At 38.9% G+C, this 57,671-nt stretch carries 47 protein-coding genes, 1 tRNA gene and 5 pseudogenes (2 of these 53 cut by a window edge); 16 read left to right on the top strand and 37 right to left on the bottom strand.

The annotated features are described in order from the left end of the window. The 11 genes and pseudogenes from lon to recC all read right to left on the bottom strand — a co-directional run. Positions 1–1,187 (bottom strand): annotated as a pseudogene (gene lon / locus ACLKL2_RS19650) (endopeptidase La); it reaches 1,170 nt to the left of the window's first position. A 186-nt stretch (positions 1,188–1,373) separates the two neighbouring features. Continuing rightward, positions 1,374–2,669 (bottom strand): ATP-dependent protease ATP-binding subunit ClpX, encoded by a 1,296-nt coding sequence (gene clpX, locus ACLKL2_RS19645; RefSeq protein ID WP_113817891.1) that lies wholly within the window; start codon positions 2,667–2,669, stop codon positions 1,374–1,376. Between the two features lie 19 nt (positions 2,670–2,688). Further along, on the bottom strand, positions 2,689–3,312 hold the full coding sequence (clpP, locus tag ACLKL2_RS19640) for an ATP-dependent Clp endopeptidase proteolytic subunit ClpP (protein ID WP_113817892.1): 624 nt from the start codon (positions 3,310–3,312) through the stop codon (positions 2,689–2,691). A gap of 113 nt (positions 3,313–3,425) precedes the next feature. Beyond that, positions 3,426–4,733, bottom strand: coding sequence for a trigger factor (gene tig / locus ACLKL2_RS19635; protein ID WP_413692900.1), 1,308 nt, complete (start codon positions 4,731–4,733; stop codon positions 3,426–3,428). A gap of 542 nt (positions 4,734–5,275) precedes the next feature. Next, on the bottom strand, positions 5,276–5,890 hold the full coding sequence (locus ACLKL2_RS19630; RefSeq protein ID WP_113817894.1) for a MarC family protein: 615 nt from the start codon (positions 5,888–5,890) through the stop codon (positions 5,276–5,278). Between the two features lie 403 nt (positions 5,891–6,293). Continuing rightward, positions 6,294–6,754 (bottom strand): annotated as a pseudogene (ybaK, locus tag ACLKL2_RS19625) (Cys-tRNA(Pro) deacylase). Between the two features lie 49 nt (positions 6,755–6,803). Beyond that, positions 6,804–7,082, bottom strand: coding sequence for an ATP-binding domain-containing protein (locus ACLKL2_RS19620; RefSeq protein WP_413692899.1), 279 nt, complete (start codon positions 7,080–7,082; stop codon positions 6,804–6,806). Beyond that, positions 7,066–8,919 carry an exodeoxyribonuclease V subunit alpha gene (gene recD, locus ACLKL2_RS19615; RefSeq protein WP_413692898.1) on the bottom strand — a complete coding sequence of 618 codons (1,854 nt, stop codon included), beginning with the start codon at positions 8,917–8,919 and terminating at the stop codon, positions 7,066–7,068. Before recD ends, ACLKL2_RS19620 begins: the two co-directional genes overlap by 17 nt. After that, positions 8,913–12,698, bottom strand: a complete 3,786-nt coding sequence (gene recB / locus ACLKL2_RS19610) for an exodeoxyribonuclease V subunit beta (protein ID WP_413692897.1) — start codon at positions 12,696–12,698, stop codon at positions 8,913–8,915. Before recB ends, recD begins: the two co-directional genes overlap by 7 nt. 2 nt (positions 12,699–12,700) lie before the next feature. After that, positions 12,701–12,928 (bottom strand): hypothetical protein, encoded by a 228-nt coding sequence (locus ACLKL2_RS19605; RefSeq protein WP_413692896.1) that lies wholly within the window; start codon positions 12,926–12,928, stop codon positions 12,701–12,703. A gap of 110 nt (positions 12,929–13,038) precedes the next feature. After that, positions 13,039–16,137: an exodeoxyribonuclease V subunit gamma gene (gene recC, locus ACLKL2_RS19600; RefSeq protein WP_413692895.1), complete on the bottom strand. Its 3,099-nt coding sequence runs from the start codon at positions 16,135–16,137 to the stop codon at positions 13,039–13,041. 421 nt (positions 16,138–16,558) lie between these two features. Between recC and ACLKL2_RS19595 the strand changes: the two genes are divergently transcribed. The 4 genes from ACLKL2_RS19595 to ACLKL2_RS19580 all read left to right on the top strand — a co-directional run bounded on the left by ACLKL2_RS19595 (position 16,559) and on the right by ACLKL2_RS19580 (position 19,863). Beyond that, positions 16,559–16,915: a hypothetical protein gene (locus ACLKL2_RS19595; protein ID WP_413692894.1), complete on the top strand. Its 357-nt coding sequence runs from the start codon at positions 16,559–16,561 to the stop codon at positions 16,913–16,915. Between the two features lie 498 nt (positions 16,916–17,413). Then, the gene (locus ACLKL2_RS19590) at positions 17,414–17,593 is read left to right on the top strand and encodes a hypothetical protein (RefSeq protein ID WP_413692893.1); all 180 of its coding nucleotides are present in this window, start codon (positions 17,414–17,416) and stop codon (positions 17,591–17,593) included. Between the two features lie 94 nt (positions 17,594–17,687). Continuing rightward, a complete protein-coding gene (locus ACLKL2_RS19585; RefSeq protein WP_413692892.1) occupies positions 17,688–18,101 on the top strand; it encodes a hypothetical protein in 414 nt (137 codons plus the stop codon). Between the two features lie 1,207 nt (positions 18,102–19,308). Next, positions 19,309–19,863 (top strand): peptidoglycan-binding domain-containing protein, encoded by a 555-nt coding sequence (locus ACLKL2_RS19580; protein ID WP_413692891.1) that lies wholly within the window; start codon positions 19,309–19,311, stop codon positions 19,861–19,863. Positions 19,864–20,012: 149 nt separating this feature from the next. Here ACLKL2_RS19580 and ACLKL2_RS19575 read toward each other — a convergent pair whose 3' ends face one another. Continuing rightward, complete coding sequence (locus ACLKL2_RS19575) at positions 20,013–20,531, bottom strand: substrate binding domain-containing protein (protein WP_413692890.1); 519 nt, start codon at positions 20,529–20,531, stop codon at positions 20,013–20,015. 1 nt (position 20,532) lies between these two features. Continuing rightward, positions 20,533–20,928 carry a LysR family transcriptional regulator gene (locus tag ACLKL2_RS19570; RefSeq protein WP_413692889.1) on the bottom strand — a complete coding sequence of 132 codons (396 nt, stop codon included), beginning with the start codon at positions 20,926–20,928 and terminating at the stop codon, positions 20,533–20,535. Between the two features lie 92 nt (positions 20,929–21,020). Here ACLKL2_RS19570 and ACLKL2_RS19565 point away from each other — a divergent pair, with 92 nt between their 5' ends. Beyond that, positions 21,021–21,971: a DMT family transporter gene (locus tag ACLKL2_RS19565; protein ID WP_413692888.1), complete on the top strand. Its 951-nt coding sequence runs from the start codon at positions 21,021–21,023 to the stop codon at positions 21,969–21,971. Between the two features lie 141 nt (positions 21,972–22,112). Here ACLKL2_RS19565 and ACLKL2_RS19560 read toward each other — a convergent pair whose 3' ends face one another. From ACLKL2_RS19560 to fdhD, 4 genes are all read right to left on the bottom strand, one after another. After that, a complete protein-coding gene (locus ACLKL2_RS19560) occupies positions 22,113–22,304 on the bottom strand; it encodes a hypothetical protein (RefSeq protein WP_113817903.1) in 192 nt (63 codons plus the stop codon). A 207-nt stretch (positions 22,305–22,511) separates the two neighbouring features. Continuing rightward, complete coding sequence (gene glyA, locus ACLKL2_RS19555) at positions 22,512–23,777, bottom strand: serine hydroxymethyltransferase (RefSeq protein ID WP_413692887.1); 1,266 nt, start codon at positions 23,775–23,777, stop codon at positions 22,512–22,514. 195 nt (positions 23,778–23,972) lie between these two features. Beyond that, positions 23,973–26,276: an FdhF/YdeP family oxidoreductase gene (locus tag ACLKL2_RS19550; protein WP_413692886.1), complete on the bottom strand. Its 2,304-nt coding sequence runs from the start codon at positions 26,274–26,276 to the stop codon at positions 23,973–23,975. Positions 26,277–26,286: 10 nt separating this feature from the next. Beyond that, entirely contained in the window at positions 26,287–27,141 is an 855-nt protein-coding gene (gene fdhD, locus ACLKL2_RS19545; RefSeq protein ID WP_413692885.1) for a formate dehydrogenase accessory sulfurtransferase FdhD, read from the bottom strand. Between the two features lie 652 nt (positions 27,142–27,793). Between fdhD and ettA the strand changes: the two are divergent. Next, positions 27,794–29,472 (top strand): annotated as a pseudogene (ettA, locus tag ACLKL2_RS19540) (energy-dependent translational throttle protein EttA). Between the two features lie 81 nt (positions 29,473–29,553). Here the strand turns inward: ettA and ACLKL2_RS19535 are convergent. From ACLKL2_RS19535 to tyrS, 11 genes and pseudogenes are all read right to left on the bottom strand, one after another. Beyond that, positions 29,554–30,003 (bottom strand): PEP-CTERM sorting domain-containing protein, encoded by a 450-nt coding sequence (locus ACLKL2_RS19535; RefSeq protein ID WP_413692884.1) that lies wholly within the window; start codon positions 30,001–30,003, stop codon positions 29,554–29,556. A 19-nt stretch (positions 30,004–30,022) separates the two neighbouring features. Beyond that, positions 30,023–30,181 (bottom strand): hypothetical protein, encoded by a 159-nt coding sequence (locus ACLKL2_RS19530; protein ID WP_413692883.1) that lies wholly within the window; start codon positions 30,179–30,181, stop codon positions 30,023–30,025. Between the two features lie 269 nt (positions 30,182–30,450). After that, positions 30,451–31,629, bottom strand: coding sequence for a cytochrome-c peroxidase (locus ACLKL2_RS19525; protein WP_413692881.1), 1,179 nt, complete (start codon positions 31,627–31,629; stop codon positions 30,451–30,453). Beyond that, on the bottom strand, positions 31,626–32,546 hold the full coding sequence (locus ACLKL2_RS19520; protein WP_413692880.1) for a sterol desaturase family protein: 921 nt from the start codon (positions 32,544–32,546) through the stop codon (positions 31,626–31,628). The genes ACLKL2_RS19525 and ACLKL2_RS19520 overlap by 4 nt, the downstream gene beginning before the upstream one ends. Further along, positions 32,530–33,516 carry a hypothetical protein gene (locus ACLKL2_RS19515; RefSeq protein WP_113817910.1) on the bottom strand — a complete coding sequence of 329 codons (987 nt, stop codon included), beginning with the start codon at positions 33,514–33,516 and terminating at the stop codon, positions 32,530–32,532. The genes ACLKL2_RS19520 and ACLKL2_RS19515 overlap by 17 nt, the downstream gene beginning before the upstream one ends. Continuing rightward, a complete protein-coding gene (locus ACLKL2_RS19510; RefSeq protein WP_413692879.1) occupies positions 33,513–34,913 on the bottom strand; it encodes a di-heme oxidoredictase family protein in 1,401 nt (466 codons plus the stop codon). Before ACLKL2_RS19510 ends, ACLKL2_RS19515 begins: the two co-directional genes overlap by 4 nt. Before the next feature lie 118 nt (positions 34,914–35,031). Beyond that, entirely contained in the window at positions 35,032–36,432 is a 1,401-nt protein-coding gene (locus ACLKL2_RS19505; protein ID WP_413692878.1) for an imelysin family protein, read from the bottom strand. A gap of 135 nt (positions 36,433–36,567) precedes the next feature. Then, positions 36,568–37,439 (bottom strand): annotated as a pseudogene (locus ACLKL2_RS19500) (FTR1 family iron permease). 3 nt (positions 37,440–37,442) lie between these two features. Further along, complete coding sequence (locus tag ACLKL2_RS19495) at positions 37,443–37,814, bottom strand: cupredoxin domain-containing protein (RefSeq protein ID WP_413692877.1); 372 nt, start codon at positions 37,812–37,814, stop codon at positions 37,443–37,445. Positions 37,815–38,290: 476 nt separating this feature from the next. After that, a complete protein-coding gene (locus tag ACLKL2_RS19490; protein WP_113817915.1) occupies positions 38,291–39,040 on the bottom strand; it encodes a hypothetical protein in 750 nt (249 codons plus the stop codon). 11 nt (positions 39,041–39,051) lie between these two features. Further along, a complete protein-coding gene (gene tyrS / locus ACLKL2_RS19485) occupies positions 39,052–40,323 on the bottom strand; it encodes a tyrosine--tRNA ligase (RefSeq protein ID WP_413692876.1) in 1,272 nt (423 codons plus the stop codon). Between the two features lie 136 nt (positions 40,324–40,459). Here tyrS and mtnN point away from each other — a divergent pair, with 136 nt between their 5' ends. The 3 genes from mtnN to ACLKL2_RS19470 are packed head-to-tail and all read left to right on the top strand — an operon-like array spanning position 40,460 to position 42,264. Further along, positions 40,460–41,155 (top strand): 5'-methylthioadenosine/S-adenosylhomocysteine nucleosidase, encoded by a 696-nt coding sequence (gene mtnN / locus ACLKL2_RS19480; protein ID WP_413692875.1) that lies wholly within the window; start codon positions 40,460–40,462, stop codon positions 41,153–41,155. Beyond that, positions 41,155–42,123, top strand: coding sequence for a cobalamin biosynthesis protein (locus ACLKL2_RS19475; protein ID WP_413692874.1), 969 nt, complete (start codon positions 41,155–41,157; stop codon positions 42,121–42,123). The genes mtnN and ACLKL2_RS19475 overlap by 1 nt, the downstream gene beginning before the upstream one ends. 15 nt (positions 42,124–42,138) lie before the next feature. Continuing rightward, positions 42,139–42,264: a hypothetical protein gene (locus tag ACLKL2_RS19470; protein ID WP_413692873.1), complete on the top strand. Its 126-nt coding sequence runs from the start codon at positions 42,139–42,141 to the stop codon at positions 42,262–42,264. A 694-nt stretch (positions 42,265–42,958) separates the two neighbouring features. Here the strand turns inward: ACLKL2_RS19470 and ACLKL2_RS19465 are convergent. Together ACLKL2_RS19465 and ACLKL2_RS19460 are read right to left on the bottom strand one after the other, a co-directional pair. Continuing rightward, positions 42,959–43,573, bottom strand: a complete 615-nt coding sequence (locus ACLKL2_RS19465) for an FKBP-type peptidyl-prolyl cis-trans isomerase (protein ID WP_113817919.1) — start codon at positions 43,571–43,573, stop codon at positions 42,959–42,961. Between the two features lie 161 nt (positions 43,574–43,734). Next, the gene (locus tag ACLKL2_RS19460) at positions 43,735–44,292 is read right to left on the bottom strand and encodes a bifunctional adenosylcobinamide kinase/adenosylcobinamide-phosphate guanylyltransferase (protein WP_413692872.1); all 558 of its coding nucleotides are present in this window, start codon (positions 44,290–44,292) and stop codon (positions 43,735–43,737) included. A gap of 235 nt (positions 44,293–44,527) precedes the next feature. Here ACLKL2_RS19460 and ACLKL2_RS19455 point away from each other — a divergent pair, with 235 nt between their 5' ends. After that, entirely contained in the window at positions 44,528–45,436 is a 909-nt protein-coding gene (locus ACLKL2_RS19455; RefSeq protein WP_413692871.1) for a 2OG-Fe(II) oxygenase family protein, read from the top strand. A 116-nt stretch (positions 45,437–45,552) separates the two neighbouring features. On the opposite strand, the gene ACLKL2_RS19450 is transcribed toward ACLKL2_RS19455, so the two are convergent. The 3 genes from ACLKL2_RS19450 to ACLKL2_RS19440 all read right to left on the bottom strand — a co-directional run bounded on the left by ACLKL2_RS19450 (position 45,553) and on the right by ACLKL2_RS19440 (position 46,845). Then, positions 45,553–45,756 (bottom strand): DUF2165 family protein, encoded by a 204-nt coding sequence (locus ACLKL2_RS19450; protein WP_413692870.1) that lies wholly within the window; start codon positions 45,754–45,756, stop codon positions 45,553–45,555. Beyond that, on the bottom strand, positions 45,749–46,018 hold the full coding sequence (locus ACLKL2_RS19445) for a DUF2165 family protein (protein ID WP_413694370.1): 270 nt from the start codon (positions 46,016–46,018) through the stop codon (positions 45,749–45,751). The genes ACLKL2_RS19450 and ACLKL2_RS19445 overlap by 8 nt, the downstream gene beginning before the upstream one ends. Positions 46,019–46,446: 428 nt before the next feature. Beyond that, a complete protein-coding gene (locus ACLKL2_RS19440) occupies positions 46,447–46,845 on the bottom strand; it encodes a 2OG-Fe(II) oxygenase (RefSeq protein WP_413692869.1) in 399 nt (132 codons plus the stop codon). 42 nt (positions 46,846–46,887) lie between these two features. Between ACLKL2_RS19440 and ACLKL2_RS19435 the strand changes: the two genes are divergently transcribed. After that, positions 46,888–48,080 (top strand): IS3 family transposase gene (locus ACLKL2_RS19435; RefSeq protein WP_113820519.1). Its coding sequence is split into 2 segments (ribosomal slippage): positions 46,888–47,193 and positions 47,196–48,080, totalling 1,191 coding nucleotides; the frame shifts between segments, so codons are not numbered across the junction. Here ACLKL2_RS19435 and ACLKL2_RS19430 read toward each other — a convergent pair. The 4 genes from ACLKL2_RS19430 to ACLKL2_RS19415 form a co-directional block, all read right to left on the bottom strand. Then, entirely contained in the window at positions 47,986–48,546 is a 561-nt protein-coding gene (locus tag ACLKL2_RS19430; protein ID WP_413692868.1) for a hypothetical protein, read from the bottom strand. The two genes, ACLKL2_RS19435 and ACLKL2_RS19430, sit on opposite strands and share 95 nt — an antisense overlap. Before the next feature lie 444 nt (positions 48,547–48,990). After that, complete coding sequence (locus tag ACLKL2_RS19425) at positions 48,991–49,626, bottom strand: DOPA 4,5-dioxygenase family protein (protein WP_413692867.1); 636 nt, start codon at positions 49,624–49,626, stop codon at positions 48,991–48,993. 754 nt (positions 49,627–50,380) lie between these two features. Then, positions 50,381–50,471: transfer RNA gene (locus ACLKL2_RS19420), tRNA-Ser, on the bottom strand. A 189-nt stretch (positions 50,472–50,660) separates the two neighbouring features. Continuing rightward, positions 50,661–51,299: a PilZ domain-containing protein gene (locus ACLKL2_RS19415; RefSeq protein WP_413692866.1), complete on the bottom strand. Its 639-nt coding sequence runs from the start codon at positions 51,297–51,299 to the stop codon at positions 50,661–50,663. A gap of 222 nt (positions 51,300–51,521) precedes the next feature. Here ACLKL2_RS19415 and leuS point away from each other — a divergent pair. From leuS to ggt, 5 genes and pseudogenes are all read left to right on the top strand, one after another. Then, positions 51,522–54,109, top strand: a pseudogene (leuS, locus tag ACLKL2_RS19410) (leucine--tRNA ligase). Positions 54,110–54,243: 134 nt separating this feature from the next. Continuing rightward, entirely contained in the window at positions 54,244–54,771 is a 528-nt protein-coding gene (gene lptE / locus ACLKL2_RS19405; protein WP_413692865.1) for an LPS assembly lipoprotein LptE, read from the top strand. Between the two features lie 6 nt (positions 54,772–54,777). Further along, a complete protein-coding gene (gene holA / locus ACLKL2_RS19400) occupies positions 54,778–55,776 on the top strand; it encodes a DNA polymerase III subunit delta (protein WP_413692864.1) in 999 nt (332 codons plus the stop codon). 9 nt (positions 55,777–55,785) lie between these two features. Beyond that, on the top strand, positions 55,786–56,430 hold the full coding sequence (nadD, locus tag ACLKL2_RS19395; protein ID WP_413692863.1) for a nicotinate-nucleotide adenylyltransferase: 645 nt from the start codon (positions 55,786–55,788) through the stop codon (positions 56,428–56,430). A 73-nt stretch (positions 56,431–56,503) separates the two neighbouring features. Continuing rightward, positions 56,504–57,671, top strand: partial view of a gamma-glutamyltransferase gene (gene ggt / locus ACLKL2_RS19390; protein WP_413692862.1) — the 5' portion only. Its footprint extends 590 nt past the window's final position; 1,168 of the gene's 1,758 nt are visible here — the first part of the coding sequence; the start codon lies at positions 56,504–56,506; its stop codon lies off the right edge, out of view.

The raw sequence follows: 57,671 nt of genomic DNA, 5'->3' as shown, positions 1-57,671 counted from the left end.
ACGACGGTGACCTCGAATTTCTGCTTCATCACGTACACCACCTAATGCCATACGCACATATTTACGACCAGTTGAGCGCGCAATTGACTGACCTAAAGAGGTTTTACCCACACCAGGAGGCCCTACAAGGCATAAAATAGGCCCTTTTAACTTATTGATACGTGTTTGCACCGCTAAGTACTCTAAGATGCGCTCTTTGACCTTTTCAAGGCCATGATGGTCTTGGTCTAGGATCTCTTGTGCTTTTGCTAAATTCTTTTTAACTGGGCTACGTTTCTTCCAAGGCACATTCACTAAGCTTTCGATGTAAGTGCGGATAACACTTGCTTCAGATGACATTGGTGACATCATTTTTAGCTTTTTAAGTTCAGATAACGCTTTCTCTTTTGCCTCAGCAGACATACCAGCTGATTCGATTTTTTCAGCAAGTTGGTCAAGGTCACTTTGACCTTCTTCGTTATCACCCAACTCTTTTTGAATCGCCTTCATTTGCTCGTTAAGGTAATATTCGCGCTGACTGCGTTCCATCTGCTTTTTAACACGGCTACGGATACGCTTTTCAACTTTCAAAATATCTTCTTCGTTTTCCATCATACCCATCAGGTATTCAAAACGTTCCGTTACATTGGTTAATTCTAATGCAGCTTGTTTATCTTCTAAGCTTAATGGCATGTGCGCAGCAATCGTGTCTGCAAGACGCTCAGGCTCATCAATTCCGTTCACTGATGCTAATACTTCAGGTGGAATTTTTTTGTTTAGTTTAATGTATGACTCAAACTGACCCAGTACGCTTCTAACTAGCGCCTCTTCCTCTTTTTCGTCAACACCTTCACTTTCTAACAATTCAATTTCAGAAAAGAAATACTCTTCATTATCGATATTACGAACGATGTTAGCGCGTTGCACCCCTTCTACTAATACTTTTACCGTACCATCTGGTAGTTTTAGTAGTTGTAAAATATTCGCCACTGTACCCACTGGGTACAAGTCTTCAATTTTAGGGTCATCTAAGGTTGCTTCAGTTTGTGCAACTAATAGGACTTTTTTGCCCTGTTCCATAGCCGCTTCTAAGCAGCTGATTGATTTTTTCTACCGACAAATAATGGGATAACCATGTGCGGATAAACGACAACATCACGAAGTGGTAAGACAGGTAATGTCAACAGCTGATCTGTTTCTAATTTCATATTGTCCCCGGAAAAAGTATTGAAAATGGATAGATAAATAATGACAAGTCGAAAAATGACACAGCTCAACTCGCTATAAAAAATCGTAAGTAAGAATAATATTGGGGATGATTTGTTTTTTTCAAGCATATAAACAAAAAAAGAGAGCTAAAAGCTCCCTTTTTTTAATTTACAGTAACTAACTGCTTATTTATCAGACGATACGCGTTTAGCTTCATCTTCAGAATAGATTAATAATGGCGCAGAATCACCTACAATCACACCTTCATCTACGACAACTTTCGTTACGTTTTCAACCGATGGTAAATCGTACATGGTATCCAATAACACAGCTTCAACAATAGATCGTAAACCACGTGCACCAGTTTTACGACTCATCGCTTTCTTAGCCATTGCAGTCAATGCTTCAGGACGGAACTCAAGCTCAACATCTTCTAAGCCAAATAAAGCCGCATATTGTTTTGTAATTGCATTTTTAGGTGCAGTTAAAATTTCAACTAATGCTTCTTCATCTAATTCAGTCAACGTCGCGACAACTGGTAAACGACCGATGAACTCAGGAATAAGACCGTATTTCGCTAAATCTTGAGGCTCAACTTTCTTGAAAGTATCGCTTAATGATTCTTTGTTGTCTTTATCTTTAACAGTTGCACCAAAACCAATGCCAGCACCAGTATCAATACGCTGCTCGATAATGCCATCTAAACCAGAGAATGCACCACCGCAGATAAATAAGATCTTCGAGGTATCCACTTGGATAAACTCTTGGTTTGGATGCTTACGCCCACCTTGTGGAGGAATAGAAGCAACTGTGCCTTCGATCAATTTCAATAACGCTTGTTGGACACCTTCACCTGATACATCACGAGTAATTGATGGGTTTTCAGATTTACGCGTAATTTTATCGATTTCATCGATGTAAATAATGCCGCGCTGTGCTTTCTCAGGGTCGTAATCACATTTCTGTAATAACTTCTGAATGATGTTCTCAACATCTTCACCCACATAACCCGCTTCAGTTAATGTCGTTGCGTCTGCCATAGTGAAAGGCACATCTAATAAACGCGCCATGGTTTCAGCCAATAGTGTTTTACCACTACCCGTTGGACCAATCAGCAAGATATTTGATTTACTTAATTCAACACCGTCAGCAACATCACCATGTTTTAAACGTTTATAGTGGTTGTAAACTGCTACTGAAAGTACTTTCTTAGCAAGGTCTTGACCAATAACATAATCATCTAAAGAGGCACGAATTTCATGTGGCGTTGGTAATTTTTTCTTACTGCTTTCTGTATCAGTAGTACTTGTTAACTCTGCGATCTCTTCTTTAATGATGTCGTCACACAGGTCAACACACTCATTACAGATGTACACAGAAGGTCCTGCAATCAGTTTTTTGACTTCATGCTGGCTTTTACCACAGAACGAACAATACAATAGACTGCTGTTATTAGCGTCATTGTTATTTTTATCCGACATAGTTATCTATACCTCTCAATTATTTTCTACGCGTTAAAACAGAGTCTACAATACCGTAGTCCACTGCTTCTTGTGCACGCATAAAGTTATCACGGTCTGTATCACGCGCAATAATTTCAATATCTTTACCAGTATGGAATGCTAATAACTCATTCATACGTTGTTTTGTTGCAATAATCTCTTTGGCATGAATCTCAAAGTCAGATGCTTGACCTTGGAAACCACCTAAAGGTTGATGGATCATTACTTTAGCGTTAGGCAATACATGACGCTTACCTTCTGCACCACTTGCTAATAGGAATGCGCCCATACTTGCTGCCATCCCCATACAAATAGTACTTACATCAGGTTTAATAAACTGCATAGTATCGTAAATCGCCATACCAGCACTAATTGAACCACCTGGTGAGTTAATGTAGATGTAAATATCTTTCTCTGTGCTTTCAGATTCTAAGAATAATAACTGAGCAGAGATCAAGTTTGCCATGTGATCTTCTACAGGGCCCGTTAAAAAGATAACACGCTCTTTTAATAGTCGAGAATAGATATCATATGAACGCTCACCTTTTGCCGTTTGTTCAACAACCATAGGGATAAGTGCGTTACTAATTTGTTCCGTATTTCCAGCAAATGGGTTAGTCATATTCCATCCTAAATTATAATTATTTATTGTGTCTACCAAAAATGAAAATGGCCTGAGTGAAATCACTCGAGCCATTGAAATATATAACCAATTGAATTAATAGTTGAAAACTATTAAGCAGCAGGTTTGTTCATCACTTCATCAAACGATTTTTTCACTTCAGTTACTTTAGCTTTTTCAATGATAAAATCAACTGCTTGCTCTTCTAATGCAACATTTTCCATGTTTTGCATTAGCTCTTTGTTGTTTTTGTAGTATTCAACAACTTCAGCAGGGTTTTCGTAAGCAGATGCAGCGTTCTCAATTAATGCAGAAACTTTATCTTGGTCAACTTTTAATTCGTTAACTTTAATCACTTCACCTAATAGTAGACCTACTTTTACGCGCTTTTCAGCTTGCTCAGAAAATAATTCTGCTGGTAGCTCAGGTAAGTTGTTTGGATCCATTTCTTTGCCGTAACGTTCCATAGCTTGCTTACGTAAAACGTTCACTTCGCTTTCAATTAATGCTTTTGGTACTTCAACTTCGTTGTTTTCAACTAATGCAGTTAATACGTTATCTTTAGCAGTGTTTTTAACTACTTGATCAAGTTCACGTTGCATGTTTTTCTTAACGTCAGCTTTTAGTACTTCTAGGTCACCGCTTTCAACGCCAAATTTCTTAACGAACTCTTCAGTTAGTTCAGGAAGAATTTGTTGCTCAACTTTAGTTAGGTTGATTGCGAATTGTGCAACTTTACCTTTTAACTGTTCAGCATGGTAATCTTCAGGGAAAGTTACGTCGATTGAGAACTCTTCACCTGTTTTGTGGCCAAGAATACCAGATTCAAAACCAGGAATCATACGGTCACTACCTAGTACGATTTGGAAGCCTTCAGCTTTACCGCCTTCGAATAGTTCACCGTCGATAGAACCTTCGAAATCAACCGTTACTTGGTCATCTTTCTTAGATTTACGTTTAACTTCTTTCCACTCAGCGTGTTGCTTTTGTAGCGTAACTAACATGTTATCTAGGTCAGCATCTTCGATTGAAGTAGATACTGTTTCAACAGCTAGCTCTTCTAATGCATTAAGTGCTACTTCTGGGTAGATTTCGAATGTAGCAGTGAAAACAAAGTCTTCGCCTTTTTTACGCGGTTGTGGTGCAACAGCAGGTGCGCCAGCTGGGTTTAGTTTTTCAGCTACGATTGCTTCGTAAAAGTTACGTTGCATTACTTCGCCACCAACTTCTTGCTCGATAGCAGCACCGAAACGCTTAGCGATAACTGATGCAGGTACTTTACCTGGGCGGAAGCCATCAACACGTTGTGTTTTAGATAGGTGACGGATACGACCATCAAACTCTTTATCATATGCTTCAGCGGCAACAGTAATTGTTAATACGCGCTCTAGACCTTGTGTAGATTCAACAGAAACTTGCATTGTATTTCCTTTATCTTTTACATTAAAAATTGTTTTTACTGACAAAAGTAACATCCATTACTTTCATCACTAAGGTGTAATTGCGTGGACTACCGCATTATAAAAATGACACCTTAATTAAAAATTAGTTTGTAATTTCTATGGTGAAATTTAAGACGCGCCATTATAGACACTGTTATGGCGATAGTCGATAGGCAGTCCACAGGAAAAATGACATGCACCCGCTATTTTTAATAGATCCGCGCTTATTTCGCACAATTTTAAGTGATTTGATAAGATTAACGGATTAAATTGATGTTTATCAGCACTTAACAACTGTTCAATAGTTATACAAAAGTACTTATTTTGACGTCAGTAAAACGTGAAAATGCTAGCTAAAACCGTTCGAATATTGATGATAAAAAAGGTTTTTAAAGGGAATTGATAAGTACTGTTTAACCAATAAAAAAGATGTGATTATCGCGCAGTGATATATTAATAAATAAAACAAGATTTAATCGATTTAGATTAAATCTTGTTAATGCTCAATACAAGTGAAGAGCTTAGTGTAATAAAAGCGAGTCAACAAAGAAGCCTTTTACACCTGAAAAGACAATTTGAGCGCCGATTGCAGATACAAATAATCCAGTGATTTTAGGCAACACTTCCAGCCCTTGTTGCCCAAGTAGCTGTTGAATTTTGTTGGAAAAGAGCAATACGGCTGCAATTGATATAACAGCAGCAATAAGCGAAGCAATTACACTCATAAAATCAGTAAAGCTTTCTAATTCAGCGCCAATCACCATTAAAATACCAATCACACCAGGGCCAATAGCAACAGGAATCGCTAAGGGTACGATCGCAAAATCACCACCACGCTTATTAGTCCCCTCAGGCATTTCTGTATCGCCTTTAATCATTTCTAAGGCACTTAAAAACAACACAGTCCCTGCACCTATTTTAAAGGCATCCAAGGTAATACCAAATAAACTAAAGATATATTGACCAAAAATCAAAAAGACTAAGCTAATAATCAATACTGTAATACTCAGTTTCAAAATCACCCGCTTCTTTTCACTTGAGTTAAGGCTTTTACTCAAGATCAAAAATACAGACAACACAAAAAATGGTGTCATCATAAAAAAAAGTTTTAAATAAAGGGTAATAAACTGTTCCATCTACATTCTCATTTGCAATTAAAAGTTAACCTAAACACAACGCTAGGAATTTTCAGCGCGATGCTAACACAGAGTGATTTGCAAGATCTTTAATTATTTAAAAGAAAGTGAATAGAAGTGATTAAACCCAAGTTGAAGTACTGATTGTAAAAACAGCAATGATTAAGCAAAGCTTGATTTTGGGGGCGAAGGCTTTAGCCTTCCTGTATGCGAGTCAACGCATGCAAGTATAAGCCAAGATGAACAAAGCGAACCAATATGTTACTAAACACATAAAAATTAAACAAAGCAGGCTGAAAAAAGGAACCACAGAGTGCTTCCGTTCAATACACTAGCCTGTCGGCTAATTTCACTCAGCGCTCCTTTAAAGGTGTTTCGTTTAATGGCCTTGAGTTAACTAAAGCTATGTCAAGGCCACAAAACTAGCTGATACTATCGATGCTAGATCTTCCGCATTTAATTGAATTTCCAAACCACGTTTACCAGCACTAACATAAATATCAGAAAAGGCATTCGCACTTTCATCTATCACAGTGGGTAGTTGTTTTTTCTGACCTAAAGGGCTTACGCCCCCAATACATAACCCGATGAACGAAGCACATCATTTTTATTCGCCATCTGCGCTTTCTTGCCCTTTAACGCACTTGCAACAGCTTTCAAATTTAACTGTTTAGTCACAGGTAAGATGGCAACAACTAACTGCTTATCAACCTCCACCACTAACGTTTTAAAGACTTGATGTGGATCCACATTCATCTTTTCAGCGGCTTCTAACCCATAAGACTCATTTTTTTTGTCATGTTTATATTGATGTACTTGGAACTTGATATTATGTTTTTCAGCCACTTTAATCGCTGGAGTCATATTATTCCCTATCTCTACTTTATTGATACTAACGTCAATAAATCCCTATTCAATGAGCAGATAATCGTTCTGTTAAACGGCTATTTCTGCTTGCTCGATTTCTTACCGAGCTTGCTACTAAGGCTAAGTCAGCGATCAATGTTAAACGTTTTTTAGCACGCGTAATACCCGTATAAATTAACTCTCGATTCATGACAGGTAAAGCATAATCAGGTAAGGCTAACAAGGTATGCTTAAACTCAGAGCCTTGGCTTTTATGCACTGTCATCGCAAATACTGTTTGGTGTGCAGGTAAACGACTTGGCTGAAAATCAAGAAACGCTGCCATCGGGCATCACAAAATAAACTCTTAACTGCCCGTGTTCATCTTCTAAACACAAACCAATATCCCCATTAAACAAACCAAGATGATAACTGTTTTCGGTCACCATCACTGGACGCCCCACATACCAGGTTTGTGTCATATCAAAACGGCGCATCAGTAAACCTGCTTTTTGTAATAGTTTTTCACAGCGATGATTTAATGTATCCACCCCCCATTCTTGCTCGCGAGTCGCACACAATATTTTAAAATCATTGAAAGCACTCAACAAGGTTTTGGCTTTATCTCGGTTACCTTGGTGAATGACGCATAACTCAGAGAGGTATGGCTTATAGCCTTCCACGACTAAACGTTCAAAATCAGCAGCGTTATCTGCATCGTTGGCATAATAAGCAAGGTCATCATATTGTTCACATAAGGCTGATAATTTAGCCGCCGTGACACCTCCTTTATTCACTGCGCTGGCTAAATAACCAATGCCAGAAAATTGATCAAATCGGTAACTTTTTCTCAATAAGCATAAATTATCAGACATAGTCGCTTGCGCATGTTTGCCCTGTGATAATAAACAATCAAAGCCGGTTAACTCTGCTAATTGTTGCGCTTTTTGTTGGCTGTAACCTAATTCAATAAACGAACAAATATCACCTAGTACAGCCCCTGCTTCCACTGATGCTAACTGGTCTTTATCGCCTAACAAAATTAAACGAGCATGGTCCGGTAACGCACTAAGCAATTTTGCCATTAAAGGTAAATCAACCATCGAGGCTTCATCCACCAGCAGTAAATCCAAGGTTAACTGATTGCCTGCATGATGACGAAAATGCGCACTGTTATTGCGCACACCTAATAATCGATGGATAGTACTGGCATCCGTTGGAATATTAGGGGCTTTCTGACCATCCATGAGATTACCTAAATCTAACTCCTCTAAGGCATTGGTGATCGACTCAGTTAGTCGCGCCGCCGCTTTACCTGTTGGTGCAACCATCTTAATCATCAAATCAGGTTGGGCATTTAATAGTAGCGCTAATAATTTAACAACCGTGGTGGTTTTACCGGTCCCTGGGCCACCTGAAATAATACAACGTGCCGAAGTTAACGCTAATGCTGCGCTGATTTTTTGCCAATCACAACGTACTTTATTGGGAATGAGAGACTCTAATAAGATCAGATCTTTTTCTGAAGTCGCATTCATAAAGCATTGTTGCACCGCGTTCCAATCTACAGCGCCTTGTTCAATGACATCCAAATATTTTTCGCACAACACTTGGATAGATTGACTGGTATCACTCTGCCAAGCATCCCATAAATAACGATATTGAGGCGTAAACAACTTCTCTAAATAACCTTTACTAGCGACATCCACTTGCACCGGAATCGGTTGTAATAGTTTATCGGAAATCAATTGCTCAAATTCCGCATAACGAGCCATAAACAATGCACTGTATTGCAACCTCAACGGCGCATCATCACCACAACAAAGACTTTCATTGAGTTGATAATGGGTTTGCTGAGGATCATGAAAAATACAGGACACATTGAGACGCTCACTCTCCTGTTGAGAGTCCAACGATAATTGCAAACAGTGTTGATGGAACAATCCGCCCATTTTATCAATAGGTAAACAGATATGACCACCACCTAGCTGTTGGCTGGTCAGTGCCGCCGCTAATTGCATCAAATTGTCAGCGCCTAATTCCGCCATAAACTTGGCAAAGTGAAAATCGATAGGTCGAATTTGCTGATTTAACTGACACTTTTTTAACAGCGTTAACATACTATGTTCCGTTGGCATCACCGTTACCGATTCTGGGCTTGATGGTATTGATTGCTCTAACATGACAACTCCTCCTGCAACATCTCAGCCGTTAGTTCGCCGCTTAATAACTTATCCAATTTATCAATTAACTCAAACTTAGGTTTAGTGAAATAAACACCTGCGTCTTTATCACCTTGCATACCACGCAAGAAGGTATAAAACACACCGCCTACATGTGTTTCATAGTCATAATCAGCTAAACGTGAACGTAATAATCGATGTAACGCTAAAGTATAAAGCTGATATTGAAAATCATAACGATGTTCAATAATCGCTTCCGACATCGCTTGTTGACTGTAATCTGCCAACTGATCCCCTAAATAGTTTGATTTATAATCGAGTACAAAATATTGGCCTTGGTACTCAAACGTTAAATCGATAAACCCTTTTAACATGCCTTGCACTTGATTGAACTGCAATGAACCTGCCTGTGCAGATAAAGGATCGTAATGTGCAATTAAACGATTAACTGAGCTCGCTTCAATAGGTTTCATTGGAATAAAGAACTGCATCTCGACCTTTTTCTGCGCTTCACTCAACTGAGATAAGAATAAATCAGGGTAAAGAGCCGGCGTTAATCGATGCGCTAAGATATTCTCAATCCACTGGCTAACAATAGGAGCCCACTGTTCAGGATCTTCGTAATTATTGACCGTCAATCGTTCCTGTAACCAAGGGCTCAACTGCTCAGATGGACTGTCTTGAAAATCTATCTCTTCAAAAAGTTCATGCAAAAACGTACCGTGCTTTGCCCCTCTCGGGAAACTAAACACATTCTTTTCTGGCATTTCAGGCGTTAACAATGGTAATTCATTGCTAACCACTGGCAATTCAGCACGCTCTTCTGGAATTTTTTTAGTTTGTTTATCTTCTATCGTAGGTGCCGTATGAAAACGCGATAAAGCAGAGTAACTAGTTACCCACCAGTTTTTTTCAATCACACCAGCAAACTGCTTAGGTGCAATTAACTGATCGGGCGATTGCGTGGCCACTTGATAGGTTTCACTTGGTAACTCTGGTGCATGACGAATACCAATGTTATCTGACTGCTGACACACACCTTGTAATAAACGTACCAAGCTTTGGTCATCACCGGTTTGTAACTCTTCACCCGCTTTAATCGTTAAATAGCCCAAGGCACTTTTGGTTAATGGCGAGGCTTTCGTTCGACCTTTTTTATAAGGTCCAATGCCTAAATAACAACGATAAACACTGCGTGTTAAGCCTACATATAACAAACGGATATCCTCTGCTAGCAGCTCTTTTTCAGTATACTCTTTGCTGGTTTCACCGCCATCAAGGTCAAACACCAGACGCTGCTTTTCATCATGAAATAAGTACTCTTTAGGTTCACGATATAAACCACTAAAAGGAATAAATACAATATCGTATTCCAGCCCCTTCGATTTATGTAGCGTGCTGACTTGCACCAACGACTTTTCGCTTTCTAAACGTTGCTTTTGTTCACCTTGTTCGTTTTTAGCATTGCTAATTTGCTCGCTAAACCAACGTACTAAAGCAAATGCCCCTTCATAGACCATGCTATTTTTTTGCAACAATTCAGCAAGGTGTAATAAATCCGTTAAAGCACGTTCACCTTGGCTTTGTGTTAACAAATGCGCACTAATACCTTGCTCATGAAAACATTGTTGCAGCATCACTAAAATGCCACTCTCTTCCCACAGGGTTTTATAACGCGCAAAGTCGGCAATCTTGCTTTCCCAACTAGCCGTTTCAGAGAAAGTATTATGTACTTCCAAAGGGGTCAGCGAGAAAAGCTTACAGGCAATGGCTGATCGTAAATAACGTTCATTACTTGGGTGTAAACAAGCGTTTAAAACGCGTAATAAATCCTGCGCTAAAACACTGGCAAACACACTCTCTTTAAGTGACAAATACACGCTATTAATATTCTCTTCCAATAGCGCTTTACGAATAATATTGGCTTCATTACCGGTTCTCACTAACACTGAAATATTGCTAGCATGAATAGGATGATGATTACCCTCTGTGTCTTCTAAATAAGCCTGATTTTGTTGCGACAACAATAGCAAGGCTTTAATTTCATTGACTGTTGCCTGTGCACTCTCATGACGAAAAGCATCACTGCTCAAGGCCCCTTTTACATGTAAAAACTGTAATGCAGTCTGCTGATCATCATCGGGATTATTCACCACTAACTTTTTACGTTTAATCGGTGGTGCTTGCACAGGATGAAAAGGAATATCCTGGTCGTAAATAAAGGGTGCAATTTTATGTTGGAAAAAGCCATTCACCGCATCGATCATCTCTGCGCTAGAACGGTAGTTATTATCCAAACTGTAATGGGCGGACACCGCATTACGCGCTTTCATATAGGTGAAGATATCTGCACCACGGAAACTATAAATCGCCTGTTTAGGATCGCCAATCATAAACAAACCAAAAGCGGCTGCTGGACTAACTGGATCAGACTCCTCATCAACCACCGTTTCAGCTTGCTGATAAATCGTATCAAAAATACGGTATTGCACTGGGTCGGTATCTTGGAATTCATCAATCAAGGCAATCGGATATTGCTGCTTTATCTGCTCGGCTAAATGCCCATCAGCAGAACCTTGTAACGCTACATCCAAACGCGTCAGTAAATCATCAAAACCTAATAACATGTGTTGCTGTTTGGTTTTTTGCAGATTATCTCGCACCCAATGCGTGGCTTTAATCAGCAAGGTATTTTTAAGGGAGATATCCTGCGCTAACAAAGACTCAATTAAGGCAAAAGTAGCATGCGTCGGTGGCTCGCCTTTTTTGGTTTTAGTGATCAACTCCGACTGTGAAAACTTCAGCAGATTTTTAGGCAAGGTTAAATCAAAGCTTTCCGTTGCCGCCCACTCACAGACTTGCTCAAACCATTTCGGTAAATAACGTTTACTGTAACTACGTTTATCAATGCCTGAATATTCCAGAATATCTAGGTAGTCATCTTTATCGGCATTCCAAGCTTGTTTCACCTTAGCAATAGCATTTAAGCCTTGCTCATATTTACTTTGAAAATCAAAATCAGTGATGTTCGGAATAAAGGTTAAATCATTACGTGATAACCATTGCTGCAACTCTTTTTTCAACGCTTCAGGATGTGCCCAGTAGCTGTAAATAATCGCGGTTAAGGGCGTTGATAATTGATAAAAATGTGCACGCCAAAAATCATTACAGGCTTGGCTTAAAATATCTGCATCATCTTCTAATAAGGTTTGCTGAAATAAGCTGCCTGATTCAAAGGCATTTTGTTGCAACATACGCTGACAGAAACCATGAATAGTAAAGATAGAGGCTTCATCCATCTGCAATTCTGCAAAACGTAATAAGCGAATATCATGTTCAAGGTTAGTGCTATCGTCAATTAACTGCTGACAATAAGCATCTTTACTGCTGCCTCGCACAAAGGCTAAACGTGTTTCACGGATACGATCACGAATACGACTTCTTAACTCCGCTGTGGCTGCTTCAGTAAAAGTTACTACTAAAATCTTATCCACGGTTAAAGGCGTTTGGTGCGCGGTTTGCCCAGTTAAATCAGCATCATTGGCATCAGCCTGTGTGCCATGACCTAATAACAAGCGAATAAACAAACTGGCAATCGTATAGGTTTTACCCGTGCCCGCAGAGGCTTCAATTAAACGACGCCCAAACAACGGAAAAGTCAGTGCTTGTAAAGGCGTGACGGCAATATCACTAGCAGGCAAGACTGTACCATCTTGCAAAGACGCAGGTGCTGATAGGTTATCAGCTTCAATCAATGATAATTGTGTTTCTTCAGTCATGATTATGCCTCTCCCCATTGTTCGTAAATTAAGTCATTTAAATTGCACAATAATGGCATAAACACTTGTAATGCAATGGTTTCAAACTGTTGCCAATGGTCTTCAATATTTTCATAAACACGGTTGATATAAGGGTCGTTTGCTTCTGAATAACCACGGCTATTATTAAAGGTTTTAAGCGCTTCTTGCTGCCCTGCCGCACGTGTTTCAAAACTTAATTCATCTAACACATACACTCTCGGCTCTAATTTACACACCGCTTCACACCACTGAAATGCACTTTCAATAAAGAAAGGTAGTGCTTGTTGTAAACCTTGTTCATATAATGCAATTAATTCCGCTAAACGTTGGTGTGCATAATCAGCCGGATCTCCTCAAAATAATGGCCTTTGGTTTGACCAAACAAGGTCGCATTAAGGTGTTGACCGTGGACAATACAATAACTCAAATGCTCTACCCACAGTTTAAGCAGATCCTTACCTTTAATGTTACCCGGTTTAATACGTACTAATCCATTTTCACAATGGTCATCTAACGCACCGACTAAACGTTTATCATTAAACGGAATATCCACGGCAATCTGTTCAATATCACCAATAAAGTAACTACTATAAATGCTCGCTAAATCCACCATCACCTGTAAATCTTTATTAAAAATAAGTGTAGCAAACTCACCAACAGGTAACTTACCTTGCGCTTGTAATCCAATATATAAAGCGGTTAAGGCTTGGTCGTCCAAACCATGTTTAAACTGTTCCGCTTTTAATAAGTATTGTTGTAAATTATCTAAGGCAAAAGGCTCATCGTTTTCTTGGTCGATATCATCCATCTCAAAGTACACATTTAAACCTTGGTTAAAGAAAGCGCGACAAGGGTTCTGTAAAAAACGAATCAGCGCACTTAACTCTATTTGCTCGCTTTGTATCAAAGGCAAAGGTGTAAATAGCTCATCTTCACTACTCACCGCTTTATTAATCGCTTCCCACCAGCCTTGCTGATAAGTCACCTGCTTACCTTGGAAGTATTGCTCACTGAAGCTTTGCATTGGGTAATGATGGGTAAAAGCTGACAATAGTTCTTTTTCTAATTGACCATCATCTAAAGTTAAATCCAGTTGACTGGTTAACCTAAAGCTCTGCTGAATATAGTTGAGCAACTCACTCACTAACACACTAGGCATTTTTTCACTGTTATCACTGATATCTTTACCAATGTAACTGATATAAAACTGCGACTGCGCTGACAGCATTGCCTCTAAGAATAAATAACGATCTTCATCTCGGCGTGAACGGTCGCCACGTTTTCGATGACCGACCATTAAATCAAAGCCCATTGGTAATAACGAACGTGGATACAAACCATCATTCATCCCTAACAAACATACCACTTTAAAGGGGATAGAACGCATCGGCATCAAGGTACAGAAATTCACTTGTCCTGCTAAAAAGCGTTGGCTATTAGACTGACTAGATAAGTGCTCCTGTAAGTATTCAACCAACACCAATAATGATAAAGGTTGCTCAAATTTAGCTTGTTCAGTTTGCTCCACCAGCGTTTGCATCTGTTGACGAATCTGACTAAACAGCACACTGTTGTCTTCATCTTCTAAATAAAAATCATCAATCAGTTGGTTGATAAACAATTGCCAATCGGCACAACTTAAATCCTGTTGCAGATTAGACTCTAAGATAATCAGCGTATCAATAAACTCAATAAACCGCCCTAACAAATCCCCTTGCAAGCCTTGCACTTCATCATAAGGCGCAATACCTTCAAACAGCTCATCACTCATGGCATAGCCAAGCAGCATACGCTTCAAACCAAACAGCCAGTTATTTTGAGTCAAAGCGGGTAACTCCCACTGGGTTGCTGACTCATTATTTAACCCCCAACGAATGCCACTTTCGGTGATCCAATGCTGTAACAGGTCAAACTCTGCTTGCTTAATACCAAAACGATTCAACATCGCAGGTACTTCTAACAGGGCGAGAATATCTTCACGGGTATAACGGCTTTGATGTAGATTTAATAACTGTAAAAAGCTCGCTAAAATAGGATTCTCTTGTTGCGCACTGACATCGGAAATAGAGAATGGAATCGACACATGGCTACTAGTACGACTAAATACCGCTTCCACATAAGGTGCATAGGCATCAATATTCGGCACCATCACAATAATATCTTTAGGCGTTAAGCTAGGATCTTGCTCAAACATCGCCAACAAATTATCGTGTAACACCTCCACTTCACGCATCACACTGTGACAAACATGCAAGCTAATCGAGTTATCGTCATCGGCCACTTCAATACGTTGCGATACATCATTTAAGGTACTCAAGGAGCTATCATGTAACTCTAAAATATCCGCTTGAATATTGTGTAACAAACTATCGCGGTCAATATCCACAAAGGCATCAATCTCTTGCTGCTCTAAACTGTATAGTTGGTATAAAAAGTCGCGTCCCATTTTACCCATGGACGCTAATAATGGGTTACCCACTTCACTTTCTACATCACCGCTACTTGCCCAGGCTAAATGCTGTTCATCCTTTTGCCAACTGGAGTCAGTTAAGGCATTCACTTCACCCGCTTGCACATTCACCTTAGGGCGAGACTGCGCAAAACGCTTGGCTAATAATTTCGGATCAACAATATCCCCCCAATAAAAGCGACAAGGATTAGTTAATAGAAAATGCACATCACAATGTTCACCTAACCCCAATAGCGCCTGCAAATATGACTCAGGTAATGAAGAGATCCCGAAGACAAAAATACGTTTTGGTAAATGAGTCAATTGGTCAGTAGTTTTAGTGGCTAAAGTACTTAAAAAGTCTTGGTATAAACCCGCACGGTGATAAGCCTTAGCCTGCGATTGAAACCCTTGTTTAATACTCGCCACCAATAAACGCCATAACTTGGCCTGCCAAAGGTGCGTATTCAACCATTCAGGCTGTAAGTGTTCTAAACTGACTTGGCTATCTTGCAGGGTTTCCCAATTATCAATCCACTCAGGGCGATACACTAAATATTGGTCAAAAATATCGGCGATTTTACCGCTTAACTGAAAACGCTTACGCAGGTGTGTGTCATCCTGCAGGTACTCTTTTAACGCACTAAAATCTTCATCTTCCAAACAGTCAGGCAATAGCTTCATTATCTGCCAAGTCATCGACTGTTTATTAAAGGGACTGTTATCCGGCACATCCTGTAATACATGTTTAAACTGCTGCCAAATAAAACTCGCCGGTAATGGGAAATCAATATTCGCCGCAATACCTGTAGACTGTGCAATTTCTAACTGCAACCACTGCGCCATACCCCGGCTTTGTACTAATATTGTTTCATTTTCAAAGGGGTTACTTAATGGAGATTGATTGATCAGCGCCAACAATAAGTCTTTAAGCAAGCTGATTTGATTAGAGTGATAAACTTGAAACACACGCACCACCTTTTGAGAAAGTTGTTTTTCTAAACTGAGATTTCTTAATCTGGTTTTTCTTAGTAACCCTAAAATAGCATAACTATCATTAGAGTAATTAACAGAGTGATGAAAAAAGTAAATTTAATCATTGGGTTGGATTGATATTTTCCCTATCTCACTTTCTATAATATCAATTTATATTAAATAGGCTTAAACATAATCCAGTCTACTGAAACACCATAGAGCCTCATAAAAGTGCAATATTCTATTTTTCTATCCACAACGCACATTTACATATGACGACAATTTAACTTAATCATTTAAGGAATTGATTTATTTATAAATATAGAGATTCTTAGTCATAACTTGATTTAGAGTAACAAGAAGAAGTAAAGAAAAAATCTATCTAATTATACTGTTAAAAACTACAAGGAGGAGTATGGGAGAATTACTAAATAATGGATGGGTTGTAGGTATTGGAGGAGGGGTTCTGAGCCGCCTAATCGTTGCTTGGCTTACAAGAACGATATTTTCAAAAAAGGACTTACGTGAGCTTTCCATTAATATATTATCGGCTAACAGAGAGATTCTTTATGCTATTCGCCCTGAAATTTCAGAAAGTAATCTTCCAACGAGTGAGGTTATCGCCGCCCTAAAAAATGCAACAGCACGGAAGTATAAAATTGAACCTAGGCACCTCTATGGCATTACAGAAATTATTGAAGAAATAATCAAGGAAATAAAGGATTCAAGTTTTATTTCCTCTTCGGTAAAAAAGAATACTGCGAATCTCTAAAAAACCTTATCCCAGAGCAAACTAAAGAATTAGAAGCCCTTTTGAAGACCGTGAAGTAATTGTTGCTAGGGTAAAATACAGAGAAAAATGACATATTTACTTTCTCTTACTTGAGGAACAATTGTAGCTTTAGCTACAATGTTGACATTTTTACGTAACAGTTTCGAATCATCTAGTATTTTTGGGAAAGTTACTGAAACAATTTTACCAATGTTCCTAGTGATGACCTCTATTATGCTTGTAATGACAGCGATGCAAATCGCTTTAAAACTACGACAAAAAAGAATTCGCGCCGAAAATGGAATCTCAGATAAAGAATAAAATCATAAAGCACATATAAATTAGGATGTTCGCATCTTATTTAAAAACTTCAAATTTATTCCATAGTGTAAAATACTTTTTAAATATTTTTCATCAATGAAAAATATTTATCTGGTTAAATTAAAGTGGATAGTTTACAGTTATTATTTGTAATATCTTAAATATAAAGGAGGGAGTATGAATAATAAATCAAAGCAATCAGCTTCTAATCAATCCCGCCTAGAAAAAGCATTAATGATTAACCGCGGAAAAATAACCATTAATAGAAACGGCTATGTTTCTCTCGACCTAAACTCTAGAGAAGTTCTTTCTAGCATCAAATCACAAATAAAAAAGCTGGAAGGTATTAAAATTTAATGAGTGTGGTATTTATTGCCATAGCCCTTGTATCTGGTTTTATATTCACAAACCTTCATTTACCTGCTCGTTATCGTCAAAAGCGCTCTACTGGATGGGAGTCGTATTTTCATGTAGCTTCTTGGGGGTACTTTTTAGTATTTTAAGTGTCGGAATTTGTCTAGTCGCTGATTATTTAAATGTTGTTTCAATTATCCTTAATGAATATCACCAAACATTAATCACACTTAATGATGCGTTAACTCTTTCTATTCTCAATTTCAAAATGGCTTCCGTAAGTGTTGTAACTCTGTTTATTTCTTTGTTTTTTGGATGTACCTCTAAGTTGTTTTTCCTATGCTTTAAACGATTTAAAATGAAAACAATTGCTAAAATAGCAGACAAAGATAGGCTTGAAGCATTGCTTTTGGAAGCTACAATTCGCCAATTTCCAATTGCCTTAAATTTAAAATCCAAAAAAGTGTATGTCGGACTGTGCCTAGCAGAACCAACAGTTGACTCCGGGTAAATTTTATTGAAATTTTACCTCTTTTAAGTGGTTATCGGGATTCAGACACATTAGAATTGAAATTAGTTTCAAATTATCATGAACATTACTTAAAGACAGGAATACTTGATTCAAGTCATGAGACATTGTGCCTTGATGATTTCAGAACTATTGTCTCGAAATCAGAATTAGACTCGGTCTCTTATTTTGATATTGATACTTATAAAGCCTTTCAAGAAAAAGAATCTAAGAAAAAGTTATTGCCCAAACGTCACTAAGCAAATTTAAATACTCTTCGATGTTATAAGATAATCAGGCAGTAATATTTAGAGAGTGATTCTTACCAAATTTTCGGTGCTCTTAATGGTGAACATAAAAGCTTTATTGTAGTGCAATATTTAATTAAGTACTAGATAGCCACTTATTGAAATTAGCAATATCGAATAGTTACAATAAAACCTTACTCAATATGACTACAACTCCCCCACCGTTGAACTTTCCTAAATCATTCATTGCTTTTAGCAAATCCAAACAGAATGTTTGGATTAGGCTCGCTCTAGCCATGGATACTCCGCAAGAAAAAAGTACTGAACAGCCAAAAATTTAAATATTTAATATCACACAGTTACAATAAAACCTTGCTCAATATGGCTACGTCCACTTCCCCGTTGAGTTTTTCTGAATTAATGAGTGACTTTAGCAAGGTAAGGCATGGAGCGATTTATGCGACAGCATAGTTAATGAGCGGGCTAAGCTCTGCGTGCCCTTTGCCGTTGCTAGCTCAGTTCGCCACATGGACGTGGCGTATGAGCGGTGCGTTAAGAAGGTACTCATTCATTTAGAATAAAGAACGAATTGGGGCGACTTTCTTTGGTTCTGTTTTCTTTGGTCGTATAAAGAAAATGAACTCGCCGACAGGGCGAAAAGAAAGTTAATAAAGAACGATCTGACTGGATGAGCGCAGACGAAGCTTATTCAGATGCTTTCAACTAATGTAAATATTAAAAACAAGCAGGCTAAAGCCAGCGCCCCAAATAAACCTCAGTAAATAATCTACTAAATGACCTGACGAGCGCAGACGAGAAACCATCTAATCAATCCTTAAACTTTTAAGAACTTGAAATAATCTCTATCAATAAGCCACCAAAGCAAGAGATAACAATGTGAACTTATCTTGTTGATAGTTGACTCAAAGACAGTAATTAACTCTCTAGAAAGGAAAGCCTAAATGAAATTTTCAACGTTAATCATGGTATGTGGATTAGTCTTTACACAACAGGCATTTGCACAAAATAATGGGAAAAACACCTCTGATTGCCACTCACAAAACGCAAATAATAACAAAGCCTGTACAGCCACTAACAATACCACTAATAACAAAAACAACGTGAATCAACAAGGTTCAAAAAGCGTTGTTCAAACAACCACTAAAACGACCGTCACAACAGAGCAGAAAGTGAGTAATGGCTCAAAAGCTGCGACTCAAGCCTCTAAGACAACAGCATACTCATCAAAAACTGCTGTAAATACACCGCAAAAAGTACAACAAAAATCGGTAACCACAACGCATAAAACGACGACAAAAGCGGTTTCAGGACGCTCTTTAGTATTGCAAACACAACAGCAATTAAACCGTCTTGGTTATAAAGCAGGTAGCGCAGATGGTTTAATGGGTAAGAATACACGAACAGCGATTAAACGCTTTCAAAAGAAACACAACCTCCATATTGATGGAAAAAGCACTTCAGCACTGTTAACAATACTGAAAAAAGCAAACCATTAATAATTGATTAATGGCCTGAGCGAATACAACTGAACACTAGATAAGTTTTTAACTTGTCTAGTGTCTTTGTAACAAAGCCTAAACCTTAGCGTATTTTCCGTCACAGGGCTTTTATTACGTCGTTAAGTGAAAACTGACACTATCACATATCACCTATCTTTAAGTGCTTCCGCTAAATAGTTCACAAAGGCTTTTAGCTGACTGGGAATAAACTTCGACTGTGGATATTGTGCAATAATACCGCCTTGATAATTGCCTAATGTCCTCCATTCAGGTAGCAATTGTAAGAGTTGTTTTGAATCAATCTCTTTAGCCACTGAGAAATCAGGAAACAGTGCAATACCAATACCTTGAAGTACTGCCTCTCTACGAATTTCACTATGATTAACAGTAAATGTGCCTTGAACGTTTATTTCACACACCTGTTTTTCATGCTGGAACTTCCATTGACGATCTTTTGTCACCTCACCGAGTACGATGCAGTTATGATTTCTTAACTCGTTCGGATGTTCTGGTGCTCCATGCTCTTCTAAATAAGCGGGTGTCGCACATAATAGCTGTTTACAATTACCTAACTTTTTAGCCACCAGCCCTTCTATTGGGCTGTCGGTAATGCGAATAACTAAATCTACTTCATCACCAATTGGGTCGATAATGTGATCGGCCACTTTAAAGTGAAAGGATACTTTTTGGATACAGTTTTAAAAAGTCCATCACCATTGGCATCAATACTTGTCGTGACAGTGCTTTAGGGGCAGCAATACGTAGCGATCCTGTAATGTCAGTTTCATTAGATTGCGCCGCTGAAACAGCCATTTTAGCAGAGGCTAGCATGTCTCGACATTGTATAAAGACTTGCTCACCTGTAGGGGTTAAACGCATTTTTCTGGTAGTTCTTTCTAGCAATTTTTCTTCAATAGCGAGTTCTAAACGCGCCACACTGCGGCTGATTGATGAGGGTGAAACGCCAATTGCTTGAGCCGCTTGAGATAAGCTACCAGACTCCACTACTTTGACAAAAATAGCCATTTCAGAAAGCAGAGGAATCAATTTATTAATGTCCACAGCGCAAATATCCTTTCCATTTATTAGTATTGTTTCATCTAAGTTAATTATTAATACTCTGCTTGTCAAAATCATTATTAGAAAGAGTCGTTATGAACACACTAAACAGTACAGCAAGCAACGCGGTAGAGAAGCGTTCAGGTTTCATTTTCATTTTCACCGAGTATTTGCCTAAATTTCCATTAACTGAAATGTTGTTACTATTGGTCGCTATTTTTTGGGGAACAAGTTATGGGTTAACCAAAGAGGCGCTTATCTTTACTGGCGTATTGTTGTTCATTGCCATTCGTTTCTCGTTGACCAGTTTATGTATGGCACCGGTTGTGTTTAAAGAGTGCCGAGCTGGTAACAATAAAGATTGGAAAGTGGCAATTCCAAGCGGCCTAATTTTGTCTGCTATTTTCTTATTTGAAGTTTATGGTATTTCGCAAACATCAGCCTCTAACGCGGCTTTTTTAATTAGTTTATCGGTCATTTTAACGGCTTTTTTTGAGCCTTTAATTAACCGTTCTAAGATCTCACCTTCATTAATTTGGTTGGCCCTCTGCTCTATTGTAGGCGTTTATTGTTTAACTCACTCTGGCTCTGCAACAATAACGCTCAACACAGGTGATTATTTCATTTTATGTGCAGCTATCTTGCGTGCTGTGATGGTCACTGTGACTAAGCGATTATCTGAAGGTAAAGATATTACTACCTCTACGCTGACTGCTATTCAGTCATTTATTGTTGCGATCAGTGCGCTTGTCTTATGCTTTTTAACACAGCCCCTTGCTCATATTCACTTGCCCACTGCCATGTCATTTTGGTTAACTATGGCTTACCTTGTGTTGTGTTGTACTTTATTTGCTTTTTGTATTCAAAACTACGCAATCAGAAAGATATCGCCTACTAAAGTATCTTTGTTGATGGGTAGCGAACCGTTATTCGGGGCTTTATTTGCAGTAGTTTGGTTGAATGAGTCATTTACTGTGTTGCAGATGATTGGCGGCGGGTTAATCCTTGCCAGTGTGTTGGTGACTTCAATGAGAGCAAATAAATAGCGGTAGGTACGACATAATCATTAACACTATAGAGGCTATGTCATTACAAAGCAGTGTTAAAAAATGGTCGTACTTATCGGTTAACCAATGCCTTGGTTAGTTAGATTAGATAAGTACGATAAGCTGATGGTAGTAAGCACTTTAATTAATGGATGCCGTCAATGCTTTATCTATATTTTGTTGCTCAATGATTTTATCTGTATTGAGTTGCTCATTGGCAAATCTAGGACCGCCACCGCCACCTGGACCACCGTGAAATAAAGGAGCACAAGCTGACATCCCTACTGTAGTCAACAGCGTGACACTTAACACTAGTAATTTTGAATGCTTCATAAAAAACCCCGTTATAAAAATCAGATCACTTTCGCGTAACGTTTTAAGTGATGTCGAATAGACTAGATTATCTATTTAATTGGTATAATACGCCTGCTTTTTACATCTATCAACACAGAGGTAGTTTGATAATTCAACAAATTAAAGACAAAAAAATCCGTGTTTGCTAAAAACAAACACGGACTCTTTAAAGCAGATAATTAACTATTATGCGTACACTGGATGTGCGCCACAGAATTTAGCTACTTTCACTTTTACTGCTTCGATAGTAGCAGCTAGTTTTTCTTCGTCTTTGATTGCATCAAGTACGTCACAAATCCAACCAGCTAGTTCAGTTGCATCTTCAGTGTTCGCACCACGACGAGTGAACGCAGGTGTACCAATACGTAGACCAGATGTAACAAATGGAGAACGTGGATCATTTGGTACAGAGTTCATGTTCACAGTGATGTGAGCAAGACCTAATGCAGCATCAGCTTCTTTACCTGTGATGTCTTGAGCAATCAAGTCAACGAGGAAAAGGTGGTTTTCAGTTCCGTTAGATACGATTTTGTAACCGCGATCTTGGAATACTTTAACCATTGCTTTAGCGTTTGCTAATACAGACTCTTGGTATGCTTTAAATGCTGGCTCAGCACATTCTTTGAATGCAACCGCTTTAGCAGCGATAACGTGCATTAATGGACCACCTTGGCCGCCTGGGAACACAGCTGAGTTTAATTTTTTCTCAATTGCTTCGTTAGCTTTAGCAAGGATAAGACCACCACGAGGACCGCCTAATGTTTTGTGTGTTGTTGTTGTTACAACGTCAGCAAATGGTACTGGGTTAGGGTAAAGACCCGCTGCCACTAGACCAGCAACGTGTGCCATATCAACGAAAAGGTAAGCACCTACTTTGTCAGCGATTTCACGGAATTTAGCCCAATCTACGATACCTGAGTATGCAGAGAAACCAGCAACGATCATTTTTGGTTTGTGTTCAACAGCTAGACGCTCAACTTCAGCGTAATCCAGTACACCTGTATCTGGGTTGATACCGTATTGAACAGCGTTGTAAACTTTACCGGAGAAGCTAACAGATGCACCGTGTGTTAAGTGACCACCGTGAGCAAGGCTCATACCTAAAACAGTATCGCCAGGTGTACATAATGCAGCGTAAACCGCACTGTTTGCTTGAGAACCAGCGTGTGGTTGTACGTTTGCGTAATCAGCACCAAATAAAGATTTAGCACGTTCGATTGCTAGAGATTCAGCAACATCAACGTACTCACAACCGCCGTAGTAACGCTTACCTGGGTAACCTTCAGCATATTTGTTTGTTAATTGACTACCTTGCGCTTCCATCACGCGTGGACTTGTGTAGTTCTCTGACGCAATCAGCTCAATGTGATCTTCTTGGCGTTGAACTTCATCCGTCATTGATTTCCATAATTCTGGATCGTAATCAGCAATATTCATATCTCGGTTAAACATGTGCATCTCCTGGTAGGAATTTAAAGTATAAGTCAATTTATGGTGCGCATTTTACGCAAACTTTACGCTATTGCATAGAGCAATGACGTGAAATATATCGTTACTCAACGTGAAGATTGGTAATAATTAAAAGCAAATGCTTGGTTATTGATAAAAGGGTTAATAACCAAGCAGTTTTTAGCAGGATATAAAGGATTATACGATGCGTTCAGGAACGGGATCATGTGCAGGCGTGATTACAATAGCTATCGATTTTGAATTTGGCGTGAAGGTATAATCACCATGGTTAGCCAATGCCACTAGTGGATTGGTTTCAGGATAGTAAGCCGCAGCATTACCCATTGGAATATCGTATGCTAATACCGTAAAGTTAGTCACTTTCCTGACTACTTCATCGCCCCATAATGCTTCAATATCCACTTTGTCACCTGAAGTTAATCCAATCGCACTAATATCTTTTTCATTTAATAAGATAATATGACGGTCACCACTTAAACCTCGGTACCTGTCACTAAAGCCATAAATAGTGGTGTTGTATTGGTCGTGTGAGCGAAGCGTCTGTAAAACAAATACGGGGTTTTTACTCAGTGCGCGTTGAGAGGCTGACACGATTGCTTCAGGCAAAGGCGCACGATGGAATTGTGCTTTTTGATCACTGGTATTCCATTTGTATTCCGCCGCTGAGTTACCTAAATAAAAACCACCTGGATTTGCAAGTCGTTTGTTCATATCAGTAAAACCAGGAATAGTTTGACTGATTAAATCACGAATACGATCATAATCTTCTATTAACGCTAACCAATCAACAGGTTCATTGCCCAATGTAGCATGAGCAATACCAGCAATAATTGCAGGCTCTGAACGCATCTTTCTGATATCACTTTTCACCACACCTTGAGAGGCGTGAACCATTGAGAATGAATCTTCTACTGTGATTTTTTGCGGCTTACCCTGTTGTAAATCGATATCTGTTCGACCTAAGCAAGGAAGGATTAGCGCATCTTTACCTGGATATAAATGTGTTCGATTTAATTTAGTCGCGATATTAACAGTCAAATTACAACGACTCATGGCTTGTCTAGTAACCTCTGTATCTGGCATCGCTGCAGCGAAGTTACCACCTAAACCAATAAACACTTTACTGTCACCACGTAACATCGCTTCTACCGCTTGTACGGCATTATGGCCATGCGCTTGTGGTGGCTTGAAGTTAAAGGCTTTTTCTATGTTGTCTAATAATGCTTGTGGTGGTTTTTCATCAATGCCCATGGTGCGATCACCCTGTACATTTGAATGGCCACGGACAGGACATAACCCCGCCCCTTTTTTGCCAATATGACCAAATAATAACTGCAAATTAGCCAGTTCATTAACGGTTGCCACAGAATGCTTGTGTTGGGTAATCCCCATTGCCCAGGTAATAATCACGCGTTTAGCATCTTGAAAAACCGTCGCCGCTGATTTTATTTGATTTTTAGATAAACCAGATTGCTCGGTAATTAATGACCAAGGTGTTGCTTTAACCTCTGCTAAGTATGCTTCTAAACCGCTGGTGTGTTTTTCAATGAATTTTAAATTAAACACACGGTCACCATTTTCAAGGGCTTGTTCATGGCGTTTTAATAAGACTTTAACCATACCGCGTACTGCGGCCATATCACCACCTAAATTAGGTGAGAAATATTGGCTAGTTAGTTTAGTTGAACTACCAAACATCATATCTACTGGAGACTGTGGGTTCGCGAATCGTTCTAAACCACGCTCTTTTAATGTATTAAAGGTGACAATATTAGCGCCACGATGTGCAGCATGATTTAACGTATGCAGCATACGAGGGTGATTTGTACCAGGATTTTGTCCAAATACAAAAATAGCATCGGCATGTTCAAAGTCGTCTAAAGTAACCGTGCCTTTACCAATCCCAATGGCTTGTTTAAGCCCTATACCGCTTGCCTCATGGCACATATTTGAGCAGTCAGGGAAATTGTTGGTACCGAATTTTCTTACAAATAGCTGGTATAAAAATGCAGCTTCATTACTTGCTCGCCCCGAAGTATAGAACTCAGCTTGATTAGGGCTTTCCAAACCATTTAAGTGTTTAGCGATTAACTCAAAGGCCCCTTCCCAACTTATTTCTGTGTATTTATCGGTTTCTGCATCGTACATTAAAGGTACTGACAAACGACCTTGGTCTTCTAAGAAGTAATCTGTTTGAGTACGCAGCGCAGTCACTGAATATTGCTCAAAAAACACTGGTGTTAAGCGACGAGATGTGGCTTCCCAGTTCACTGCTTTTGCACCATTTTCGCAAAATTTAAAGCGGTCTTTTTTACCTTCTTCACCCCAAGCACAACCCGGGCAGTCGAAACCATGGTCTTGATTGGTCTTTAATAAATTTAATACATTTTTTGCAACATTTTCACTGTGTAATAAATGTTTACCGGTACTAACAAGTGAACCCCAACCACCAGCGGCACCTTTATATTTTTTAACGGTCATGATTGCCTACCTATTGTTTTAATGAGTCTTTTTTTAAACGAAAATCACCATGGTAGACGTTGCAAGTATGATCCCTCACAAACCCTATTAAGGTGATATTAAATTGTTTTGCAACGGCTACCGCTAAACTCGAGGGTGCGCCAATCGCCACTACCACAGCCATTTTAGCGGCAACCGCTTTTTGCATTAATTCGAAACTAACTCGTCCGCTGAGCATTAATATATTTTGCTTACTTAATAAGTCTTTGGTGACCAACTCGCCAATTACCTTATCCACGGCATTATGACGCCCAACATCTTCATGCACTGCTAAACATTCGTTTAACGTAAAGACGCCCGCGCTATGTACGCCACCCGTTACTGAAAATAATGTTTGCTGTTCTCTTAACTGAGAGGAGAAAGTCAGTACTTTTTGAATCGGCAACCATTCAGGCGTTTGGTCAATATTCAGGTCAAAAGTATGCGCTAACTTTTTTACATCGTTGGCACCACAAATGCCGCAACCAGAATGGCTAACAAATTGTCGTGTTAATGATGACCAATCTAGCTCTACATCATCATCTAAAAGGACATCACATTGATTAAACTCTTCGTTTTCAATAGCTTTTATCTGTTTTTTGTCTTGAATAATTGCATAGGAAAGTAGTAACCCTGTCACCAGTAAGGCATCTTGCCCAGGTGTTCTCATGGTTACCATAAATGTTTTTTCTAATGGTTGTTGAGTTTCTTTACACGTCCAATGTAATACGATGTTTAACGGCTCTTCACTGATCACGACATCTTCACTCAAGCACACATCAATATCTCCCTCGGGCATTAATCGATAACGTTGTCGATTAACATACTGATAGGACTTTGTACTCATTACTAACCCTTGATACTTTGATTTTTTAAGAAGAAGATTCAGGCTGATACTGGTGATTTACAACCAGTAGGAGGATGATTCATGGTATTCTGCTTTATAACATATTATTCACAATTTTTTTAGGGGTTATGAAGAATTTTATTAAAAATAATGATTGAAATTAATCAACAGCCCTCGCAATCTATTTTTACAGAAGATTGTCTGACCCCCATCAAAATATGCAGCCGATATTGAGTATCAAAGATGTGAAAGCATCTGCATGTCTGGTTAACAAAAGGACTTTGAATTTATGTAAAAGTACATACAAATTTTATAATGTTTTCTTGGAGCTGGTAAAAAACTAATAGAATTAAATAACCTTGATTTTCTATCAATATCTATTGCCTCAGTCGAATACCTTCCAAAAATAAACAAAAATAAAGTCTACATTTATATGCCATGAGAGAAAATCATAACTGCCAATTACTTACACTATCAATCGATAATTATTATCTGTATTCAATTTCTAAATAAGTGTTATTTTTCTTTTTCTATTCCAATGCTTGTCTCTTTTCGCATTTTTGCTCACCTAGGCCATACCACTCTGTTGCTTGTTGTTCGGTAGATACTTACAATAGCTGACAATTATTTTATTCATTATAAAGGATTCCCCATGGCTCAAGCATTGCCTGATAAGTTCATTTATTCTATGTCGCGCGTTTCTAAGGTAGTTCCACCTAAGCGTACGATTTTAAAAGATATTTCATTAAGCTTTTTCCCTGGCGCTAAAATTGGTGTACTTGGTCTAAATGGTGCTGGTAAATCTACCTTATTACGCATTATGGCGGGTATTGATCAAGAATTTGAAGGTGAAGCGCGTGCATTAACAGGCACTAAAATCGGTTACTTACCGCAAGAGCCTGTATTAGACCTTGAAAAGAATGTGCGTGAAGTTGTTGAAGAAGCGGTTGCTGAAGTTAAATCAGCATTAACTGAGTTAGATGCGGTTTACGCTGCTTACGCTGAAGAAGATGCAGATTTTGATGCACTAGCAAAACGCCAGGGTCAATTAGAAGATATTATCCAAGCCCATGATGGACATAACCTTGATAACCAACTAGAGCGTGCAGCTGATGCACTGCGCCTTCCAGCTTGGGATCAACCTGTAAAAGTATTGTCTGGTGGTGAACGTCGTCGTGTTGCGTTATGTCGTCTACTGCTTGAAAAACCAGATATGTTATTACTCGACGAACCGACTAACCACTTGGATGCTGAATCTGTGGCTTGGTTAGAGCGCTTCTTACATGACTATGAAGGCACTGTTGTGGCGATCACCCATGACCGTTACTTCTTAGATAATGTAGCAGGTTGGATCTTAGAGTTAGACCGTGGTTACGGTATTCCATGGGAAGGTAACTACTCTTCTTGGTTGGAGCAAAAAGATGAGCGCTTAAAACAAGAAGCATCACAAGAGAAAGCACGCCAACGTCAAATTGAACAAGAGCTTGAATGGGTTCGTTCAAACGCTAAAGGTCGTCAATCTAAGAGTAAGGCACGTTTATCTCGCTTTGAAGAACTTAATAATCAAGACTTCCAAAAACGTAACGAAACAAACGAGCTATTCATTCCAACGGGTCAGCGTTTAGGTGATCAAGTCATTGATGTTAATAACTTAACTAAATCATTTGATGGTCGTGTATTAATTGACGATTTAAGCTTCAGTATCCCTAAAGGCGCGATTGTCGGTATTATCGGTGCCAATGGTGCAGGTAAATCAACGTTATTTAAAATGTTAGGTGGCACAGAACAACCTGACTCAGGTGAAATTATTGTTGGTGAATCAGTTAAGATGGCGAGTGTTGATCAGTTCCGTGATCACATGGATGACAAGTTAACTGTATTTGAAGAAGTGTCTGGCGGCAGTGATATTATCCGGTAGGTAACATTGAAATCCCAAGCCGTGCTTACCTAGGTCGTTTCAACTTTAAAGGTTCTGACCAATCTAAGATTGTTGGTGATTTATCTGGTGGTGAGCGTGGTCGTTTACACTTAGCTAAACTGCTTAAATCTGGCGGTAACCTATTACTTCTGGATGAGCCGACCAATGACTTAGATATTGAAACCTTACGTGCACTTGAAGATGCGCTACTAGGCTTTGCGGGTTGTGCTATGGTTATTTCGCATGACCGCTGGTTCTTAGACCGTATTGCAACACACATCATCGATTACCGAGATGAAGGCCAAGTTAACTTCTACGAAGGTAACTACACGGATTACGAAGCATGGTTGAAGAAAACCTTAGGTGCAGCTGCAGTTGAACCAACGCGTGTGAAGTACAAACGTATTAGTTAAACTAAAAATAATAAGCGTAAAACAAAAAAACCATTCAAATTGAATGGTTTTTTTATGCGTTAAGTTTTATTTACTTAAAGATTAGCTGACCTTTTTACGACGGCTAATAGAAAAGCCCAGTACCGCTAAAGCAAAAAGCCCCAACATAGCAGGTGCAGGGACTGCAACTGGAGCGGACACTGAAAAGTTATTTACAATTAATTTCGACTTTTCTAAATTATCATTAACGTTGAACACCCCTACCGTATAGGTTAATAGACCTGACTCAGTAGCAGTCCATTCGAAAGACCCCGTTGTCCAGTCTGGTGTTGATGTATCGGCAATCCAACTAAGATCACCTAGACTTAAGTTAACAAATGCAAAATCATTAAAGTATGAATTTGAATTTTCAGCGCTGTACCACAACCAATCAAATGAAAATACTGAGCCTGTATCAACGGTTACACTATTTTGATACGCAGATCCAGATTTGGCATTACCCGTTGAAATATTATCAAAAGCATTTTTATCTACGCCTGCAAAAGCACTCACTTTACTATCGCTCTTACCATTAGTAGAGTAGAATCAGTGTGTAATCTTGAAATGTTTGTACATTACCGATGCTGTTAACACTAGAGGTATACTGGCCACTTGTACTATGGTTAATCACTGTTGCTTGTGTCGCCATTGAAAATAATAACGGCACTAATATTGAGATGATTTTTCTCATGAATCTATTCCTGTAAAAATTAAATTAGGCAAAAATACCTATAAAGAAGCATGTTAAGCACTAATCATACCAAAACTAAAAAACATTGATTATAAAGGAATAAAATAATTATAGAAAAATAAAACTAACAAAGTATTAATAAAACTGACACCTTACAGTGTATGTGGGTGAGAGAAGTTTGAAATTGAAGAGAAAAAGAGTTGAATAGACGAATGCCCTACAATCCTGATCCTCTATTAATGTCTTTTAACACGCTAACTGTAAATACGTTACTGGGCTGCTTTTTTCTCTTTTTCCAGCTTTTCTTGTTTTTCCAGCAAAGGTTCAAAACGCTTATCGGTTAATGTTTTCATAAAAGCTATCAATGCATCAATCTTACGGTCCGTCATTGCTTGGGCTTTTAGGTCTTCAACATCGATTGTGTTAGGGACTTCAGCTGTACGCCAAGGTTTACCTGTTTCAGGATTAATCGTACGTTTGGGGTTATTGTAATGATCATAAAACTCCATCACAGTGCGTAGATCTTTGAATACACCATTATGCATATAAGGGGCTGTAACTGCGACATTACGTAATGATGGATTTTTAAATTTACCATCGTATTTAGGATCGTCTACCGCAGGGTTTTCTAATAAACCATGGTCAATAAAGTCATCTTGTACGTGGCCTAACGCGATCAATTGAGCATTCGAAGGAACACCAATGTTACGGTATTGATGGTTAGTAAACGGTTCTTTTTCACTATCTTCTGTTTTCAACATGTGACAACTATTGCAGCTCACATTGTTATTAGAGAAGAATAAAGTACGACCTAAATCTTCCAACACTGTTAGCTCATACTCGCCTTTTAAGAATCGGTCATACTTACTGTCATAAGTTGCAAACTCATCAGTTTGTTCAAATGCTTGAATAGCACGAGCAAAACCATTGAAAGCAGGTAAAACACCATCTTTTTTAGCTTGCTGCTCAAAGACTGTTTCACCATAAATACGTTTAAAGTTATCAATGTAAAATGGATTTTCTTGGATGCGCTGCACTACCGTTTCAGCATCAGGAAAACCCATTTCAACAGGGTTTAATGGCGGTCCCATTGCTTGGTCAGCTAAGGTATTAGCACGACCATCCCAGAACTGCCCACCAACATACTCATTTAACTCTTCATTGAAATGAAATGAAGGCGATGTATTCGCATATGCTGCCATTGGCGTATTGCGCGTCCCAAGAGATTTACTATCATCGCCCAGTGACACCATAGTAAGCCCTATGTTTTCACGATGATCACTAAAACTCGTTGAAGGCTCATGACAGGTTGCACATGACATAGTTCTATTCACAGAGAAACTTGGGTCAAGAAACAAAATCTTCCCTAGTTGCGCTTCTGTCAATTGAGCTGCATTCGCCTGATAGCTGGTAAGCCCGATTAATAATATATAAAGAAATTTTTTCACTTTAGTGTCCGTTTAATACTTGTCATTACATTAAAAAAAGGCCGAATCATAATTTTGACAACACTATCAAAATCTTGTCTTCTGCCTTCCCCTAAACCAAATTTTTGTATAGTAGCTGCATCCTTGGTTAGCCTTAAAGATCCAAATAACCAATCCCATAAAGCTAATACACTACCGTAGTTTTTTCGCATACTTTCTTGTTGATGATGCACTTGATGCTGTGCTGGCGAGATCAATAATCTCTCTAGCCAACGCCCATAGCTTAAACGAATATGACTGTGTCTTAAGTTCCCAGTAAATGAGAATAATGCGACCACAAATAGGTTGCCACCTAACACAGTATATAAATCAACGCGCGCACCAAAACAAAAGATGAAAACACCTGTCACTACACCTGCCACAATGGCGTTACGTAGTGCGAATAGTAATATCTCCACTGGGTGTAAACGATAGAAGGTTAACGGGTTTAATGACTCTGCACTATGATGTACCTCATGAAACTTCCACAACCAACGATTCGTGTGCATTAATCTATGTAACCAATATCGACTTAAATCCCCAAGCACAAATAAACACAGGGTATAAGAAAAAACGATATCGCGATAATACCAAGATAAGAACAGTGGTTCATAGTTTGAGTTTAAATAGTTTAATACCCACAGAGCCACTGTTTGCCCTGATAAAAACAGTGGAATGATCAGCAGCTTTTTTAACAGCCAGTTGACCAAAAAATAGCGATAGTCGAGCTTCGCATCAGCATTCAACCAATACGCTTTCATGTTGGCGACAGAAAGCTTACGCCCTTGCCACACATACCACACTGTCGCTATTACCGCGCTGGTAATTAGGTACCCCCAAAATATACGTTGGCTACCGTTAAGAAACAGCGCTAATGGAGAATCAATCGCCATCGGCATCGATTAAGTTCGCTGATACACCAATACGGCTTACTAACTCTCTGTAAAAGGCTTTTTGTACATCCAATAGACCTTGAAAGAGTGGGATCATGTCATTCAGGTTAAAGTTATGGTCTGCCGGTGTATTATTATACGCTTCAACTGATGCAGTCAGTGCATTTTGTACTGCTTTAATCCCTTCGCTACCATGTTTTTCGTAAGCAATAGTCGCTACGTTAGGCTGTTTATCTTCACTTAATAGTTGTTGGTTGGTTTCTAAAACACCACCAATAAATGCCCATGATGCTTCACTGTATGGAAACTGCTGTAGTTCAGGCTTCGTTACTCCTAAGTTAGCTTTAGTTAAACCACTCACTTGCGCAATACGCCAATCACGGGTTTTGTAAATGTGTTCGATTTGTGCATTAACCACTAATGACAACCCTTTGTCTACATCAAACAAAAATGCATCACGGTTTGCTTTATAACCATCGCTGATTTGTGTGAATCGTTTACATACGTTAGCCACCATCACTTCAGCAAAGGCTTTTCTTCTCTCGGTCCATTCACCTGTAAACATCACAGAGTCGATCGCAGTCATGGTTTTATAAGAGTTTTTATATAATGCAGAAGCTGGTTTTGAGTCACGACCAATTAAACGTTCAAGGCTGGCATGGATATCCTCATTGCCACTGTGGAAGAAATCCACCATCAACGGGTAGTCCATCGCATTCATGTCGTAACCACCTAGGATGTAACTAGCTTGTACTTGTCCCCACCCTTTTGCCAGTTGTTCAAAGGCTTGATGGCGTACTTCACCTGAATCACTGTCTAACGCACCTTGTAAATCTGCACAATATTGCACTGCATTATCAGCGTTTTGCTGCAGCACATTATCATAAATTGAGGCATAAGGGTCTTTTTGCACAGCATGACTTAACATCGGTGTGCTAAGTAAACAAATCAGTGACAAGTGTTTCATAGTTTTCATAATTGCTCCAGAAAGTGTAGCAAGGCCAAGCGTTGATCTTGGTCTAATTTAATAAATGTTGATTTAGCCGTTTCTGCTTCACCACCATGCCAAAGAATGGCTTGTTCCGGTGTTGCTGCGCGAGCATCATGTAAAAAACGATGTTTCCCTCTAACTCTTGCGCCAACACCCCATAATGGCGCTGTTCGGAATTCGCGCTCACTGGCTAAGAATTCAGGGCGTCCATCTTGTAATGCATCCCCCATATCGTGCAGTAATAAATCACTATAAGGATGGAATTCGACACCTTCGCTAGTGCTCATGCTTGCCCTATGACAAGCGACACAGCCAGTTTCTTCAAATAGTTTTTTACCTTGTTGTGCTTGTTTATCTAAGCGCACTGTTTGTGGCGCCTTATGATCACGAATAAACGCACTGATTGCTTTTAAGCGCAACATAGGTAAATCTAAACTACCAAGCGGCGTATTATCCCCTTTAGGCGCAGCTAAACAATCTTTTTGTGCAGGTTGGCAACGTTCTTCGGTGAAAAAGGGATTTGTTAAGCCTAAATCATGGGCAGCGGCGTTGGCGGTTTGGTTTTCAATGTCCGCTGCGCTGCTTTTCCAATTAAGACGCCCCAGTATTTTTTCACCTTGATCCGGCGAGTTTAACCAGTTAGCTCGGCCACTGATGCCATCGCCATTTTTATCATCGGGATCTTCCCAAGCCAAAATATCTTCAGTAGAGACTTGTTCGATTAATCTTAAACCCGCTAATGTAGGAGGCTGTCGCAAAGAGATGGTTGTCTCTTCGGCTAATGGCCCATAACCGAGTTTATCTAAATAAGGGATAAATTTTGTTAAGGTAAGCGATTGACCATCCGGGTACGTAAAAGGGATCGACTCAATCTTCAAACGTGTTTGAGCTTCTGGTTTAACTTTACCATTACCTCTAATCGATATTTGCGTTCCGTAAACAGGATCGGGCACATTGTCGTGCATGGGGGTATCGATATTATGTATTAACCAACGGCTCGTGTGTTTGCTCGGTTGTGTTAATTTAAAGACTAATGCTCTTAAGGGTTGGTTTTTACTGCTAAGTGTCGGTGCACTACCGTTATCTTCGTGACAACTAACACAGGTATTAGAACTAAAATGCGGACCTAAACCATCACGTGCGGTGGTCGCACTTGGCGCTTCGACCCAAGGAATGGAAAAGAATGAACGACCTAGTATGTATTGATCAAAGGCTTCATCATCCATTTTAATGGGGTGTGAAAAAGGCTTACTGCCTTTGGCATTAGTAAACTCATCTGCATTAAACTGGCTGTTTTCAGCATAGCTAATATTACTTAACCCCAAAAACAAAAAAACGCCGCAAAGCATATGCTTCGAGACCTGGTAATAATTATTTTTCATAAATCACTTTCAAAATGAATGGTGTGCCTTTAGTTAAACAGATAACGCAAAACGCCACCGACCGAATACGGTAAGTGGCGTTTGTTATTTCATTGCTGTATTACAGCGAAATAAGGACTTACAGCTGAGTTTCTTCAGCATCCGTTACATCACTTGTCGTCAGTGAAATACCGTAAGCTTTAGATACTACAACCATTTGGTCGCCTAAACGACGTAATTGGTTTTTAAGCGTTACGATGTTTTGTACACTTTCTTCGTTTTCTGGATGAATTTGGTAATCAAAGTGCATAGTAGTTGTTGCTAACGTATTGATTGTATCGATACGTGTTTCGATATCAGTCATTAAATCAGTAATAACAGCTTGCTCTGCATCAGAAAGTTGATCAATAAATGCAGGACCTACTTTTTGACCTTTATATTCACCTAGTAATACGTTTTTGATACCTTGGTAGTTTTGCGCGATATCACGGTGAGTGTTATCAGAGAAACATGAGTGCTCATCTTCTTCACTTGGCGTTAGTACTGCAACAGCAATACGTTCATTCGCTAGTTCTGATTTAGAGAATACACCAACACCAGCAAAGATTTGCTTAAGAGCCGTTGTTAGTTCAATGTTTTTAGACGCTTGGTCACCCGTTAGTTGCTCTAATAAAGCAGCACGGTAAAGACCATCGTTACCACTTACTTGCACATCCCAAGCACTTGCAACTACTTCTAGATCTTCAACCATTTTTTCAGCTACTGCGTCAAGGTAAGCAAGACGACGTTCAGCTAGTTTATCAGTGGTGAAGTCAGTTAATGGACGTTGGCCAGCAGTCATTGCACCGTGAGTGATCGTATCTTCAATCATGTTGTTGTAGTCTTGATCTTGACCCCAAAGCATGAATTCAATGGCATGGTAACCAGCTGCTACGTTTGCGTCGCCGCCGTTAGTGTTTAATTCACCTAATACTTCAGGTGTTAATGAAGAAACGTCAACTGCCGTTACATCTTCACCGCCTGGTGTAAATGTACCTTTAGTGTCGATGATGTTACCGCTTGTACGCTCGTTATTTGCGTTCATAGTGTAATCGATCATGTTTTCATCTAGTGGCCAAGAGTTTAACTCACCTTCACGTGCGCCGTAAGCGTCAGCGATCCAACCGTCTTCAGCATCGATAGGACCGTTAGATAGGCGGAAGATTTCTGTTGTACCGTAGCTTTCACGAGATACTAACCATGCATCTTTAGCTGCTTTTAATGTCGCTTCAGTTGGCGCCGCTACAAAAGCACTGATTGCTACTTGTAACAATTTTGCATCTTTAACAGCATCAGTGTAGTTAGCTGTTGCAATGTTTGCATAAGTTGTTAGTGCTGCAAATTGACTGCTTTCTGCTAAACCAGTTGCTGCAACTACTTCACTTTTAACTGCTTCCACTGCGGTTGTTTCATTTTGTGCTACAGGCTTTTCTGCTTCAGTGTTACATGCTGAAACTAATAGTGCGCCTGCAATCACAGTGCTTAACATTGTCTTTTTCACTTTTTTACTCCTGGTTTTACGTTTAAAACGTTAAGAGCTTTATTATCTATAAAGCTCAAGTTGATAATTGCTTCCTGCAACTCTGTAAATTGTGTTCTGCAATTTATTATTAAATTTTCTACTATCTGTTACTGGTTAAGCGTGTTCAGCCGTTACCTGAACAACGGGAGTCGCTTTTTCACTTGCTTGCCATGTTAAGATGGCGAGTACCGCAACCCAGTAAATACCTAATACTGCAAGGTCCCAACCTATTGGCTGAGAGCGATAAGCAAACAGTGATGCTAATAAGTTACCAAATACAGAACTATCACTTAATACACTGCTCATATCCCAAACATTGCTATATAACCAAGCTGGTAAATCAGTTGCAGCAAGTGGCCCACCTAGTAATTTTTCCGAAGCTGCTAAGAACAACGCAGAGCCAAGGAATAACAACATAATTTCAGTGACTTTGAAGAACCATTTCCAAGAAATGAACTTGCCACCTAATTGCAAGGCGTAAAACAGTACCATCGCCAAGGCAAGACCAATGGCAACTGCAGAAAAGAAGCTAACGTAAGAAGCAACTGTACCCAGCTGTAATAATGAGCCATATAGGAACATCACAGTTTCAGAGCCTTCACGACCTACCGCAATCATGGCGAGGAAAAATACACCCCACCAGCTTTTTTGCCCTGTAAGCTTTTCTCTAAACCAGCTTCCAACTCTTTCTTCAATGTACGACCATGAACTCGCATCCATAGCACCATTTGTACAATCAATGCGCTAGCAAACGTTAACATGCCGATTTCAAACCAAGCACGGCTTTCACCGCCTAATAAATCTGACACACCAATTAAGGTTAATGTTAATAATGCAGCTAAACCAAAACCAGCTACTACTCCTGCCAACAACCATTTTTTACCGGTTGCTGCATCCGCTCTTCCATCCATCCAAGCATAAAGAATTCCGATCACTAAGAGTGCTTCAATGCTCTCTCTACAGACGACAAAAATTGTTTGTCCCATCTTTTAATCCCTAGCTTTAACGACTATTTTACCGTGTGTTGTTGGTGCGAAATCATCGAAGTAATCGTAACTACCCACATCAAGAGGAATAATCACTAATGTTGTTTCTGCGCCCATAAAAAGCACTTTCTCTTGGCGTAATTGGTTACTTTCAAATTCAGCAGGTTTATTACCGAGGTTACGTACTACCAGACGAAATTTGGTTTTTTCTGGTACCACTAATTTAGCTGGTGTTAAAACACCATCTTTCATTTCAACAAGGTAAGTTTTTAATTTTGTATAACGAGGGTCATTCATTTCTACACTAAAACCATCAGCATCTAGTTGTGCTGTATTTTCTGCTTCGCTAGCAAAAGCTAATGAGTTAAATGTCATGAGAGCAATAAATGAGGAAAGGAAAAAATACGGGTGAACTTCATTAATAATGTTCCAAAAAGTATTAAGTAAAAAAATTGATTGGTAAAAAACCATTATCTTACATATTATGTCAAATGATAATAATTTAGATTCGTATTGTGATTTATTTAACCAAACGATGTCAAGTAAATAGTAGTGAGCCCTTTATTTATTTATGTTTAAGCACTTATGGTTTTTTCTTTTTATTAAAAATAAGTGTGCATTTTTTTGCTCTTTAAGTGATTAAAGGCAGATACAACATCAAGTAAGATGGCGGTAGAAAAGATAAGCATAAACACGATCGTAATTAGGCTTTATATGTTTATAAATTACTTCTATTTCAATAAAATACCTCCCTTCAGTTACAAAAAAGGCCAGAAGCATAACGCGTCTGGCCTACTCTAATAATCGCTATCTATTAACAAGACAAGATTACTTTAAACGTAGTCATAAGATTAAAATGCGAAAGTAACGTTCGCAAGGAAATCTTTATCATCGTTAACACTAGCACTGATACCAAATACATCAGAAATCTGTACACCTGCATCAATTGTTGCAGTCCATTCGTTCAGATCTTCACCTTTGAAGCCGTAAGCATAAGTTGGTGTCACACCTACCCAGTACATGTGGTCAAAACGGTAACGTGTTGTTGCATCGAATTTAACGTATGTAGTATCGCTAAAATCATCGCCCCAAATAAAACCAACGCTTACTTTAGGGTGGAATCTTACTTTATCTTCCATAAATGGCAGTTTAGCGAAGAAACCAATTGAGTTGTCATTTAGGTCATCATAATCAGTATGATCGACACGCATGTCTTCACTCCAGCTGTTATCAAATGCCACACCTGAGTTAGAAGCAGAGTTTAAGATAAAGTAGTTGGTTTCGTAATGCTCTAAGTCTTCACGTGCCGCAAGTGTAAAGCTATGCTTATAAACACCACTTAAGTAGCCACCATAAGTCGCCGATAAATCAACACCTTGATTACCACCACCAATACTTGCGTGAGAATAGATAGCCGTTGGGTCACTCATATCAACCCACGTACTTGGGTCGCTTTCAGCTTCCGTTAATGGCACAGAATCAGTCACTGCAGGTGTTTCGTCAGAAAATGTAACATCCTCGTCTGCTGCGAATACCGATAAAGAAGACAGACTTAATAATGAACCAACCGAAGCGGTTAAAACACATTTTTTTAAAATCATATGATTCTCTTTTATTTCCAAATAAATAGATTAAATAAACGTTTACCGCGTTTAATTAACGTGTAACGTGAGAATAATGCATCAGCTTTTGTAATAGTTGCTTCAGTATCGGTTATTTTCTCACCATTTACCATTACCGCGCCATTATTAACAAATTCACGAGCCATTTTATTCGAGGCTGCTAACTCACAGCTTGTTAATAACTCAACAATTGAAGCACTGTCATTATCCACATCCGTCGCTGGTAAACCATCTTGTGCTAATTGCGCAAGGTCAGACTCGCTTAGATTGCTTAAGTTCCCTGAGAATAATGCTTCTGTAATACGCTCTGCCGATGCTAAGCCTTCTTCACCATGCACTAAACGGGTTACTTCACGTGCTAAAATACCTTGTCCTTGTGGACGGCCTTTAATGTTTTTGTCTGTTTCTTCAATCTCTGCAATCTCTTCCACTGTTAGGAATGTGAAGTAGCGTAGGAATTTGTAAACATCAGCATCTAGTGTAGTGATCCAGAATTGAAAGAAAGCATAAGGGGATGTTTTTGCAGGGTCTAACCAGATGGTACCTGATTCCGTTTTACCAAACTTAGTGCCATCTGCTTTGGTTACTAGTGGCATCGTTAACCCAAATACCTTCTCTTGGTTCATACGGCGCGTTAGGTCGATACCACCCGTGATGTTACCCCACTGATCAGAACCGCCGATTTGTAACGTACAGTTTTTCTCTTTATTTAAGGCTGCAAAATCATAAGACTGTAGCAGCATGTAGCTAAACTCTGTGAATGAGATACCCGCGCCTTCACGGTCAATACGTTGTTTAACAGACTCTTTTTGAATCATAGCGTTAACACTGAAGTGCTTACCTACATCACGTAAAAATGAAATACTATCCATTTTACTGATCCAATCTAGGTTATTAACCACTTCTGCTGCATTCTCTTGGTCATTAAATTCAATAAAAGCACTTACCTGCTTTTTAATTGAATCAACCCAGTTAGCAACGATATCATCACTGTTAAGTTTACGCTCAGCAGCTTTAAAGCTTGGATCGCCGATAAGACCTGTCGCGCCACCGACTAATGCCAATGGTTTATGACCTGCTTCTTGGAAACGTTTTAAAATTAATAAGGGTACTAGGCTACCAATATGTAAACTATCAGCTGTCGGATCAAAGCCACAATATAAAGTACGACTTCCACTTGATAAATGTTCATGTAACTCTTCATCAGCGGTTGTTTGAGCGATTAAGCCACGGGCTTTTAAATCTTCTATTAAGGCATTCATTTACTTTTCCTGGTTTACTAGCAATAATTGGCTAGGATTTTACACAGTTACTGACCACAAAAAAACCTTAGAGTGAAGATATTGTCAACAATATGATAGCATTGCACTTTTATTGGTATAACAAAGAGATAAACAGATGAAAATAGGCATTATTGGTGCAATGGATGAAGAAGTTAGCATCTTAAAAGCGGCGATGGAAAACGTTACTACAAGCAAAGTCGCAGGTTGCGAATTTTACCAAGGTGACCTTAACGATAAACAAGTGATTTTAACTAAATCAGGCATAGGTAAAGTTGCTGCAGCGGTTGCAACAACGCTATTACTGGATCAGTTCTCTCCAGATGTTGTGATTAACACAGGTTCAGCTGGCGGCTACGACACAGCATTAAACGTGGGCGATATTGTTATTTCAACGGAAGTAAGATTCCACGATGTAGACCTAACTGCGTTTGGTTATGAAATTGGTCAAATGGCGCAACTGCCTCCTGCTTTTGAAGCAAGCGCTTCTTTAGTGAACATTGCAGAAGATACAGCAAAAATGTTACCGGGTTTAAACATCATCAAAGGATTAATCTGTACCGGTGATATTTTTATGGCTGACCCTGTAAAAGCAGAAGTAGCACGTAACAACTTCCCAACCATGGCTGCATGTGAAATGGAAGCCGCTGCGATTGCGCAAGTTTGTTTCCAATTCTCTGTGCCGTTTGTGATTATTCGTTCTTTATCTGATATTGCTGGTAAAAAGTCAGAGCTATCATTTGATGAGTTCTTACCGGTTGCTGCAAAAAATGCTTCTGTATTAGTAGAAGCCATTGTCGATAGACTGAATTAATGCAAACCCTTTTAATGTTAATGGAACAGCACGCAGCTTTTTTCAGTTTTTTAACTGCGGCTTTGTGCTCGTTCTGTTTTTCATTACCCAAGGATCTCAATCCCCTTTCCGCTTTTGCACTGATTTTTCAACGTATTGCTATTAAAGTAAACCTGCCTGAGCGTAATGATGGTTATAAACGCCTCGCTAGCATGTTAGCTTTTTCGTTAATTTTCTTTCCTATTGTATTAATCATTAGCCAACTTTACGTGGTGGCTTTCAAGCCTTTTATCATCGATTTAGTCGCTATTTATTTGCTGTTATCTTGGCATGATAAAATGCATGTCTATAAACAGATAGACAATGATTTGCAATATGAAAGTTTAGCCACCGCTAAGTTATTATTAGATAAGCTTACACTAAGGGAAACAAAGCCTTTATCGCAGTTAGGAACACACAAAGCCGCCATTGAATCACTGGTATTGCAATTAACTAATGGTTGGTTTGCCGTGGTCTTTTGGTATTTGGCTACAGGTATATACGGCGCACTGTTTTACCAGTTAATGCATATTTGTGCCCAACAATGGAATTGCAAATTACCAAAATATAATGCGCTCGGTAAATTACCCTCTTTAATCACTAGCTTGTTACAAATTCCTGTTCATATTGTGGTTAGCTTTACCTTTGCTTTATATGACAAACCAATAAAAAACCTGTTTAAGAAATTTAAACAAGGGGCAGATTGGCATCACTTTTCATCAGGGTTGTTATTAAGCAGTTTTGGTTTGAGCACAGAAACTCAATTAGGTGGCGTGCGTTTATACGAAGCGCAAAAGGTAACTTATGCCAGTATCGGCTTTGACCAACAACCGAATGCGGAAAAAGTAAGCTTAGCGATTCAGCGAATTAGTTTAAGTGCCTGGTTTTGGTTGGTCTGCATCAGTGGTTATGAATTTCTTCCGCAGATTTTAGATTATTTTAGCCAGTAGCGAGTAAGGTGAAAGGTGAAAGGTGAAAGCAAAGTCAAAACAAGCACGCCTGTAAAACCTGTTTCATCTTTTTCATTGATAAAAGTATTTCAAAGCGAAGCTACCCCCCTGAAAAACATAACATCAAAACAAGCAGGCTAAAGCCAGCGCCCCTTCAATGATGTGGCGTCAGCTTATAATCACATAATCAAAACAAGCACGCCTGCAAAACCTGTTTCATCTTTTTCATCGATAAAAGTATTTCAAAGCGAAGCTACTCTTTCCCTGAAAAACATAACATCAAAACAAACAGGCTAAAGCCAGCGCCCCTTCACAGATGTGTCGTCAGCTTATAAGCACATAATCAAACAAGCACGCCTGCAAAACCTGTTTCATCTTTTTCATCGATAAAAGTATTTCAAAGCGAAGCTACTCTTTCCCTGAAAAACATAACATCAAAACAAACAGGCTAAAGCCAGCGCCCCTTCACAGATGTGTCGTCAGCTTATAAGCACATAATCAAACAAGCACGCCTGTAAAACCTGTTTCATCTTTTTCATCGATAAAAGTATTTCAAAGCGAAGCGACTCTCCCCTGAAAAAACATAACATCAAAACAAGCAGGCTAAAGCAAGCGCCCCTTCAAAGATGTGCCGTCAGCTTATAAGCACATAATCAAACAAGCACGCCTGTAAAACCTGTTTCATCTTTTTCATCGATAAAAGTATTTCAAAGCGAAGCTACTCTCCCCTGAAAAACATAACATCAAAACAAGCAGGCTGAGATAAATCAACAGGCATAAAAAAACCTTCTCTGTCGCCAGAGAAGGTTTATAAACTAAAACGAATTAAATAAAATTATTTAATTGCTAGTAGTTCAACTTCAAATACTAATGTTGCGTGAGGACCGATTGCAGCACCTGCGCCACGTTCGCCATATGCAAGACCAGCTGGGATAGCTAGTTTGTATTTAGCACCTGGAGACATTAATTGTAGTGCTTCAGTCCAACCAGCGATAACACCGCCAACTGGGAACTCAGCTGGTTGACCACGTTCAACAGAGCTATCAAATACTGTACCGTCGATTAAAGAACCGTGGTAATGAACACTTACTGTAGATTCAGCAGTTGGTTTCTCACCTTCACCTTCAGCGATAACTTCGTATTGAAGACCAGATTCAGTTACTGTTACGCCATCTTTTTTAGCGTTTTCAGCTAGGAATGCTTCACCAGCTGCACCTAATACTTTAGCTTGCTCAGCAGCAGCTGCTTGCATGCGCTCAGAGATTACTTGGAAAGCTGCTTGAAGGTCTTGTTGAGAAACCTTGCTTTCAGCACCAGCGAAAGCATCAGCAATACCAGCAGAAACAGCAGAGATATCTAAACCCTCAAAAGGATTAGAAGCAAGTTGCTCACCCATTTGTAAACCGATACCGTAACTTGCTTGTTGCTCTTGAGTAGTATATTCAGACATAATTATTCTCTTATATAATTGAATTTTTGGGTTTCCCCATCGATGTTACTAATTATATGGGGAACAAAAATAAGATTTAAAGGGAAAACCATAAAAAAATACATTTTCTTTAAATAAATTTAAAAACCCCTTAAAAAACAAAGACAATCTATCTTAATTCTTTATTTTAATTGTTGTTTTAAGCCCGCGGTTAATAAATATACCTGCTCAGATATCGCAGCTACTTTCTGATTTAATTTACCTAACTGATCCGCATATCGCCTTTGTAATGGTGTTTCGCCAATCAAGCCACAACCAACCTCACCCGTTACTATAATCACATGACATTTTGCATCTTTCAAAAATGCTAATAAGGCCGTTTGTTGCTCAGCCATGATTGCTAGGTTTTCCTGAAGTGTATTTTTCAGTGATAGATACCAGCCAACCCAAGTGGATAAACATTCAATTAAAACAATATTGTCGGGTTTATCTAAAGACTTTAAAACCGATAACAGATCTAATGTTTGATAATTCAATTCATGGGTGGTGATTGGTTGCCCAAAACGCAACTCACGATTTTGTTGATGTAGTTTGATACGTTCAATAGTTTCTTCACCAAAGGCAATACTAGTGGCGATGTAAGCAGGCTTCAATGCATTGTTTTTAGTCAACTCTAATAACAGATCTTCTGCAGCGTCACTTTTGCCACTGCGTACACCGCCTATAAATAATTGAACCATGTTTACCCTTTAATATTAATATGACTATGTTGCTCATAGTACAGAATACAGTGTTAAATGAATGCTTTAAATATATTGCCTTATCGTAGTTATAAAAACAGAAACCACTTAGCACCCGCCATTATATACAAAACCTTGAATCTGTTTCGTTATAAGTCCTGTTTATCAACAAAAGCAATTGGAATAAATTAGCTTCAACGCCAATAAAGGCGACCTAAATAGTGGAGTAAATATTATGTCTGCAATGCAATTACAAAGAGCACAAGAACTTAGATTACCTTCTCAAGCAGCAATGTTATACAGAGAATCTTCAGTACAACATTTCTGGGATACTAATAAATCAACCTTAGTTGATGCCTGGGCTGAATGGGAAAAAACACAGGAAAGTTTATTCCTATTAAACGGTAGTCTTTTTGATAAAGAGTTACGTGAAGCAGTCACTCAAGCTTGGCAAGACCCTAGCAAAGAGTTAGCAGTTAAAGATCTACTAACAGAAGTAGCGCCAGACGTGTATCAATTACAATTGTTTGACCCAACAAAATTAGCGGAATTAAGAGCGTATTTAGAAAGCGCGTGGAATGCACAAATTCCATTACGACCACCTTACGGTATTGCTTTAAACCGTGGTGGAGCAATGTTAGATAAACGCTCTGAAGGTTGCTTTGCAGCACCGAGCTTCCAAGCTTTTTATCAAGAGGTGTTAGATGTTTATATGCGACCAATTTCGCGCCTATTATTCCCTGAAATAATCGGGTTTGATACACAAACATTTGGTTTTTCTATTAACTATAAACCAACGACTGATAGCTCTCTTCGCCCACATTCGGACGCATCAGCTGTTACATTAAACGTAAATTTAAATGTACCAGGAGAAGAGTTTACTGGTTCAAGCGTGGACTTTTATGACCAAAACACCCGTCAATTAGTACCGCTTAAATTTACACCGGGTAGCGCGATGTTACACCGAGGATCTGTTGTTCACACAGCACAACCGATCAGAAGTGGTGAACGAACTAACTTTGTAATGTGGTTATTTGGTGATAGAGGACAAGTTCCGTACCCAAATATTGAAAGACCAAGCATACCAGCAAGTGAACGTTGGACAGAAGTACACAGTGTAGCCGATAGCTACGCACCTTTTTAGTATTTAAAAAGGCAAAATGAACATTCACCTTTGCTAGGCGCGAAACCTAGTAAAGGTGATGCCTTTCTATAATATTAAGCAGCAATCTCACTTAGTTTGAAGCGTCCTCATATTGATTAATAAGCCCTAATGTCAGAAACAAAATAACAATAAATCGAAATGCTCCCTCTTGCCCATTGCAAATAGGTGATTAAGAAAGATTCCGAACCAATTGTCATAAAACCAGTAAACCATAAAATAATCCCTACAAATAGCCCTATATTCGCTAACTTTTTAGCCTGGTTAAATTGAGCTTTATCTTGGGTTAAGGTTTTAAGCATATTGATTGCGCCTAAAAAGACATAACAAACTAACCACCCCTTCACTCGCAATAATCAACCAATAAAACAGATTATGTAAAAATGTTGACCCAATGGCGCGCGATTTCAACTGATTACCTTCAAAGGTTGTATCCATGGTAAGTACATGTTCTACAAAGGTATAATTAGAGCCATCATTCACAATGTTATTATAAGAAACTACCTCCCGTAAATAACGCTCCCCTGCCACTAACAACGTTTTTATTACTCTCAAATGCCCCATACCCACTTATCCTCATATTTATTTTAAATTAACTTTCCAATGTTCAATTTCAATATTTATCCTATTTAATCAAGTCAATTATTCATAGAACACAAACAATCAATCCGTTCAGACAAATAAAAGCGCAATCTATAGCAGCTTAAGGTGAAAGCTGAAATTAGGGATGGAATTCAATCTATGACGACTTGCAAGCGAGTAATAACTAGAGGCTATGATAATAAGGAGGGGCTACTGACATCATTTTTAACCAAGTAAATTAAATTGGATAAGCACTTATTCGCGCTTAAATGGGGAATGACTTGCACCATTAGATAAGTTAATAAAAATCAGGATAGCGAGTGATTACGTACTATAACCAAGTAACTTATCAATCTTGCCCTCTTACGATTAACTTAAAAAGGCAAAATTAACCGTTTTATAGGCGCTATCTATTTGGTTTTATTGATCAGGTTTTTACCTCGGCCTATTTTAATTGTTTTTGAGATGGTATTACGCAGGAGATTATCAATAACCCCTACTTTTCTTTTCCAGTATTCGCCCGGTCGACCTGTAAAGGAGGTCACATGAAAATAATCTAAACCACTAGGAGATATTTCCGAGAAATAATAATTTGAAACACAACAGCGTGGTGTATCAGTCACAACTGGGCTCACCGAATGCCATGATCTATCGTTCGTTTCCATCACTAATAAACGATTGAACTTAGCAACAATTGTCTCAGGAACAGTGACCTTTGCATCCCATAGTTCAAAATTTCCACCATTTTCTAGTATCCATTCGGGTGTCACGTAATATAACAAGTTTAAACGACGGTAACTGATGCTCACCCACTTTAGTAGACACCTCCTCTATACACTGAGGAGGTTGAAATGCCCAAATATACACAACCAAGAAAGACCTGGTTTTATCCAGTAAGCTTTAAAATTAAAGCGGTCAAACTAAGCTTAAGAGACGATGTAATGTCTAAGGATGTTGCTTCAGCACTTGATATTCATCCATTAATGTTAAGTCGGTGGCGAAAAGAGTATCGAGAAGGAAAGTTCTTAAAGGTACAGCGCTACAGTGTCGATAGTGAAAATATGAAAAAAGTCCCTACTAAAAAAGAATTAACTGCAATTCAGAAGCTTCAGAAAGAAAATGAGCGTTTGAAATTGGAGAATGATTTGCTAAAAAAGTGGCAACGGTATCTGGCGGAAGTACATCAGAACGATTTGGATTCATCCAAAGGTTCGGAGAAGTCTTAGGCGTCAAATACCTTTGTGAATGGCTTGAGGTCTCTCGCAGTGGCTACTATGCCTGGTTAAAAAGGTCTATTTCGGTGAGGGCCTTATCAGATGCAGTTTTGTTGCAAAGTATTAAGAAAGTGTTTAACGATAATCACCAAACTTATGGAAGCCCCCGAGTCTTTCATGCCTTAAAAAGGGCTGGCATAAGAACAAGTGGAAAGCGGGTTGCACGATTAATGCGTGAAAATGGGCTAAGGGCACGGGCAATAAAAACTTATAGCAAGCCCGCTAAGATAAAGTTCTTTTATAAAGAAATACAAAATGAACGTAAGAATATTGAGAAGCCAACAGATATCAATCAACAATGGTCAGGTGATATTACGTATCTTAAAGTTGGAACTAAGTGGCACTATCTTGCAGTCGTTATTGACTTGTTTTCACGTAGAGTTATCGGATGGGCTTTTGGGAAGAACAAATCTACAGAGCTTACTCTTAAAGCATTACGTTTGGCGATTAAAAAGCGTCAACCTGTCAATCGTGTATTGTTTCATACAGACCGAGGTGCGGAATATAGAGCACATAATGTTCAGGAATATTTAAAAAGACACAACATTAATGCGAGTATGAATCGACCAGGGTGTTGCACGGACAATGCAGAAGTAGAGTCATTTTTTCACTCGCTTAAAGCCGATTTAATTCGAGGAAATCGTTTTGAAACAATGAGTAAGTTGCATTCTAAGCTTAAAGGCTATTTAAACTATTTTTATAATCGACAGCGCTTGCATTCGAGCTTAGGATATAAAACACCTGTAGAATATGAATTAGCAAAGATATAACAAGTGGAAGGTGTCCACTTTTTCGGGTGAAGATCAAACGCTGTCTGTTGCCATCATGACTATTATCAATATGTGGATTTAAAAAATCACCTTTAAACATCATAGACAACCCGCCCGCATACAAAGTGGGGTCACCTTGCAACGCTTTCATGCCTACTAACTCTGAAATTTTTTCAATCACCTCCGGTAACTGAAATGCTTTAGTAATGTCATTTAATATAGGAGCGCTATCCGCTAAGGCAGCAAAGGTACTTTTTTGTTCGCGAAAGCTTTTACGTTGGTGGAAGCCATCTCCTTGCTTAGGGAAAGCCGCATAGATTGCATCCGCTAATTCAACAGGCAGTACATTATCAATATAGAAATAATGTGTTGCGGTGCCTTGAGGTGTCGGCCATTGCTGTAAAATAGCCTCGCTTTCAGCTTCAAGCTTAGCGACGATCAGCTTTTTTATGACTTCTAATTTCATAGGTTAGTATCCAATAGGGAATTAATAACTCGAGTTCAAGTAATCAGCGTAAAATACTGTTAATAAAACTTATCGCTCGCAACATAACCGCAAACATCTTAGCTACTTTTATTACAATAATTACAACACAAACTGCTTTAACTCGTTCATGAAACTTCCCTGTAGATGATCATTTTATATAACGCTTGTGCATCTTCTATCCTTGGTTATTCACCTGTATATCAGTATGTCCAAATAAGTCATTAAAACGACAGCCACGGTAATTGATAATTACTTGATGTTCAATTAGTTATTCAACTATATTTAAATTATTGGGTAAATAAGGGGATATTAAGAATTGAAAAGGATAAAAAAAGCGTCAGCATAAAGCTATCTCGTTCCCACGGTCCCTATGGTAATGCATAGTGTTATACCTCGCCTACGCTCGTCTTATTAGAGAGGGACTTATGACCCCACAACTTCAAGGGAAGAATCGGTTTTAAAAATAGCTAAATTGAGTTCTTCAGTTTTGCCTAACCAATATGCCATCTCGGTATGATCTTTTAAGTTATCGCCTGTTATTCCGTGAACAAAAATAGTTAACCCATTTCGTTCACGCTCAAGCCAGGGAATAAGTATATCAAAATCATCTGAAGTAAAAGCAATTTGGCAGCTCCATTTAGGATGTGGGCCTATATTTCGGTGGTGAACTCGCCCCACTGCTAGCCCAAATAAGTTAGCTGCTTTTTCACATAACATAGTGGCAAAGGTAACAGTATCTTGATCGAAATAAACATGTGCATGGTACTTATCATGCTCATTGACTGGAAACCTTGCTACATTCATTAACTCACCCATTTTTTTGTTTATCAACCTAGAAGTAATTAGGTATATGACAGTACTTTGTACAAGCAACGAGAAAGCCATTGATACTTGATACCAGTCATAATAAAAATTCGGATAATTATCGCCCAATACATCTGTCACTTTAATGAGATTAAGCGGCCAAACACAATATAAGTTTGATAATTCAGCATCTAAAATCATCAATAAGAATAACGTTATCACTGAAAAAACAAATGAAATTGTAAAGATCTTCACTAATGGCACCTCATATTAACTCAAAGATATAATCTGTTATCAAATAGTATTTATCCATATTTACAATGAATAAAGAAACCTAATCTATTTTAATTTGATGTCACAATAGCAATTTTATTTAACTAATCCAGATGTTAACCACAAGAATAAAACCTTAATCATGTCGATAGAGAGAAAACCTGATTAACAGCAAAATATTAAAAACGTAAATACCTCGTTCCCACGGTCCTCCGTGGTAATGCCTAGTTTGATTTACTTGAAGTATAAAACCTTGTCCACGCTCGCCTTATACCAATTGTATTAAATAACTGATCTAAATTTTGCGCCGGAAAAATGGCTTAGTTTGAGGCGTAAGTTGATGTAAATGGTTGTTCCCTATACGAAACTTACAACGAAAAAATAAGTTGTTTTAACAAGTAAAATAGATCAATTACTTACTATGATTGGTATAAAAAGACTGAACTCCAAATCACTTTCTAATCCAAGTCATGCAATGCTTTTGTAAAACTCAACGGTGGGGATGAATATAACCACTTAACGCATCGACTTAATTGGTTAGTCTGTATTAACAAGGTGGATATGCAATGAGAACCACCAGGGTTTTAAGACAGGATAATTTATAGGAAAATATTAATAGAGAAGAACAAGCAAAAGCTAGATAGCAAAAAGGCTCATCACTTTTCAGCCATGAGCCTTTTATTATGTTACTGAAACGAAAAAGGGCTTCTCATATGAGAAGCCCTTTTTCTTAATGTGGCGGAGGAGGAGAGATTTGAACTCTCGGAGAGCTATTAACCCTCGCTGGTTTTCAAGACCAGTGCATTCAGCCGCTCTGCCACCCCTCCGCAGAACGAGACGAATAATACAGAGTTTAAGCCTTGTTTGTAAAGGAACTTTTTGCAAAAAAAAACTGTTTGTCGAATAATCCAACAAACAGTTTAAATAAAAAACATTCTGAGCAATTCTTATACCGGCCAGACCAAACTACTATTACCAATTACCATCACTAACTACCAGCTACTAATTGAGATCGCTTATTTAAAACGATCAGTGTGTGCTTCCGGATGTTGTTCTGCGTGACACTTAAATAGATACTCAGTTAGCGATGAAAGTGTACTGTCATCACCCTCTTTGCCTAATGAGTAAGCCACAGTATGTTTATCAATACGGCGAATTTGCGAACCTGAAATCGCTAAGCGCTCCTGATCTGGTAACTGTAGGTAAATATTATTCAACTCTTTAGGTAACGTTTCGTTTTCAGGATCATCAATCAGTAAAGAGATACCTGAAGCCGATAAGTCTTTTACACGGTAAGGTAAAACATCGCCTTCTTCATTAACAATACTCATGGCAGTATTATTAGATAAACGCCATGCACGGAGTTGATCACCCGTTTCAAAAATCTTAGGTGATTTTAAGCTCATGCTAAAATTATTGAAGTCGCCCATTTGCATCTGCACAGGAAACACTAAGTGGTGATTACCGTAATTAGCCACGAGTTGTAAATCATCCGCTAACCCAAGTTGAAACAATAATGCTTCTTCACCTGTTTTGCCTGTAATGTCATAAACCAGTTCTTTATTTTCTGCTTTTTCTGTTTCCGCTAACATTTCAGACAGCAAATCTAATTCCTGATCGTTAATTAATAATTCTTCATGTAGTTTATTAGCCATCTGATGTCGCCTTCTGTCACTTGTAAATTATTTGATACTATTACTTTACTGCAGTTTTCACTTTTTATGTCCAAAAAATTAACTTTTTATGTAGTTCTTTATCTCAATATTTCATATTTCTTAAAAAATAGCCTTTGATTCTTCATAAATATTGTTGCAAGGCAACTGCTACTGTATCCTACAGCCCTTATTATTTCATTTTTCATTGCAGGCAGACTGAATATGCAAGAGTTATACAACCCTAAAGAGATTGAAGCTAAATTCCAAAAATATTGGGATGACAATCAATCATTTAAAGCGACAGAAGATCCATCAAAAGAGAAATACTACTGCCTCTCTATGTTCCCTTACCCAAGTGGAAAGCTACACATGGGTCACGTGCGTAACTACACTATCGGTGATGTTGTTTCTCGTTTCCAACGCATGCAAGGCAAAAATGTAATGCAACCTATGGGTTGGGATGCATTTGGTTTACCTGCAGAAAACGCGGCTATTAAAAACAATACAGCACCAGCTGGCTGGACTTACGAAAATATCGCATACATGAAAACTCAGCTTAAACAGCTAGGTTTTGGTTATGACTGGAGTCGTGAGTTAGCAACTTGCCAACCGGAATACTACCGTTGGGAACAATGGTTCTTCACTAAATTATTAGAAAAAGATTTAGTGTACAAAAAAATGGCAACGGTAAACTGGGATCCAGTGGACCAAACTGTATTAGCTAACGAGCAAGTTATTGATGGTCGTGGATGGCGTTCTGGTGCGGTTGTTGAACAAAAAGAGATCCCACAGTGGTTTATTAAAATCTCAGCTTACGCACAAGAGTTATTAGATGATTTAGACCAACTAGAAGAATGGCCAGAGCAAGTACGTACCATGCAGAAAAACTGGATTGGTCGCTCTGAAGGCATCGAAATGGACTTTAAAGTGGCAAATAGCGATGAAACTTTCTCTGTCTACACTACACGTCCTGACACGGTAATGGGTGTCACTTATGTAGCCGTTGCTGCACAACATCCTTTAGCACTTGAAGCGGCTAAATCAAATCCAACGTTAGCTGCATTTTGTGAAAGCTGTAAAAACGTGAAATTAGCGGAAGCTGATTTAGCAACCATGCCTAAAGAAGGTGTAGATACAGGTCTTAAAGCGATCCACCCTATTACGGGTAAAGAAGTACCAATTTGGACGGCTAACTTTGTATTAATGGGTTACGGATCTGGCGCGGTAATGTCAGTGCCTGCACATGACCAACGTGATTTTGAGTTTGCTAAGCAATACGGTTTAGATATTAAAGCGGTAATCAAACCTGCTGATGCTGACGTTGATGTAAGCGCTGAAGCATACACTGAGAAAGGTGTTTGTTTTAACTCTGGTGATTTTGCTGAATTAGAAGGGTTAACGTTTGAAGCAGCATTTGATGCCGTTGAAGCTAAATTAGTGAGTGAAAATAAAGGTAAACGTCAAGTTAACTTTCGTCTACGTGACTGGGGCGTTTCTCGTCAGCGTTACTGGGGCGCTCCAATCCCAACACTAACATTAGAAGATGGCACAGTTGTACCTGTACCAGAAGACCAACTACCGGTTGTGTTACCTGAAGATGTAAAAATGAATGGCATCACGTCGCCAATCAAAGCAGATTTAGAATGGGCAAAAACCACTTACCAAGGTCAACCTGCAACACACGAAACAGATACTTTTGATACCTTTATGGAATCAAGCTGGTACTACGCACGCTACTGTTCACCACAAAGTGATGACCAGATGCTTGACCCAGAAAAAGCAAACTACTGGTTACCAGTAGATCAATACATTGGTGGTATTGAGCACGCAATTTTACACCTTCTATACTCGCGCTTTTTCCACAAGTTATTACGTGACTTTGGATTAGTAAACAGCGATGAACCATACAAGAAGCTATTAACCCAAGGTATGGTACTAGCAGACGCTTACTACTACGAAGACGAGAAAGGCGGTAAAGTTTGGGTTGCACCAACGGATGCGATCACAGAAACTGATGCAAAAGGTAAAGTAATTTCAGCGAAAACCGCTGACGGTCAAGTGTTAGTTTATGACGGCATGAGCAAGATGTCTAAATCAAAGAATAACGGTATTGACCCACAGTTAATGATTGATAAATATGGCGCAGACAGCGTACGTTTATTCATGATGTTTGCTGCACCTTCAGATCAAACTCTTGAATGGTCTGACTCTGCATTAGAAGGTTCTTTACGTTTCCTTAAACGCTTATGGAAATTAGCATTTGACCACGTACAAGCGGGTGATGTAGCAGATTTAGATGTGAAAGCATTTAATGACAACCAAAAAACATTACGCAGAGAAGTACATAAAACAATTGCTAAAGTAAGTGATGATGTAGGTCGTCGTCAAACCTTTAATACAGCAATTGCAGCTGTGATGGAGTTAATGAACAAATTAACTAAAGCACCAACAGCTGAAGCACAAGATCGTGCTATTTTACAAGAAGCATTAGTGGCTATTTCTAGACTACTATCACCAATCACACCACATATTTGTGCAGAATTGCACACGTTATTAGGCTCTGAGGGTGATATTTTATCTGCACCTTGGCCAGCAGTGGATGAGTCAGCGTTAGTTGAAGATTCAAAACTGATTGTGGTACAAGTAAATGGTAAATTGCGTGCAAAATTAACAGTGCCAGCAGACGCTTCACAGGAACAAGTTGAAGCACAAGCAAACGCTGAAGAAAACGTAAATAAATTTACTGAAGGCAAAACAGTACGTAAAGTGATTTACGTACCGGTAAGTTACTGAATATCGTAGCTAACTAAATTTATTATTGCCATTAACGGCACTAATAAATAAACCAACAAACCACTTAATCATAAGTGGTTTGTTGGTATTTTATTTTACTTAAAACAAATCAACCTATTTAATTGTCATAGACACTACAAAAGGCTTTTTTATGTATTCACTTCGCCCGCAAGCTTTTTATCGCCGCTTTATGTTATTTGCGACTTTGGCAATGACAGTCATCCTCTCTGGTTGTGGCTTTCACTTAAAACACAGTGATGGTTTAGTTGAGAAATTCCCTGAAGTATATGTACAAACTAATAACCCTAAGGGTGAGTTAGCGCGTCTGGTTAAATTCCGTCTATTGGGTGCTAATATTAAAGTAGCAGTTGCACCGAATGAAGATACTCCAATCCTAAGATTGATATCAGAAAAACAGAGTAAACGTACTATCTCTTTATATGCAACGGCACAAAATGCTGAAAAAGAGATTGGTTACATTATGAAGTACTCTATTAAAATGCCAAATTACACACCGAAAAATTACAGTGTAAATTTATACCGTGACTTTTTATACGACTCTACTCAAGCATTAGCAAAATCTCGTGAAGAGGAACAATTAATTGAGGAGTTACGTGTAGTAGCCGCTGACCATATCATCTCTACTATGTTAAGCCTTGAAAACGATTCACCAGAGTAACGGTTAATGCGCATTTACCCAGAACAGCTATTAAAGCAGCTGCAACAAAAGTTGCCTAGCTGCTGTTTAATCTTTGGTGATGAAGCACTATTAACCATTGAAGCGTTTGAGCAAGTACAAGCGCATGCTAAGCAACAAGGCTTTTTAGAGCGTTTTAGTTATAGCCTAGATGGCAGCTTCGACAAAGACCAAATATTCAGTCAGTTTAATACTTTATCGCTTTTCTCTGAGCGACAGATCATTGAATTAACCCTGTCTAAAACCACCAAAGACAACACTGATTTTATTAAAGAGATCACCCCTTTATTAAACTCTGATACGTTATTAGTGCTTAAGGGCCCTAAACTAACGGCACAACAGTTAAAGAGTGCTTGGTTTACTAAACTTGAGCAACAAGGTTTATTTGTTTCTACCAACGCATTGCTGCCTCAACGTTTTCCTCAATGGTTATATCAACGTTTAAAAGTGGTGAGTTTAACGGCTGATAATGAAGTGATTGACTTTTTAACCTTGCATTTTGAAGGTAATTTATTAGCAGCAAAACAAGAGATAGAAAAACTATCTATTCTCTTTCCAAAACAACATTTACATTTACCACAAGTCGAGCAAAGTATTACGACGCATAACCATTTCAGCTTGTTTCAATGGATAGATAGTTTATTGGCCGGTGATAAAGCACGTAATGCACGTATTATTAAACAACTGAATGCCGAAGGGACTGAGCTTTTGTTATTAAGCGCGACGCTCAGCAGTGAAGTACAGAAACTACTGAATTATGCTTATCAGTTAAATAGCATGTCACTAGGTCAAGTACTTGCCCAACAAAAGCCCAAGCTATGGCCAGCCAAACAAGCTTTAATCACACAGGCGCTAACCCGCTTAAATACAGCTCAATTAGAAAGTATCTTAATTGCTTGTGCCGACTTGGAAGTATCGGTTAAAGTAAAAAACAGGTCAGATACTTGGTTACAACTAGACGCCATCTGTTATCAATTTTTCAAATAAAGGCATTGAATGAATAAAACACACGAGTCTGCAATCGGCTTTCTGGGTGGTACTTTTGACCCTATTCATTTTGGACATTTACGTCCTGCATTAGAGATCCAAGAAGCGCTTAATTTGCAGTCTTTATATCTGATGCCAAATTATATCGCACCGCACAAGGCAACAAGTTTAGCCAGTACTGAGCAACGTATTGAGATGGTTAAATTAGCCATTCAAGACAACCCTAGATTACAACTGAATACTCAAGAGTTATTACGCACTTCGCCTAGTTATACCCTAGAAACCTTAAAGCTATTACGTTCTCAACACCCAAACACCCCGATCTGTTTCATCATGGGAATGGACTCATTAATCAACTTTGATTCTTGGTATCATTACCAATATATTTTGGACTATTGTCATATTGTGGTCAGCCATCGGCCTGGTTGGTCACCTATCTTTAATGAAACGGTTTCACAAATGGTGGCGGAACATCAAACGCTTGATGCAACTCAGCTGCATAGTACTTTACATGGTTGCATCTATTTTCAAAGCACCACACAACTGGATATTTCTTCTTCACAAATTCGCCAATTATTGGCAAATAATCAATCTATTGATTTTTTAACACCTCATCCTGTCTGCAATTATATTAAGGAGCAAAACTGTTACTAACAAATAAGTTATTGGTATTAAACTGACTTTTACCTTCGATAATAAATCTACACAAAAATAAAGGAATAGTATTATGTTAGATCTGATCAAAAATAAAATCGCCAAACCGCTCAGCCTGTTAGCCGTTTCTACTTCAATTTTATTAAGCGTACCAGCAGTTCATGCTGCGACTACTTCCCAACCAGCTATCTTTAGTCAAATGGCTATTCATCATCCAGTTTGGGCAAAAAGTGGTATGGTAGCGACACAGGAAGCACTGGCAACTAAAATTGGTGTGGAGATATTAAAACAAGGTGGTAACGCAGTAGATGCGGCCGTAGCCGTTGGTTACGCATTAGCCGTGACTTTACCGAGAGCTGGTAACCTAGGCGGTGGTGGTTTTATGCTTGTTTATTTAGCTGATAAAGAGCAAGTCATAGCCATCGATTATCGAGAAAAAGCGCCCGCAGCTGCATCACGTGATATGTACTTAGATGATAATGGAGATGTGGTGCCTAACTTGTCTAAATTCCATGGTTTAGCGATTGGTACGCCGGGTACAGTAATGGGTTTAGAGCACGCACGTAAAACTTACGGCACACTTTCTAGAGAGGCCTTAATAGCACCAGCGATGAAACTAGCAAAAGACGGTATTATCGTGACGCCAGACTTAGAAAGCTCGTTAACAGCCATGCAAGAGCGGTTAAGTAAATGGCCTAATACCAGTAAAATCTTTTATAAAGAAGATGGCTCAAACTACCACGCGGGTGATCTACTTAAGCAAACTGATTTAGCCAAGACCCTTTCTTTGATCAGTGAGCAAGGTGAAAAAGGGTTTTATCAAGGTCCAGTAGCAGACGCGATTGTTGCGAGTATTAAAGAAGCTGGCGGTAGTGTTAGTAAGCAAGATTTACTCGATTACAACTTCGTTGACCGTAAAGCCATTGAAGGGACTTATCGAGGTTACGAAATCTTCTCTATGCCACCACCCTCTTCTGGCGGTGTACACATAGTACAAATCCTTAATATGTTAGAAAACTATGACCTTAAGAAAATGGGCCATAACAGTGCTCAGCATATCCATACCATGGTAGAAAGCATGCGTCGCGCATACGCAGACCGTAGCTTACATCTAGGGGATAGCGACTTTGTTAAAGTACCAGTTAAAACATTAACCAGTAAAAAGTATGCAAAACAGTTAGTGGATGGTATTGACCCAGACAAAGCAACACCAAGCTCTGAAATTCTACCTGATGCTGATT

Source organism: Psychromonas sp. KJ10-2 (genome assembly GCF_047323255.1).
GTDB lineage: Bacteria > Pseudomonadota > Gammaproteobacteria > Enterobacterales > Psychromonadaceae > Psychromonas.
Note: the sequence above shows the minus strand (reverse complement) of the source record. Positions and strands in the feature narration are given on the sequence as shown.

Excerpts from the sequence above, each read along its gene's own strand:
- clpX (WP_113817891.1), bottom strand. The coding sequence starts at position 2,669 with ATGTCGGATAAAAATAACAATGACGCTAATAACAGCAGTCTATTGTAT.
- clpP (WP_113817892.1), bottom strand. The coding sequence starts at position 3,312 with ATGACTAACCCATTTGCTGGAAATACGGAACAAATTAGTAACGCACTT.
- tig (WP_413692900.1), bottom strand. The coding sequence starts at position 4,733 with ATGCAAGTTTCTGTTGAATCTACACAAGGTCTAGAGCGCGTATTAACA.
- ACLKL2_RS19630 (WP_113817894.1), bottom strand. The coding sequence starts at position 5,890 with ATGGAACAGTTTATTACCCTTTATTTAAAACTTTTTTTTATGATGACA.
- ACLKL2_RS19620 (WP_413692899.1), bottom strand. The coding sequence starts at position 7,082 with ATGGCAGCGTTTCTTGATTTTCAGCCAAGTCGTTTACCTGCACACCAA.
- recD (WP_413692898.1), bottom strand. The coding sequence starts at position 8,919 with ATGTTAGAGCAATCAATACCATCAAGCCCAGAATCGGTAACGGTGATG.
- recB (WP_413692897.1), bottom strand. The coding sequence starts at position 12,698 with ATGACTGAAGAAACACAATTATCATTGATTGAAGCTGATAACCTATCA.
- ACLKL2_RS19595 (WP_413692894.1), top strand. The coding sequence starts at position 16,559 with ATGGGAGAATTACTAAATAATGGATGGGTTGTAGGTATTGGAGGAGGG.
- ACLKL2_RS19590 (WP_413692893.1), top strand. The coding sequence starts at position 17,414 with ATGAATAATAAATCAAAGCAATCAGCTTCTAATCAATCCCGCCTAGAA.
- ACLKL2_RS19585 (WP_413692892.1), top strand. The coding sequence starts at position 17,688 with ATGGGAGTCGTATTTTCATGTAGCTTCTTGGGGGTACTTTTTAGTATT.
- ACLKL2_RS19580 (WP_413692891.1), top strand. The coding sequence starts at position 19,309 with ATGAAATTTTCAACGTTAATCATGGTATGTGGATTAGTCTTTACACAA.
- ACLKL2_RS19565 (WP_413692888.1), top strand. The coding sequence starts at position 21,021 with ATGAACACACTAAACAGTACAGCAAGCAACGCGGTAGAGAAGCGTTCA.
- ACLKL2_RS19560 (WP_113817903.1), bottom strand. The coding sequence starts at position 22,304 with ATGAAGCATTCAAAATTACTAGTGTTAAGTGTCACGCTGTTGACTACA.
- glyA (WP_413692887.1), bottom strand. The coding sequence starts at position 23,777 with ATGTTTAACCGAGATATGAATATTGCTGATTACGATCCAGAATTATGG.
- ACLKL2_RS19550 (WP_413692886.1), bottom strand. The coding sequence starts at position 26,276 with ATGACCGTTAAAAAATATAAAGGTGCCGCTGGTGGTTGGGGTTCACTT.
- fdhD (WP_413692885.1), bottom strand. The coding sequence starts at position 27,141 with ATGAGTACAAAGTCCTATCAGTATGTTAATCGACAACGTTATCGATTA.
- ACLKL2_RS19530 (WP_413692883.1), bottom strand. The coding sequence starts at position 30,181 with ATGAGAAAAATCATCTCAATATTAGTGCCGTTATTATTTTCAATGGCG.
- ACLKL2_RS19520 (WP_413692880.1), bottom strand. The coding sequence starts at position 32,546 with ATGCCGATGGCGATTGATTCTCCATTAGCGCTGTTTCTTAACGGTAGC.
- ACLKL2_RS19515 (WP_113817910.1), bottom strand. The coding sequence starts at position 33,516 with ATGAAAACTATGAAACACTTGTCACTGATTTGTTTACTTAGCACACCG.
- ACLKL2_RS19510 (WP_413692879.1), bottom strand. The coding sequence starts at position 34,913 with ATGAAAAATAATTATTACCAGGTCTCGAAGCATATGCTTTGCGGCGTT.
- ACLKL2_RS19495 (WP_413692877.1), bottom strand. The coding sequence starts at position 37,814 with ATGACATTTAACTCATTAGCTTTTGCTAGCGAAGCAGAAAATACAGCA.
- ACLKL2_RS19490 (WP_113817915.1), bottom strand. The coding sequence starts at position 39,040 with ATGATTTTAAAAAAATGTGTTTTAACCGCTTCGGTTGGTTCATTATTA.
- tyrS (WP_413692876.1), bottom strand. The coding sequence starts at position 40,323 with ATGAATGCCTTAATAGAAGATTTAAAAGCCCGTGGCTTAATCGCTCAA.
- mtnN (WP_413692875.1), top strand. The coding sequence starts at position 40,460 with ATGAAAATAGGCATTATTGGTGCAATGGATGAAGAAGTTAGCATCTTA.
- ACLKL2_RS19475 (WP_413692874.1), top strand. The coding sequence starts at position 41,155 with ATGCAAACCCTTTTAATGTTAATGGAACAGCACGCAGCTTTTTTCAGT.
- ACLKL2_RS19465 (WP_113817919.1), bottom strand. The coding sequence starts at position 43,573 with ATGTCTGAATATACTACTCAAGAGCAACAAGCAAGTTACGGTATCGGT.
- ACLKL2_RS19460 (WP_413692872.1), bottom strand. The coding sequence starts at position 44,292 with ATGGTTCAATTATTTATAGGCGGTGTACGCAGTGGCAAAAGTGACGCT.
- ACLKL2_RS19455 (WP_413692871.1), top strand. The coding sequence starts at position 44,528 with ATGTCTGCAATGCAATTACAAAGAGCACAAGAACTTAGATTACCTTCT.
- ACLKL2_RS19450 (WP_413692870.1), bottom strand. The coding sequence starts at position 45,756 with ATGCTTAAAACCTTAACCCAAGATAAAGCTCAATTTAACCAGGCTAAA.
- ACLKL2_RS19445 (WP_413694370.1), bottom strand. The coding sequence starts at position 46,018 with ATGGGGCATTTGAGAGTAATAAAAACGTTGTTAGTGGCAGGGGAGCGT.
- ACLKL2_RS19430 (WP_413692868.1), bottom strand. The coding sequence starts at position 48,546 with ATGAAATTAGAAGTCATAAAAAAGCTGATCGTCGCTAAGCTTGAAGCT.
- ACLKL2_RS19415 (WP_413692866.1), bottom strand. The coding sequence starts at position 51,299 with ATGGCTAATAAACTACATGAAGAATTATTAATTAACGATCAGGAATTA.
- lptE (WP_413692865.1), top strand. The coding sequence starts at position 54,244 with ATGTATTCACTTCGCCCGCAAGCTTTTTATCGCCGCTTTATGTTATTT.
- holA (WP_413692864.1), top strand. The coding sequence starts at position 54,778 with ATGCGCATTTACCCAGAACAGCTATTAAAGCAGCTGCAACAAAAGTTG.
- nadD (WP_413692863.1), top strand. The coding sequence starts at position 55,786 with ATGAATAAAACACACGAGTCTGCAATCGGCTTTCTGGGTGGTACTTTT.